We start from the raw sequence: 55,467 nt of genomic DNA, 5'->3' as shown, positions 1-55,467 counted from the left end.
GGTAGTCCAGACCCTCGGCGGCGGCCTGCGTGCCGAGGTTCTTCTCGCCGGCCTGTGCCTGCGCCTCGCTCATCCCGTACTTCTTGGCGAGCATCGTGAGAACCGGCTGGACGTCGTTCTTGGCACGGTGCGGATCCAGCTCGAAGGAGCGGTGCACCACCTCGACCTGATCGCGGTGCGGGAAGGCCCCGAGCGCCTTCTCGAAGCGGGCCTTGCCCACGTAGCACCACGGGCAGGCGATGTCGCTCCAGATCTCCACGCGCATGTCTTCGGCTTCTCTCCAGTTCGCACGGTACGGAGACTCCCTCCGTGACCTGTGTGAACGTTCAAGCGATTCCCTTCATTCCCGTGGAACCGCGTACCGGAGGACGAGGTGGTGATCCCCTTCGACGGGCGGGTTCTCCGGGTCCGGGACCCATCCGAGGCGGGTGTAGAAGGCCTGGGCGCGCCGGTTGTCCACGTGCACGTCGAGGACGGCGCTCCGTTTGCCGTCGGCCTGCCACTGCTCCACACAGGCCGCGTGCAGCACGGAGCCGACGCCCCGACGCCAGTGCCCGGGGTCGACGTGGAACTGGAAGAGCTTCACGGTGTCCTGCGGCGTACCGGGCGGCGTACGGAAGGACGCGACGGCGACGATGCCGCCGCGTTCGACGACACACATCACCTGCCCGTCGGGCCGCTCGAGGGCACCTCGCCAGGCGGCGAGCCAGTCGGTGCCGTCCTGCGGCGGCCCGTCGGGGTAGTAGGTCGCCCGGGCACGGGCGTGCAGATCGGCGACGGCTCGTACCTCGGCGGGCAGAGCGGTTCGGATCACCCGGTCCCCGGCCACACGGTCTCTGATCATGCAACCAGAGACGTGGACGCGTCCGGGCCGGTTCCAGGTCCGCGGCAGCGGCGGCGCGCTTCAGCTCCCGTCTCTCAGGTCCTGGGGCCAGTTCGCACGGAATTCGATGCCCTCGTACGTCACCACGCACCCCTCCCCCATGGGCGACTGGGTCATGAAGCCCACGAGCGCCGCCCCCGTCTCCTTCTCGTCGCCCAGGGTGAACAGGCGCACGAACGTCCAGCGCTCGCCGTCACGAGAAGCGTGGAAGGCGAAGGCCCGGCCGGTGCGGCTGACCCGGAGCCACACCGAACTCCCCTCCACGGTGAAGGAGTTCGCGTCGTCGGAGTGGCCGCGGGTGACCACCGTGCAGACGGTGGGCACGTCCGGCGAGTACTCCAGGCAGAGCTTGGCCCAGGCCCGTTCGCCGACATGGACGTAGAGCACTCCGGCGTCGAAGGACGCGTTGAAGCCGACGGTCACCCTGGCGATCAGCTGGAAGTCGCCCTCGGGCGCGCCCAGGAGCCGGGGAGCGTCCGAGGCCGGTTCCAGAGCCTCGCCCGTGGGCGGAACGAATCGATCCTGCCGGGCACCCGACCAGCCGGTGAGCACCCCGTCCTCGTACGACCAGTGACCGTCGGGCCCGTACGTACGCAGGGAGAACGGGAGTTCGGGAAGTTCAACGTCCATTGACGAAGTCTCTCAGGCACGCTCCGGAGCGGCGCGGGGAACCCCGCCATCCACCACGAAAGCACCCGCGGGCCGCAACGCGCCGGAGGCGACGCGCCGCGGCCCCGGGACGATCACCTCTCCAGGCGCCCGTCGAAGCGCCTCGGCAGCCCGAGCGGATTGTCGTCCCGCAGCTCCGGAGGCAGCAGCGCCTCGGGGGCGCCCTGGTAGACGACGGGCCGCAGCCACCGCTCGATGGCCGTCCCGCCGACCGACGTGGAGGTGGACGTCGTCGCCGGGTAGGGGCCGCCGTGGTGCTGCGCGGGCGCCACCGCGACACCCGTCGGCCAGCCGTTGACGAGCACGCGTCCGGCGAGCGGGGTCAGTTCCGCGAGGATCTCCGCGCCACGGCCCTCGCCCGCGGCCTCCTGCGTCGACAGGTGGACCGTTGCGGTGAGGTTGCCGGGGAGCCGGTCCAGTACCCGCTTGACCTCGTCCTCGTCCTCGTAGCGCGCCACGACCGTGAGCGGGCCGAAGCACTCCTCCAGCAGGAGGTCGTACTCCCCCGCGTCGGTGAGCTTCTCGGCCGGCACGGTGAGGAAGCCGGCGCTGACGGTGTGCTCGCCGCACGCGCCGGCCGTGACCGGGGACTCCACATCGGGGAGCTCGGCGCGCTCGGCCACTCCGGCGAGGAAGTTGTCCCGCATGCGGTGGTCGAGCAGGACCCCCGCCTCGGTGTCGCTGACGGCGTCGGTCAGGGACTTCACCAGGCGGTCGCCGGACGCGCCCGCGGGGGCCAGGACGAATCCCGGCTTGACGCAGAACTGGCCCACGCCGAGCGTCATGGAGCCGGCGAGCCCGGCCCCGATGGCCTCGGCGCGCTCGGCGGCGGCCGCCTCGGTGACGACCACCGGGTTGAGCGAGCCGAGTTCGCCGTGGAAGGGGATCGGCACGGGGCGGGCCGCCGCCGCGTCGAAGAGCGCGCGGCCACCGCGCACGGAGCCGGTGAACCCGGCGGCGGCGACCAGCGGGTGCTTGATCAGCTCGATGCCCGCCTCGAAGCCGTGCACCAGACCGACGACGCCCTTGGGAATGCCGTGCGACACGGCGGCCCGGCGCAGCGTCGCCGCGACCAGTTCGGAGAGCGCGGGGTGGTCGGGGTGGGCCTTGACGACGACGGGGCAGCCCGCGGCGAGCGCGCTCGCGGTGTCGCCGCCCGCCACCGAGAAGGCGAAGGGGAAGTTGGAGGCGGAGTAGACCGCGACGACGCCGAGCGGGATCTTGTAGCGGCGCAGGTCCGGGATCGGCGGTGTCGCGGTGTCGTCCGGGTGGTTGATCACGACGTCGAGGAAGGCCCCCTCGTCGACGATGTCCGCGAAGGCACGCAACTGATAACAGGTCCGGGCGAGTTCACCCGTGAGCCGGACCGGGCCGAGGGCGGTCTCGGCGTCGGCCGCCTCGACGAGCTGCTCCTTCGCGGCCTCCAGCTGGTCGGCGGCGGCACGCAGGAAGGCCGAGCGGACGGTGCGGTCGGCGAGGGCTCCGCGCACGGAGTGGGCCGCGCGGACGGCGGCGTCCACCTCCTGGGCCGTGGCCTCCACCGCAACCTGTTCGCGCTGCTTCCCGGTTCGGGGGTCGACACTCCAGACTGGTGCTGCTGCCACCGCGGATCCCTCCAGATGTCTTGCCGCAGTTCGTACCTCATCGACCAGGTATGTTCGATATGCTGAACACTGTCTCTGATGATGAATATGCTGCTCGGAGACTATTTCCCGTCGAACGAAGGGGTCAAGGGCGATGTCGGCAGGCGAGACGGGCGGTGGGGCGCAGGTCAAGTCGGCGGTGCGGACGGTCGAATTGCTCGAGTACTTCGCCGGCCGCCCCGGCATGCACTCCCTGGCCGCCGTGCAGGAGGAAGTGGGATATCCCAAGTCCAGCCTGTACATGCTGCTGCGCACGCTCGTGGAGCTGGGCTGGGTCGAGACCGACGCGACGGGCACACGTTACGGCATCGGGGTGCGGGCCCTGCTCGTGGGGACGTCGTACATCGACGGCGACGAGGTGGTGGCGGCGGCCCGCCCCACCCTCGACCGGCTGTCGGACGACACCACGGAGACGATCCACCTGGCACGCCTGGACGGCACGAACGTCGTCTACCTCGCGACCCGCCAGTCGCAGCACTACCTGCGGCCGTTCACCCGTGTCGGACGCCGGCTGCCCGCGCATTCGACGTCGCTCGGCAAGGTGCTGCTGAGCACGTACACCGACGAACAGGTCCGCAAGATGCTGCCCGAGACGCTGCCGGCGCTGACGGAGCACACCATCACCGACCGGGAGAAGCTCATACAGGAGCTGCACCAGGTCCGCGAGCAGGGCTTCGCCGTCGACCGCGAGGAGAACACCCTCGGACTGCGCTGCTTCGGGGTCGCCATCCCCTACCGAACGCCGGCCCGTGACGCGATCAGCTGCTCGGTCCCGGTCGCCCGGCTCACCCCGGCACACGAGCAGATGATCAAGGACGCGCTGTTCGACGCGCGGGACCGGCTGACCCTCGCGACCCGGAGGCTGTGACGTGGAGATCGCCCTGCGCGAGGTGCACGACAGCGACCTGCCCGTCTTCTTCCGCCTCATGAACGATCCGGTGGCGCTGCGGATGGCCGCGTTCACCCCCGAGGACCCGGCCGACCGGGCCGGCTTCGACGCCCACTGGGCACGGACGCGCACCTCGCCCGGCGTCGACGTCCGCACGGTGCTGGCGGACGGTGACGTGGTGGGCAGCGCCGCGGTGTACGGCGAGCCGGGTGAGCGCGAGGTCACGTACTGGATCGACCGCGCCCACTGGGGCCGGGGCATCGCGACGGCCGCCCTGCGGATCCTGCTGGAGCAGATCCCGGAGCGCCCGCTGTACGCCCGGGCCGCCGCGGACAACGCGGGCTCGCGCCGTGTGCTCGAGAAGTGCGGCTTCGCCCAGACGGCCCGGGCGAGGGGCTTCGCGCACGCCCGTGGTGAGGAGATCGACGAGGTCGTCCTGGTCCTGAAGCCCTGAAGGCCGCAGCCCGGATGCCCGAAGGGACGAACGGTCCGCGGTGCGGTGCCGGACCCGGGGTCTCGCCCGGCCGTTCATGAAGTCCCGATGAGAAGTCGGACGAAAGGGAACCATCCGGTCGATCCCGAGCGTCGTCCAGGACGGGATGAACAAGACGATCAGGCGCGCCTCCGTCTTCGCGCTGCTCCTGGTGCTCACCCTGCTGGTCAGGGCGACCTGGGTGCAGTTCTACGACGGCAAGGCGCTCGCGGACGACAAGGACAACCGGCGAAACGCGATCACCACGTACGCGGCACCGCTCGGGAACATCATCGTGGCCGGCGACTCGATCACCGGCTCGGCGCGGACGAAGGGAAGCGACCTCGCCTACCGACGCACCTACACGGACGGCAGGCTGTACGCGGCGGTGACGGGCTACGCCTCGCAGAGCTACGCGCCGACCCAGCTGGAGGGCATCTACCAGGACCTGCTCAACGGCACGGACAGCCGTCTGAAGAACATCATGGACACCGTCACCGGCGAGCGGGCTCACCCGGGCAACGTGGTCACGACGATCGATCCGGCCGTGCAGAAGGCCGCCTACCGCGCACTGGGCAGCAAGAAGGGCGCGGCCGTCGCGATCGACCCGAAGACCGGCAGGATCCTCGCCGTCGTGTCCACCCCGTCGTACGACCCGTCGGCGCTCACCGACGCCGACACCGCCGGGGCGGCGTGGAAGCGGCTCAACGACGACCCGGAGAAGCCGCTGACCAACCGTGCGCTGCGCCAGCCGCTGCCGCCCGGCTCGACGTTCAAGCTGGTGGTCGCCGCCGCCGCGCTGGAGGACGGACTGTACGCGTCGGTGGACCAGAGGACGGTCAGCCCCGATCCGTACATGCTGCCCGGCTCGACCAAAGCGCTGTCGAACGAGAACCCGAACGCCCCGTGCGAGAACGCCTCGATCCGCCAGGCGCTGCGCTACTCCTGCAACAACGTCTTCGGCAAGATGGCCGTCGACCTCGGCCAGGACAAGGTCAGGGCGATGGCCGAGAAGTTCGGCTTCAACGACGACCGGCAGGACGTACCGGTGCGCGCGTACCCGAGCGTGTACCCGTCGGACATGGACAAGGCGCAGACGGCGCTGTCGGGCATCGGCCAGTTCGACGTCACGGCGACCCCGCTGCAGATGGCCATGGTCTCGGCGGCGATCGCCCATGACGGTGAGCTGGCCTCCGCGCACATGGTCTCGCAGATCACCGACAGTGGCGGGGACGTGCTGCAGAACGACGACGACGCGCCGACCGAGCGGATCGTCAGCGCGTCGACCGCACGGCAGTTGCAGTCCGCCATGCAGACGGTGGTGGAGCAGGGCACCGGCACGAACGCCCGGATCGCCGGGGCGACCGTCGGCGGAAAGACCGGAACTGCCCAGCACGGCGAGAACAACAGCCAGACGCCGTACGCCTGGTTCACGTCGTACGCGAAGTCGGACACGAACGGCAAGCAGGTCGCCGTCGCGGTGATGGTCGAGCAGTCGGACGCAGCGCGCTCGGAGGTCAGCGGCAACGGGCTGGCGGCACCCGTCGCCAAGGCCATGATGCAGGCCGCGCTGGGGAGCTAGCGCCGGCGGGGACGACCCCGGCGGGGGTCGTCCCCGGACCTCACTTCACGCCCAGGATCTGCTCCACCGGGTCGATCGCGAAGTACACCAGGAACAGGGCCGACACACCCCACAGCAGCCAGTGGACCTCCCTGGCCTTGCCGAGGACGGCCTTGATGAGGACGTACGACAGGAAGCCGGCTCCGATGCCGTCGGTGATGGAGTAGGTGAACGGCATCGCGGCGATGGTCAGGAACGCCGGGATGGCGATCTCGTACCTGTCCCAGTCGATGTGCTTGACATGGGTCATCATCAGGAAGCCGACCGCGATCAGCGCGGGTGCCGCGGCCTGGAGCGGAACGATGGTCAGCAGCGGGGTGAGGAAGAGCGCGAGCCCGAAGAGGCCACCGGTGACGAGGTTGGCGAATCCGGTGCGCGCGCCCTCGCCGACACCGGCCGCGGACTCGATGTAGGCGGTGTTGGACGAGCCGGAGGCGACACCGCCGGCCACCGCGGCGGCACCGTCGATGAACAGGACGCGGCCGATGCCCGGTACCTTGCCGTTCTCGTCGAGCAGCCCGGCTTCCGCACTGATGCCGACGATGGTGCCCATGGCGTCGAAGAAGTCGGACAGGATCAGGGTGAAGACCAGCAGGACGGCGGTGAGCACGCCGGCCTTCCCGAAGCCGCCGAACAGGCTGAAGTGACCGACGAGGCCGAAGTCCGGGCTCGCCACGATCGTGTCGGGGACCTTGGGGGTGGTCAGGCCCCAGCTCTTGATGTCCGCCAGGGCGTCGATGACGATCGCGACGACCGTCATGGCCACGATGCTGATCAGGATCGCGCCCTTCACCTTGCGCGCCAGCAAGGCGACGGTCAGCAGCACTCCGAGACAGAACACCAGCACGGGCCAGCCCGTCAGCCGGCCCACGGCGCCCAGTTGCACCGGCACGGTGCTGTTCGCGGCGTCGGGGATGCGGCTGACGAAGCCGGCGTCGACGAAACCGATGAAGGCGATGAACAGTCCGATGCCCACGCCGATGGCCTGCTTCAGCTGCTGCGGGATGGCGTTCATGATCGCCTCCCGTAGCCCGGTCAGGACCAGAACACAGATGACGATGCCTTCCAGGACGACGAGGCCCATGGCGTCGGCCCAGCTCATCAGCGGGGCGAGCTGGAAGGCGACGACCGCGTTGAGGCCGAGCCCGGCGGCGATGGCGAGCGGCAGATTGCCGCCGACGCCCATGATGACCGTCATGACGCACGCCACCAGGGCGGTGGCGGTGACAAGTTGGCCGGTGTCCAGCTGGTGGCCGAACTTGTCCTTGGCGCTGCCCAGGATGATCGGATTCAGGACGAGGATGTAGGCCATGGTGAAGAACGTGGCGAAGCCGCCGCGTATCTCACGGCCGAAGGTGGAGCCGCGTTCGGAGATCCTGAAGAACCGGTCGACGCCGTTCGCCGCGGGGGGTGCGGCACTCGACCGGTCGGCCGCCTTCTGCGTTTCGGACATGGCGGTGCTCCTTGCTGCCTGGTGGACCGGTGCCGGATGCTGGCTGGATTGTTCCCCCGGTGAACCGGTTTCAGGTTTTCTCCGTGTTACGGAATCGGATTCCGCTCCGTACAGGAGGTCCGGTGCGCGGGAGCACCGTGCGCCTCAGCCCGCGTACGGGTCGGGCACCTCGCCGCGCCGTGCCAGGAACTCGAAGTCGCAGCCGGTGTCGGCCTGGGTGATCTGGCCGTTGTAGAGCACGCCGTAGCCGCGCTCGTAGCGCGCCGGGGGCGGGGTCCATCGTGCACGGCGGTGCTCCAGTTCCTCGTCGTCGACATGGAGCCGGAGGGTGCGCGCCTCGACGTCGAGCGTGATGCTGTCGCCGGTGCGTACGAGCGCCAGTGGGCCGCCGACATACGACTCCGGCGCCACATGCAGCACGCACGCGCCGTAACTCGTGCCGCTCATCCGGGAGTCGGAGATCCGGACCATGTCCCGCACGCCCTGCTTCAGCAGATGGCCGGGGATGGGCAGCATCCCGTACTCGGGCATCCCGGGTCCGCCCTTCGGACCGGCGTTGCGCAGCACCAGCACGCTGTCCGCGGTGATGCCGAGCGCCGGGTCGTCGATGGTCCGCTGCATCGTCCTGTAGTCGTCGAAGACGACCGCGGGCCCGGTGTGCGCGAGCAGGTGCGGCTCCGCGGCGATGTGCTTGATGACGGCACCGTCCGGGCACAGGTTGCCGCGCAGCACGGCGACCCCGCCCTCCTGCGCGACCGGGTTGTCGCGGGGCCGGATGACGTCGTCGTCGTGCACCCGGGCTCCCGCGATCTGCTCGCGCAGGGTGTCGTGGCAGACCGTCGGCCGGTCCAGGTGCAGCAGGTCCGGGATCCGGGACAGGAAGCCCGGCAGGCCGCCCGCGAAGTGGAAGTCCTCCATGAGGTACCGGTCGCCGCCGGGCCGGATGTTGGCGAGCACGGGCGTCGTCCGCGCGATGCGGTCGAAGTCGTCGAGGGTGAGCGGGACTCCGGCCCGGCCGGCCATGGCGATCAGATGGATGACGGCGTTGGTGGAACCGCCGAGCCCCAGGACCGTCGTGACCGCGTCCTCGAAGGCCTCGCGCGTGAGGATGTGGCTCGGCCTGCGGTCCTGGAGCACGAGTTCCACGATCCGGCGTCCGGACGCGGCTGCCATGCGCTCGTGCCCGGAGTCGACGGCCGGGATGCTCGACGCACCGGGCACGGTCACCCCGAGGGCCTCGGCGGCAGCGGTGAGCGTGGACGCCGTGCCCATGGTCATGCAGTGCCCGGGCGAACGGGCGAGCCCGCTCTCCAGTTCCGACATCTCGCAGTCGCCGATGAGCCCGGCACGCTTGTCGTCCCAGTACTTCCACATGTCGGTGCCCGAGCCGAGGACCTCACTGCGCCAGTGGCCCGGCAGCATGGGCCCGGCGGGCACGAACACGGCCGGCAGGTCGGCGGAGGCGGCGCCCATGAGGAGCGCGGGCGTGGACTTGTCGCAGCCGCCCATCAGCACGGCCCCGTCGACAGGATAGGAGCGCAGCAGTTCCTCGGTCTCCAGGGAGAGGAGGTTGCGGTAGAGCATGGGGGTCGGCTTCTGGAAGGTCTCACTGAGGGTGGAGACCGGGAACTCCAGCGGGAAGCCGCCGGCCTGCCACACGCCCCGCTTGACCGCCTGGGCGCGGTCCCGTAGATGGACGTGGCAGGGGTTGATGTCCGACCAGGTGTTCAGGATCGCGATGACGGGCTTGCCCAGGTGCTCCTCGGGGAGGTAGCCGAGCTGGCGCGTGCGGGCCCGGTGACTGAAGGAGCGCAGCCCCTCGGTGCCGTACCACTGGTGGCTGCGGAGTTCCTCGGGCTTCCTCACAGGCACCACCCGGCGACGATGCGGGCGACCTCGGCGCGTGTCTGCCCGGGAAGCGTCCGGCTCGGCGGGCGCACGCTGCGGCGGCACAGGCCGAGCGAGGCGAGGGCTTCCTTGACGACGGCGACGTTGTCGGCGGAGCCGTCGGCAGAGCGCAGTTCCTCGAAGCTGCGGATCCGCTCCCACACCTTCATGGCGGCCCGGTAGTCGCCGGACCGCAGCGCCGTGATCATGTCCAGCGACATCGCCGGGGCGACGTTCACCAGCCCGGAGGTGAAGCCGGTGGCGCCCGCCGAGAAATAGGAGGGGGCGTACGGCTCGGCGAGGCCGGCCACCCACACGAAGCGGTCCAGACCGGCGTCCCGCGCGAAGGCGGCGAACCGGGCGGCGTCCGGGACGGCGTACTTCACCCCGATGACGTTCGGGCAGTGGTCGGCCAGTTCGGCGAGCCGGGAGCCGTGCAGCCGGGCGTCGCGGACATAGGGGACCACCCCGAGACCGGGCACCGCCTCGGCGATGGCCCGGTGGTAGTCGACCCACCCCGCGGGAGAGACGTAGGGATGCGCGGGCTGATGGACCATCACCATCGCGGCGCCCCGTTCGGCCGCGTGACGGGCGGTGGCGACGGCGGTGGGCACATCGTGCCCGACACCGACGAGCACGGTGGCCGACTCCCCCGCCTCCTCGAGGGTCAGTTCGGTCACCGATCGCCGTTCCCCGGGCGTGAGGGCGTAGAACTCACCGGTGTTGCCGCCCGGGGTCAGGGTCCTGACCCCGCCGTCCAGCAGCCGCCGCAGCAGCGCCCGGTGGACGTCCCGGTCGACGGTGCCGTCCTCGGCGAACGGGGTCACCGGGATCGCGACCACATCGGCCAGGGCCGCCCGCTGGGTGTCGAACGCGACGCCGCTCATCGCCGGCCCTCCTCTTGCCGGGTACCGGGGAACGCCCGATGGAGGAACGACGCGATGTGGTCGTGCAGAGCGCTCGCTGCGCCGTCCGCGTCGCCCAGCCGGGCGAGCCGCAGGATCTCCCGGTGCTCGGCGGCCTCCGCCGCCCAGGATGGATCGGCGGCCCAGGCGACGGCGGAGACCAGGGCGGCCTGGTCGCGGACCTCGTCGAGCATCCGGCCGAGCAGCGGGTTGCCGCAGGGGAGATACAGGGCGCGGTGGAACTCCCGGTTGGCCAGCGAGCGTTCGGCGGTGTCCGTCGCCGCGTCGGCCCGGTCCAGCGCGTCACACGCGGCGTCGAGCACGGCCCGTCGCCGCACGGAGCGGCGCAGTGCCTCCGGCTCGAGGAGCAGCCGGACGTCGTAGACCTCCCGTGCCATGTCCGCATCCACCATGCGCACCGTGACGCCCTTGTACTGGCTCATCACGACGAGCCCGGTCCCCGCGAGGGTCTTGAGCGCCTCTCGTACGGGCGTCTTCGACACCCCGTACTGCGCGGCGAGTTCGGTCTCGACCAGGGGCCGACCGGGCGAGAGCTGCCCGGTGAGGATGCGGTGCTTGATCCCCTCCAGCACGAACTGCGTGCGGGAGGGGATCGGTGTGGGCACAGAGGTCATGCACGCCTCTCGGGTCTCGTATATCGCGTCTCATATATGACGTATGAAGTACGACGCGATGAACCTAGGGGCGTGCGGGACGTCCGTCAACGCTCAGGACCAGGGAAGCCGGGACCCGGAACCCTCGTGCCCCGCACCGCGGTTGCCCACCGTGCGGCAGGAATCGGCCGCTCACGACTTCCAGTCGGGGTCCCGTCCGCTGAGGCCGATCGCCCGGTCGAGCAGTGGGGCGTCGGCCGGAACCGGCACGACCGGACCGAACAGGCCGCCACCGCGGTCCGGGTCGTCGGCCGCGGCGGCCAGGAAGCCGTACGAGGCCATGAGCGCCCCCCCGTCCGGTTCGTACTCCTGGCCGGTGGCCCTGGCCAGGTCCCAGCCGTGGACCACCAGTTCGTCGGCCGCCACGGCGCCCGCGACCCGGCCCGGCAGAGCCACTCCACCGGCGCGGGTCTCACCCGCCCAGGCCGCGGGGTCACGCCAGGCCTCGGCCATCTGGTCGAGCACCAGCGGCAGTTCCTCGCGCCATCCCGGCCCGACGTCCGGTTCGGTGGCGTCCGGACCGGTGTCCGTGGTGACGCCGAGATCCTTGCGCCCGGCGTCCCGGAACGCGACGGCCAGCCCCAGCAGATGGCCCAGCAGGGTGCGCACCGTGAAGCCGGGGCAGGGCGTCGCGTCCAGGAGTTGCTCGTCGCGCACCCCGGCGGCGAGCCGGGCGACGATGCGCGCCTGCGGTCCGAGATCGACGATCGTGTCGGTCATTCTGTCCTCCGAGTCCTCTTCACTCGAGAGGTTGACCGACGCGGACCGCCGAACTCATCGCTCCCGCGCCCTCCGTTTCAGGGAGCCGTGTGTTCCCTGACGGCCGCGCGCCGCCTGCCGCGCGGCAGATCACGTACCGAGGGCCCGCCGCGCAGGCACCACAGCGCGATCACCGGGTCGCAGATCGCGCAGCCCAGCGAGGAGCCGTGGTCGAGGGGGACGATGGGGTTGCCCTTGAGATGGTGCACGACGTCCCACCCGGTGTGCAGCAGCCAGCCGACGCCGATGAACGTCCATGACTCCAGGCCCCGGTAGGCGACGTAGGTGACGAGGGCGGTGAACGCGAACTCCCCGGCGCCGAGACCGCCGCCGCTGAGATAGGCGGCGCCCGCTCCGGCGAGCATGACCGCGTTGACGCGCCGCCGACGCGGTTCGCGCAGGAGGGACATGAGGACCGCATAGAGGACGCCGATGGCTACGGGCGCGAGGCACTGCACGGGACTGCCTTTCCGGGGTCGTACGGGTGACGCGGCCGGCCGGCGCGGGGACGGCTCACACGCTAGGCCCGCGCATCCGGGCTCCCCAGCGGAATTAGTGACAGCTACCGACGGATTCCCGTCCGCGGGCCGCCCGCCGACCTGTCTTTAGGGCACCTGCCCCATCCCGTAGGCACCTCCTTAGAACCACGATGACCAGGCATGACGACGACATGGTCCGGGGCGCGCCTGCTGCGCGACCGCAACGCAAGGCTGTATCTGACCCAGGTGGTGATCTCCGGCTTCGGTACGTCGGCGCTGTGGCTGGTGTCCGGGGTGTGGGTCAAGGACCTCACGGGCTCGAACGGCCTGGCGGCGCTCTGCGTCTTCGCCCTGTGGGCTCCGACCCTGGCCGGACCGCTGCTCGGCACGGTGGCCGACCGCATCCGGCGCAAGCCGCTGCTGATCGGTGTGAACCTGCTCCTGGCCGCCCTGGTGGTCGCCCTGGTCACCGTCGACTCCCCGGATCGCCTGTGGCTGCTGTTCGCGGTCCTGCTCGTCTACGGCGCCTCGGGCGTCGTCCAGGACGCGGCGGAGTCGGCGCTCGTCACCGCCGCCGTCGACCCCTCGCTGCTGGGCGACTTCAACGGGCTGCGGATGACGGCCAACGAGGGCATGAAGCTCGTGGCCCCACTGGCCGGAGCGGGCCTCTACGCGGTGTACGGCGGCCCGGGCGTCGCGCTCCTGGACGCGGTCACCTTCGTGCTCGCCGCGGGTCTGTGCGCGCTACTCCGCGTCCACGAGGACCGGCCGCGGCAGGCTTCGGGCGACTGGCGCGCGCAGACCGCCGAGGGCGCCCGCCATCTGTGGGCGCATCCGCGACTGCGGCCCCTGGTGCTGGCCGGCGGTAGCACCATGCTGTTCACGGGTGTCTGCGGAGCGCTCGTCTACGCCATCGTCGCGGGCCTTGGGCACTCCCCGGCCTACGCGGGTGTGCTCTACGCCGTCCAGGGTGTCGGCTCGGTGGCGATCGGGCTGGTGTCCGGACCCGCGTTGCGGCTGCTGGGCCCCCATCTCTTCGGGGCCTGCGGGATCGCCCTCACGGCCGTGGCCGTCGCCGCACGGGCGGTTCCCTCCGACGCGGTGGCCGTGGTGTGCAGCCTGGCGAACGGTGCGGGGCTGCCCTGTGTGCTGATCGCCGCGCTCACCGCCGTGCAGCGCGAGACGCCGGGTGCGCTGCTGGGCCGAGCGACGGCCACGGCCAACACCCTGGTCTTCGCGCCGAACGTGATCGGGCTGGCCGCCGGAGCGGCGCTGGTCGAGCTGGTGGACTACCGGCCGCTGCTGGTCGCGCTGGGCCTGGCGCTGCTGGTCACGGCCGGGGTGCTGCTTCAGAGCCGCGCAAGGGCGTCCCGCACGGCCTCCAGGTCGCCGTCGGACGCCAACCCGGCGTGATAGAGCCGCAGTTCCGTCGCGCCCAGCTCCGCCGCCTCCCGCGCGTCGCGCTCCAGCGTCCGCGGGGCGCCGCCCATGCCGGAGACGACGGTGAAGTTGGCCGCGAGAACGGATCCCTCCCCGCCCTGCTCCGCGAACGGCCCGAGCAGGCCCGCGCCACCGGTGCAGGGCACCACCACCCCGTCCGCGACGGACAGGATGTGCGCGGGGTCGACCCCCGCGTTCGCCCCGCAGTGGTGCCACACCGGGTCCGCGTGCAGCAGCACCTGGAAGCCTTCGGGCGCGGCGGCGCGGACCGCCGCCACCGCCGCCTCCTGGAGGGAGCGCGCCACGTCCTCACGCCATGCGCGCGTGGCGGCCGCCCCGGACTCGCCGAGGAGCTTCTCGACGCCCGCCCAGCCACCGTCCGACGGCGCGCCGCGCCACACCGGTTCCAGCGCGGCGCGTACCGCCGCGGCCAGTGCTCCGGGGTCCGCACCCTGCGCCTCGTATCCCTCACGGCAGCTCTCGCAGAAGCACAGCGACATGAGGTAGTGCCCGGCGTCCCCGAGCGCGACTCCGCCGATCTTGTCGTGCGCGTGCAGATGGGCCAGGCCGTACCAGCCGAGCGACTCCAGCTCGGTGCCGCGCGCACCGGGCCGCACGGCAGCCTCGGCGGCGAGGTCGACGAGGTACGCGCGTGTGTCCGGCTGGGCGATGCACGGCGCCCACGGATAGCGGTCGCCGTAGGCACTGACCACGGAGGTCCCCCGATGTTCCTCCCCGAGCCGTGAGTTGTGCGCCAGCACGACCCAGGTGTGCACCTCGAGACCCGCGCCGGCGAGCGCCTCGGCGGCCGCCCCGAACGCATCACCCGGGGCCCACTCCCCGGCCGGGTACGGACGCGGGACGCGCCCCTCCCAGCGCGCGTCCGGCGGGTAGAGCACGGCAGCGTGGCGGGCCGTCACGACGCGGTGGCGTGGATGCCGGGGGGTGAGCGCACGGGTGGAGTGGTACGCCGACGCCAGCGTCGCCTGCCGGACCCCCAGGGCGGCCACGCGGTCCGCGGCCCGCGGGTCGCCTACGACGTCCCAGGGGTAGAGGAACGCCGAGGCCTTCACGCGCCCTCCCGCAGCAGTTCGTAACCGTGGTCGATCAGCCGGGCAAGCTGTTTGACGTGGTCCTCGGAGGGTTCGTGCAGCGGCGGCCGCACCTCGCCGACGTCGAGGCCGCGCAGCCGCACCCCCGCCTTGACGAGCGAGACGGCGTATCCGCGGCCCTGGGCGCGCAGTTCGACGAACGGGCGGTAGAAGCCGTCGAGGAGCCGGTGGGCGGTGGTGTCGTCGCCGGTGCCCAGTGCCCTGTGGAAGGCGAGGGCGATCTCCGGGACGAAGCAGAACACGGCGGAGGAGTAGAGGGAGATGCCGATGCCGCGGTAGGCGAGCTGGGTCTGCTCGGCGGTCGGCAGTCCGTTGAAGTAGAGGAAGTCGCCCGGGACCTCGGTCCGTACGGTGCTCACGATGCGCTGCATCAGGTCCAGGTCGCCGAGCCCGTCCTTGAAGCCGATGACGCCGTCGGTGCGGGCCAGCTCGACCACCGTGCGGGGTGTGAACACGGCGTTGTCGCGCTGGTAGACGATGGTCGGCAACGAGGTCGACGCGGCCAGCTCACGGTAGTGCCGCAGCAGTCCCTCCTGCCCGGCGAGCACAAGATAGGGAGGCATGGCGAGCAGCCCGTCCGCTCCGGCCTCCTCGGCCAGCCCGGCGTAGCGCCGGGCGAGCGCGGTCCCGTAGCCCGCACCGGCCACGACCGGCACTCGTCCCTCCGCCGCCTCGACGGCCGCACGGACGCACGCCTGGAACTCCTCGGGCGTGAGCGCGTGGAACTCGCCCGTGCCGCAGCACGCGAAGACGGCCGCGGCGCCCGCCTCGACGCCCGCGCGGACATGCGCGCGGTAGACGTCGAGGGCGACGGAGCCGTCCGGTCCGTACGCCGTCACGGGGAAGAACAGCGGCCCACTGGGGATGCTGAGGCGAGCGGCAAGAGGGGCTGGCGACACGGGCTCTCCCTTGAACAAGGGCTCATATGTGGACCGGACCTCGTACTCGGTGCACGTTTCTGATCCATGTCCATGTCTCTGAACGCGCCCACGCTACGGTGCCTCTCGCGGCAGGTCAAGCGCACAAACGGGCAACTCAGCAGCGGATTCCGCCTCCTCGCGCGACACTTGACGGGGCACGCGAACGCTTCGTAGCGTGTCCATGAATGTGAATGCTGTACATGAATGCGGCCGCTGCCTCCAGAAGTGAACCCCCGGGGTGCCCCGGAGGCGCACGAGCCGAGGACAAGGAGACCCGAGGATGCCCGCTCCCCGCACCGTTCTGCTCACCGGCGCCGCCGGCGGACTCGGCACCCTGATGCGGGGCTTGCTGCCCCGGTACGGCTACGAGCTGCGGCTCCTCGACCTCCGGCCGATCGAGGGCGAGCCGGACGCGATCACCGCCGACCTCGCCGACCGGGAGACCCTGCGCGAGGCGGTGCGCGGCGTCGACGCGATCGTCCATCTCGCGGGCATCTCCCTGGAGTCCACGTTCGAGAAGATCCTCAAGGCCAACATCCAGGGCACTTACCACCTGTACGAGGCGGCCCGCGAGGAAGGCGTGCGCCGGATCGTGTTCGCCTCCTCCAACCACGCCGTCGGCTTCGCCCCGCGCCCCCGGGGCGACGACCCCTTGATCCCGATCGACACCCCGCGCCGGCCCGACACCTTCTACGGACTGTCCAAGTCCTTCGGCGAGGACCTCGCCCAGCTCTACTGGGACAAGCACGGGCTGGAAACGGTCTCCGTACGCATCGGCTCCTGCTTCCCCGAGCCGACCAGCGTCCGCATGCTCTCGGTCTGGATGAGCCCCGAGGACGGCGCCCGGCTCTTCCACGCGGCGCTGACCGCAGAGCACGTGGGGCACACGGTCGTCTACGGATCGTCCGCGAACACCCGCCTGTGGTGGGACCTGACCACCGCCCGGGCGCTCGGCTACGAGCCGAGGGACGACTCCGAGCCCTTCGCCGAGAAGCTCGTCGCCGAGCAGGGTGAGCTGGAGGAGGGCAACCCGGCCCACGAACGTCTGGGTGGTCACTTCGTCACGGACCCGCCGATCTGGCCGTACTGACCGGGCACGGCAGGAGCGGGCGGGCACCGAACGGGCCCGCCCGCTCCGCTTTTCGGGCACCGATGCTGCCCGATCCCACCCGCCGCCCCGTTCCCGCGCAGGTCCGAGACGGGCGCACGGTGAGCCGTTCGGGCGGGATCGGGCACAGTCGGGCGCGCAACAGGCCTGGTCACCGTCGCACACCGGCTGTAGAACATCCCCCAAGGACCCCACGGGGCCCGAACGGGCACAGCACGCAGCACGGTGAAAGGCAGGTGTGGGCGATGACGGCGAAGACGGCGGAGGAACGTCAACGCGAGATCGTCAAGGCCGCCCGCCGCACGGGTTCGGTCGACGTCACCTCGCTCGCCACGGAACTGGGCGTCGCCAAGGAGACCGTGCGTCGCGATCTGCGCGCCCTGGAGGACCACGGACTGGTCCGCCGCACCCACGGCGGCGCCTATCCCGTGGAGAGCGCCGGCTTCGAGACGACCCTCGCCTTCCGCGCCACCAGCCATGTGCCCGAGAAACGCCGTATCGCGGCCGCCGCGGCCGAGCTGCTGGGGGATGCCGAGACCGTCTTCGTGGACGAGGGCTTCACCCCGCAGCTCATCGCCGAGGCGCTGCCACGGGACCGGCCGCTGACGGTGGTGACGGCATCCCTGGCCACCGCGGGTGCGCTCGCGGAGGCCGAGAACACGACCGTCCTGCTGCTGGGCGGCCGGGTGCGCTCCGGCACCCTCGCCACCGTGGACCACTGGACGACGAAGATGCTGGCCGGATTCGTCGTCGACCTGGCGTTCATCGGCGCCAACGGCATCTCCCGCGAGCACGGGCTGACCACACCGGACCCCGCGGTCAGCGAGGTCAAGGCCCAGGCCATCCGCGCCTCCCGGCGCACGGTCTTCGCGGGCGTGCACACCAAATTCGGGGCGGTGAGCTTCTGCCGCTTCGCGGAGGTCGGCGCCCTGGAGGCGATCGTCACGAGCACACTGCTGCCGGCGTCCGAGGCGCACCGCTACTCGCTGCTCGGCCCTCAGGTCATCCGGGTCTGAGAGGGCCCGAGGACATCTGAAAAGCACCACCCACTCCCCAAGGGACGCACTCACGCCGATCGCGCCCCTTATCTCCCCATACGTCCAGGAGCGATCCATGCGCACCCAGAGCCGACGGAGGCCGCGAGCGATGCTCGCCACGGCCGCCGCAGGGACGCTGCTCGCCCCGCTTCTCTCCGGCTGCTGGGTCGGGGCGGGCGGGTCCGGTTCCGGCGGCAACTCCATCAATGTGCTGATGGTCAACAACCCGCAGATGGTGGAACTGCAGAAACTCACCGCCGCGCACTTCACCAAGGAGACCGGCATCAGGGTGAACTTCACCGTCCTGCCGGAGAACGACGTCCGCGACAAGATCAGCCAGGACTTCGCCAACCAGGCGGGCCAGTACGACGTCGCCACCCTGAGCAACTACGAGATACCGATCTACGCCCGCAACGGCTGGCTGCACGAGATGGACTCGTACGTCTCCGCGGACCGCGCCTACGACGAGCAGGACGTCCTCAAGCCGATGCGGCAGTCCCTGACGGGGGACGACGGCAAGCTCTACGGGCAGCCCTTCTACGGCGAGTCGTCGTTCCTGATGTACCGCAAGGACGTCTTCGCCGAGAAGGGGCTGACGATGCCCGCCCACCCCACCTGGCAGCAGGTGGCCGATCTCGCCGCGAAGGCGGACGGCGCGAAGCCCGGGATGCGGGGCATCTGCCTGCGCGGACTGCCCGGCTGGGGCGAACTCATGGCTCCGCTCACCACGGTGGTGAACACCTTCGGCGGCACCTGGTTCGACAAGGGCTGGAAAGCGCACCTGAACTCGCCCGAGTTCGAGAAGGCGACGAAGTTCTATGTCGATCTGGTCCGTAAGCACGGCGAGTCGGGCGCCGCCCAGTCCGGCTTCGCCGAGTGCCTGAACAACATGACCCAGGGCAAGGTCGCCATGTGGTACGACGCCACCTCCGCGGCCGGCCTCCTGGAAGCGCCCGACTCACCCGTCAAGGGCACGCTCGGCTACGCCCCCGCGCCGGTCAAGAAGACGCAGAACTCCGGCTGGCTCTACACCTGGGCCTGGGGTCTGCAGAAGGCGTCACGGAACCCGGACAAGGCCTGGAAGTTCGTCTCCTGGGCGTCCAGCAAGGAGTACGAGCAGCTCGTCGGTGACACCAGCGGCTGGGCCAACGTACCCGCGGGCAAGCGCGCCTCCACGTACGAGAACGCGGCCTACCGCAAGGAGGCGGCCTCCTTCCAGGACATGACCCGGGAGGCCATCGAGGGCGCCCGGCCCACCGACCCCGGGGTCCAGCCGCGCCCCGCGCCCGGCATCCAGTTCGTCGGCATCCCCGAGTTCACCGACCTCGGTACCAAGGTCTCCCAGGAGATCAGCGCGGCCGTCGCCGGGCGCCAGTCCGTCGAGTCGGCCCTGGACAAGTCCCAGAAGCTCGCCGAGCAGATCTCCAAGGAGTACGAGGGACGATGACCGCCACCACCACGGCCTCCATGGCCGCGACACCCGCACGCACCGCCCGTCCGCCCTCCGCCCGGCTGCGCTCCTGGGCCACCAGGGCGCCGCTCCTGCCGGCCCTGATCTTCATGATCGTCGTGACCCAGCTGCCCTTCGTGGCCACGCTGGTGATCTCGTTCTTCGACTGGAACGCCCTTTACCCCAAGGCGCGCCACTTCACGGGGCTCGACAACTACCACCAGGTCCTGACCGACCCCGACCTGCGCCACTCGGTGTGGACGACGGTCCTGCTGACCGCCGCGGTGGTCCTGGTCAGCCTGATCCTCGGCCTCGGTCTCGCGCTCCTGCTGGACCGCAGGTTCCGCGGCCGGGGCATCGTCCGCACCCTGCTGATCGCCCCCTTCCTGGTGGTCCCGGTCGCCGCCGCCCTGCTGTGGAAGCACGTGCTCTACAACCCCGAATACGGCCTGCTGAACGGTCTGCTGCACTACGTGGGCGGCCCCCAGCCGGACTGGATCTCGAACGTCCCGCTCCTCGCGGTCGAGGCCTCGCTGGTCTGGCAGTGGACGCCGTTCATGATGCTGATCCTGCTGGCCGGCCTGCAGAGCCGCGACCATCAGCAGATCGAGGCGGCACGGGTGGACGGCGCGAGCGACTGGCAGATCTTCCGCCATCTGACACTGCCGCACCTGCGCCGCTACCTCGAACTCGGCGCCCTGCTCGGCTCGATCTACATCGTGCAGAACTTCGACGCGGTGTTCACGCTCACGTCCGGCGGCCTGGGCACCGCGAACCTGCCCTACACCGTCTACCAGAGCTTCTACCAGGCCCACGAGAACGGCCTCGCCTCGGCCGCCGGCGTCCTGGTCGTCATCGGCTCCATCGTCATCGCGACCTTCGCCCTGCGCGTGGTGTCGTCCCTGTTCCGCGAGGAGGTGTCCCGCGCATGAGCGCCGTCGCCGTACGCATTCGCCGCCGCCGCGGAGCGGGCCTCGGCCTGCTGGCCTGGCTGATCGGTCTGCTGTTCTTCCTGCCCATCGCCTGGATGGCCCTGACGTCGTTCCACTCGGAGGCCGACGCCGCCACGAACCCGCCGTCCTTCGGCGCCGCCCTGACCCTGGACGGCTACCGTGACTTCTTCGGCGTGGGCGGCGGGGCGAGCCCCTGGCCCGCACTGATCAACTCGACCGTGGCGTCGCTGGTGTCGACGCTGTGCGTCCTGCTGCTGGCCCTCCCCGCGGCCTACGCGCTCTCCGTCCGCCGGGTGAAGAAGTGGACGGACGTCCTGTTCTTCTTCCTCTCCACCAAGATGCTCCCGGTGGTGGCGGGACTGCTGCCGATCTACCTGTTCGCGAAGAACGCCGGGATGCTGGACAACATCTGGCTGCTGGTCATCCTCTACACCTCGATGAACCTCCCCATCGCGGTGTGGATGATGCAGTCGTTCCTCGCCGAGGTCCCGGTGGCGGTGATCGAGGCGGCACAGATCGACGGTGCCCGGCTGCCGACGGTCCTGGCCCGTGTGGTGGCTCCGATTGCGCTGCCCGGCATCGCCGCCACCGCCCTGATCTGCTTCATCTTCAGCTGGAACGAACTGCTCTTCGCCCGGGTGCTCACGGGCGTGGTCGCCGAGACCGCCCCCGTCTTCCTGACCGGCTTCATCACCAGCCAGGGCCTGTTCCTGGCGAAGGTGTGCGCCGCGTCGCTCGTCATCTCCCTGCCGGTGCTCGCCGCGGGGTTCGCCGCCCAGGACAAGCTGGTCCAGGGCCTGTCGTTGGGAGCCGTGAAATGAAGGCCGCCGTCATCGAGTCCGTGGGCCGCGCCGTCGTCTCAGAGGTCCCCGACCCGGCACCCGGGCCCCGCGAGGTCGTCGTCGAGGTCGCGGCCTGCGGTCTGTGCGGCACGGATCTGCACATCCTCCAGGGCGAGTTCGCGCCCAAGCTGCCGATCGTGCCGGGACACGAGTTCGCGGGCGAAGTGGTCGCGGTGGGGACCCAGGTCACCGAGGTGTCCGTCGGCGACCAGGTGGCCGTGGACCCCTCGCTGTACTGCTACGAGTGCCGGTACTGCCGTACGGGCCACAACAACCTCTGCGAGCGATGGGCGGCCATCGGCGTGACGACGGCCGGCGGGGCGGCGCAGTACGCGGTGGCCCCGGTCGCCAACTGCGTGAAGCTCCCCGAGCACATCCGCACCGAGGACGCGGCGCTGATCGAACCCCTGTCCTGCGCGGTGCGCGGCTACGACGTCCTGCAGTCCCGTCTCGGCGCGCACGTCCTCGTCTACGGCTCCGGGACCATGGGCCTGATGATGCTGGAACTGGCCAAGCGGACGGGCGCGGCGAGCGTGGAGGTGGTCGACCTGAACCCGGCGCGCCTGGAGACCGCGCAGCGGCTGGGCGTCTCGGCGACCGCCGCGAGCGCGGACGAACTGGACCGTCCGCAGGGCTGGGACGTGGTGGTGGACGCCACGGGCAACGCCGCCGCGATCCAGGACGGCCTCGGGCGGGTGGCGAAGGCGGGCACCTTCCTGCAGTTCGGCGTGGCGGACTACGCGACGCGGGTCACCATCGACCCGTACCGGATCTACAACCAGGAGATCACGATCACCGGCTCGATGGCGGTGCTGCACAGCTACGAGCGGGCGGCGGAGCTGTTCGCGGGCGGTGTGCTCGACCCCGAGATCTTCATCAGCGACCGGATCCCGCTGGAGCGCTATCCGCAGGCGCTGGAGCAGTTCGCGGCGGGGGTGGGACGCAAGATCGTGGTGGTGCCGTAGCGTCGCGGGCAGGGGCCGGGCGTGTCATCCGTTCGGCCCTCTTGGTAAGGGAACGGTAAAGCGGTCCCGCTCGTTCACAGGTCATGACAGCTATGACCCCCGGCTCGAACATCCCGCTCGGAGCCACTCGCGTGACGGTCGACGTCGCCGCCCCGGTGCGGCTCGACGTGTCGGCCCTGCTGCTCACCGCCGATGGCAAGGTGCGCTCCGACGACGACTTCATCTTCTACAACCAGCCTTCGGGCCCGGGCGTCACCTACCGCTCGGGCGGCGGCACGAACCCCGACGCCATCATGGTCGACACCGCCTCCGTGCCCCCCGGTATCGAGAAGATCGTCGTCACCGCGAGCCCCGACGCCGCCGGTCAGACGTTCCAGGGCATCGAGCCCACGGCCACCGTTCGCAACGCCGACGACAACTCCGTCCTCGCCACCTTCACCCCGCCCCAGCTCGGCGCGGAGACGGCCCTGGTCGTCGTCGAGGTCTACGTCCGCAACGGCGCATGGAAGGCCCGTGCCGTCGGCCAGGGCTACGCGAACGGCCTGGCGGGCATCGCCACCGACTTCGGGGTCAGCGTGGAGGAGCCGGTCGCGCCCGCCCAGCCCGTCGCCCCGGCCGCGCCGCCGATGCAGCCGCCCGTCGCCCCGCCGGCGCCCACCCTGGCCGCCCCACCCGCTCCGCCCGCCCCCCCGGCTCCGCCCGCCCCCGTTCCCGGCGCCGGAAAGATCAACCTCGACAAGGGCCGCGTCAGCCTTCAGAAGAACCAGACCGTCTCCCTCGTCAAGGGCGGCCGCCCGCTGCTCTCGCAGGTCAAGATGGGCCTGGGCTGGGAGCCCGCCTTCCGGGGCAAGGACATCGACCTGGACGCGTCCGTCATCGCGTACGGCCCGCAGCGCAATCACATCGACAGCTGCTACTTCGGCAAGCTGACGATCCTGAACGGCTCCGTCAAGCACTCCGGCGACAACCTCACGGGTGAGGGCGGGGGCGACGACGAGGTCATCGTGGTCGACCTCGGACGCCTGCCCCAGGAGGTCACCGGCCTCGTGTTCACCGTGAACTCCTTCTCCGGGCAGAAGTTCACGGAGGTCGCCAAGGCCTACTGCCGCCTCGTGGACGCCGCCACCGACCAGGAGCTGGTCCGCTTCGACCTCACCGGCGCCGAAGCGCAGACGGGCGTCATGATGGCCAAGCTCATCCGGCAGTTCTCCGGTGAGTGGGAGATGACGGCCATGGGCGACTTCGTCAAGGCCCGCACGGTGCGGAACATGGTGAAGCCGGCGGCCCAGGCCCTCTAGTCCCCGGGCAGGACACCTGCGGGCTCCCCTTCACCCGGGAGCCCGCGGGCGGCCGGGCTGCTACGGCCGCAACCCGTCGGTGAGCAGCGACAGATAGCGGCGGATGTGCTCGCCCCGGCCGTCGGCCAGTTCCGAGGCCGTCGCCACCCCGTGCGCGAGGCGCAGCACCTCGATCGGCTCGAGGTCCTCCCGCAGGGTCCCCTCCCGCTGCGCCGCCTCGACCAGGCGCCCCGCCGCCTCCTTCATGGACGTGCCGCACGCCGTGACGGCCAGCGAACTGCCGTCCGTGACGGCCGATCCCAGCAGGGCCTTCATCCCGCGCACCTGGATGGTTCCGGCGCACAGCTCGTTGAGCCACTCCACCAGCGCCTCGCCCGGCGGCAGTTCCTTCGCGAGCTCGTCGGCGCGGGCGGCGATGGCCTCGATCCGGTCGACGTAGGCCGCCTCCAGCAGTGCCTGACGCGTCGGGAAGTGCCGGTAGAGCGTGCCGGATCCGACCCCCGCCCGTTTGGCGATGTCATCGAGCGACGCGTTCTCCCCGTGCTCGGCGAATGCGACGGCCGCCGCCTTCAGCAACCGCTCATAGTTGCGACGGGCGTCCGCTCGCATGGGTCTGACCTGCGACATCCAGTTACTCCTTGCGAACCGGGGACCCTCTCCGTATCTTATCGAGCACTAAACGGAGACAGTCCCCGGTTATCTCCGCGGGCGTCTTGTCCTGCCCGCGCACCGTTCCTCCGTGCTGCCCGCACCCGGCCGGGGACGCCGAAAACGGGAGAACTCCATGGCCACCCCGTCCGCACCGTCCACGACCGTCGACGCGCTCCTCTCACCACCACCAGCCGCCAGGCTCGGCACCGTCCTCTTCATCGTCGTCACCGCCTACCTGATGGTCGGCGTCGACTCCACCGTCGTCAATGTCGCGCTGCCCGACATCCAGCAAGGCCTCGGCTTCAGCCGCACCGGCCTGTCCTGGGTGCTCAACGCCTACACGCTCGCCTTCGGCGGACTGCTGCTGCTCGGGGGCCGCATCGGCGACATCGCGGGCCGACGGCGCACACTCACCGTCGGCGTCCTGCTCTTCGCCCTCTCCTCCCTCCTCGGCGGTCTCGCCACCGACAGCTCCTGGCTGCTCGCGGCCCGCGCGCTCCAGGGCGTCGGCGCCGCCCTCGTCGCCCCCAGCACCCTCGCCCTGATCACCACCAACTTCCCGGACGGCCCACGCCGCCACCACGCGCTCGGCGTCTACTCCTCGACGGCCGGTATCGGCGCCTCGCTCGGCCTGGTCCTCGGCGGCATGCTCACCACCTGGGCGTCCTGGCGCTGGGCCCTGCTGATCAACGTGCCCATCGGCATCGCGGTCGCCGTCGCCCTGCCCCGCTTCGTGACCGAAACCCCGCGCCGTACGGGGCGGTTCGACACCGCGGGCGCGCTCACCGGTACGGCCGGCACGGCCTCCCTCGTGCATGCGCTGATCCGCGTCTCGGAACAGGGCTGGACCGACCCCTGGGCACTGTTCGACCTCGGCGCCGCGGCGGCACTGCTCACGGGGTTCACCCTCATCGAGTCCCGGGCCGGACAGCCGATCCTGCCGCTGCGTCTGCTCACGAGCCGCAACCGGGCCGGCGGCTACGCGGGAGTGCTGCTGCTGCCCGCGGGCATGTTCGGCGCGTTCTACTTCCTCACTCTGATCTGCCAACAGGTGCTGCACTACAGCCCGTTGCGCACGGGGTTCGCCTTCCTTCCGCTCACCCTCGTGATGTTCACGACCGTGCGCGTCGTGCCCCGACTGCTCGCCCGACTCGGTGTGAAGCCGGTGCTGCTCACCGGCATGACCCTGCTCGCCGTGGCGACCGGATGGTTGTGGCGGCTGCGGCCCGGCGACGGCTACGCCACCGGCCTGCTCGGTCCGCTGCTGCTGATGGGGCTGGGCGTCGGCCTGAGTTTCATGCCCCTGAACGCGACCGTCCTCGCCGGAATCGGGCCCCGCGAGGCGGGCGCAGCCTCCGGTCTGCTCCAGACCCTGCAGTGGCTCGGCGGCACCCTCGGCCTCTCCGCGCTGGTGACGGTCTACGGCACGGCCACCCGGCACGCGGCCGGCTCCCCCGCTCAGATCCTCACCCACGGCGCGGCCCGCGCGTTCGGGGTCGGCGCCCTCATCGCGCTCACCGCGCTGCTGGTCTCGGCGTTCGTCATCACGGGCACCCGGCCGCAAAAGGCGCGCCCGATCCCCTAGAACTCGGCGCCGCCCGCGCTCGACGGGCGGCGCCCCCGCGGATGCGGGCCGGCCCCCTCGGCGCGTCGGCGCCGGACCGCGCGGCGACGCGGGCCGCCCCGCTCCCCGCGGATCACCGCGCGGAGCGGGGCGAGCCCGGACCGCTCACTCGAGCCACGGCCACCGACCGTCGCTGCCCCGCTCGAGCAGCGACACCATCCGGAACGCGCCGTCCGTCAGGCCTCCGAAGGTGTGCCTGTTGCCACGGCCCGACGGGCCGTGGCCCGCCCTGTACCCGGCGAGGTTCCAGGTGTAGACCGGCACATGCGACGGGACCTGCTCGGTCGGGTCGCCGTGGTGGCTGTTGGTGTACTGCTCGTCGGTGACGATCAGTACCCGGTCGTGACCGCCGTAGTGGCGGCGGACCGCCCCGGTGGTGTCGGTACCGCCCAGGTCGCCGAAGCGACCGAGGACCTTCAGCACCGACTCGCCCCTGCGGAAGCCCACCGTGCTGCTTCCGGTTCCGAACTCGACGAGGTCCGCGTCCGCCGCCCGCAGCGCGAGCGCCGTTCCGAAGACCGCCGCCGCGTCGGCCCGGGTGAGCTCGGAGCGGTCCGACAGGCGCGAGTAGAACATCGAGCCCGAGCGGTCCACGAGCACCAGTGTGCGGCCCGGCAGCGCGGGCACGTTGGCCAGCGAGTGACCGAGCGCCTGCTCCAGCGGGTACGACCAGCGCAGCGACGGCGCGTGCCGGTGGGCGGCGAGGTACCGGAACGGGAACTGCCGCGATCGCGCCACCTCGACCGGGTCGCCGATCCGCGCGGCGACCCGGGCGGCCACCTCGTCGGACACCCCGGCCTCGTCGAAGTTCCGCAGGTTCCGCACGAGTGCCATGGTGCCCATGGACGGAATCACGGCCTCCCAGGCCGCCTTGTCCATCGGACCCTGCAGCCAGCCCGCCAGCGCCTCCCAGGTCATCCCCGCCGCCGCGAGCCGCTCGGCGCCGCCGGGAGCCGTGACGACGGCGCGCCGCTGCTCCACGGGGATCGCCATCAGCTCGCGGTGCGCCGTGAGCACGGTGCTCGAGGCGGGCGGCAGCGCGGTGTCCGGGTTGTGCCGGCGATCGAGCGCGTACCGGAACAGCTCGCCCTGCCACGGCTTGCCGGGATGGGGCGCAGCGTGCACCAGGTTGAGGACGTCACCGAAGCGGTAGCCCTTGGAGGCTGTGTCGTACTTCAGCAGCGCCTTGCCGTGGTAGAGGCGCCGTACGGCGTCGGCGAGGCCGCGCTTGACCGGCTTGGGCACGTTCCGGCCGTGGGCCGAGGTCCAGTACGCGAGCAACTCACCGGGCTCGTCCGGCCGCTGCAGTACGGAAGAGACGACCTGACGGTTGGCGGGGCCGTCGGTCGCGCCCGCGTCGAGCCGTGCCTTCACATACTCGGCGGCGCCCACGACCGAGGCCGTCCGCAGGTTCCCCTCGCCACGCAGCCAGCCGAGCAGGCCGGCCGTCCAGGACGGGTCGGTGACGGCGAGCCGGCGCACGAGGGCGGCGAACCGGTCGTCGCGGTCGGCGCCGGTCTCGTAGAAGGTCCGCTGTGCGACGAGGTTCGAGACGGCGAGCAGGAACAACTCCGAGCGCGGGTCGCGCTCCTGGCCGCGGCCGCCCTCGTAGGTGCGCAGCACGCGCCCCGTCGAGGTGACCCGTGACGTCGGCTGCCCCTTGGCGGCCCTGGTGTTGAATCGCGCCATGCTGAATTCCCCCGAATTCGTTTCCGTTCCGGATGGAGGCACGGCAAAGGAAGGGTGCCCGAGTTCAGGGGTCGGCGACGGAGTTCAGTCTGCTCTGTCCGTGAAGCAACTTTCCTGCGCACCGGACACCCGTCCTGTGCTGCGCCTCCCGAGATCAAGTCGGCGGCGGCGTGGATTCCTTTTGCAGAAGAAGCAGCCGCGGCCCGCGCACCGGGAGGTGCATGAAGTTGTGGTGTCCAGAGATCGAGGCCGGCGGAACCGACAAGGTGCTCTGCCCGCTGAGCTACACCGGCGCGTGGTACCGGTGGCGGGACTCGAACCCGCGGCCGCCCCATTATGAGTGGAAGTAGGTCCTGCCTTCGCACCTGGACGTGCATCACTCTAGGAGGCGGGCCGCGGGCCGGGCGAACGAATTAAGTCCCGCAGGAGCCGGTCCGGTTGCCGGGAGTTCAGCCGCGCTTCTGGCGCTTCCAGGGACCGGTGACGGCCACCATGATGCCGGGGTCCTGGATATTGGCGAACAGGGTCTTTCCGTCGGGCGAGAACGTGACGCCGGTGAACTCGCTGTACTCCGGCTCCTCCTCGGTGCCGATGTTCAGGTCGTTGCGGGCGATCGGGTAGGTGCGGCCGCTGTCGGTGGCACCGAACAGATGCTGGACACCCTCGCCGTCCTCGGCGATGACAAGACCGCCGTACGGGGAGACGGTGATGTTGTCGGGGCCGTCGAAGGCGCCGTCCTTGGCCGGGTCGGGGTTCACGCCGAGCAGGACCTTCAGCGTGAGGGTCCTGCGCCGGGGGTCGTAGAACCAGACCTGGCCGTCATGCTGGACGGGGCTTTCCTCACGGGCGTACGAGGAGACGATGTACGCACCGCCGTCGCTCCACCACATGCCCTCCAGCTTGCGGGCCCGGGTGACCGCGCCGGCACCGAACTGGCTGCGGACCGAGACCGTCTTGGCGTCGCGGTCGGGGACGTCGACCCAGTCGACGCCGTACACCGTGCCGATCCTCGTGGCGCGGGAGAGGTCGTCGACGTACCGGCCGCCGGAGTCGAAGCACTTGAACGCCTGGAGCCGGCCGGCCTCGTCCGCGAGGGTGCGCAGCCTGCCGCGTCCGTGGTGGAAGCCCTCCGGCGGGGTCCAGCGGTACAGCAGCCCGTTGGGCCCGGAGGCGTCCTCGGTCAGGTAGAGGTGGCCGCGCTTGGGGTCGACGACGACGGCCTCGTGGGCGTAGCGGCCCAGCGCCTTGATGGGCCGGGGGTGCCGATTGGCACGACGGTCCTCGGGGTCCACCTCGAAGACATACCCGTGGTCCTTGGTCATGCCGTTCTGACCGGCCTTGTCCTCGGTCTCCTCACAGGTGAGCCACGTGCCCCACGGGGTGCTGCCGCCCGCGCAGTTGGTGGACGTGCCCGCGATGCCCACCCACTCCGCGACATGGTCGTGGCGGACCTCGACGACGGTGCAGCCACCGGACGCGGCCGGGTCGTAGACAAGACCCTCGGTGAGCGGCACCGGGTACTTCCAGTCGGCACGGGGGCCCTTGAGCTCGTGGTTGTTGACGAGGAGGGTGGTGCCGCGCGGACCGTCGAAGGTGGCGGTGCCGTCGTGGTTGGAGGGGGTGAACTCGCCCGACTCCAGCTTGGTCTTCCCGCTGTAGGTGATGACGCGGTACCGGAACCCGGCGGGCAGGGCCAGCACGCCCTTGGGGTCGGGGATCAGCGGTCCGTAGCCGACGCCGCCGTGCCGGTCCGCCTCCTGACCCTCGGCGGTCTCGGTCTCGGTCTCGGTCTCGGTGTCGGCGGACGCAAGGGCGCCCGGGGCGGTGGCGAGGGCTCCGACGCTGCCGACCAGTGCGACACCGGCGCCGGTGAGCGCGGATCGTCGGGCGAAGTCCCTGCGGGTGAGCGACATGCTGTCTCCTGTGGAAGGGGAGTGAGTCGGTCGGGGGGTGGGGCTCGCGGACCTCGTTGCGCGCACACGCTCCCGCCTCCGCCTGAACACCGGCTGAACACCGGTCGACGTCGGCGGACGAACTTCTATGAATCCACCAAACAGGCCCCCTGAAGCCACCTCACCCGCACCAAGGACAGGCAACGACGCAGGGCTCCGGCCCGCCGCGCACCCGCACCGCACGGCGCACTCCGTCAGCCCGCCCCCGGCATCCGGGCACGGGACGGCACGCAAGGAGTGAGTGACCCGTGCCCGGCCGGGCACCGGAGGCGGAAGCAGACGGCGAGCGCGGTCCCGAACCGCTCAGCCACCCTGCTGCGAGCGCGCCTTGAACGCCGCCTTCCGGGCCTCCTTGGCCACCTTCTTGTCCGGGTGCAGGCGCCCCATCGCCTCCAGCACCTCCGCGGTGGCGGGATGGTCCACCCGCCACGCGGTCGCGAAGAATCCGCTGTGCTGCGCCGCAAGACCCTCCACCAGCGCCCGCAGCTCCGCCGAGTTGCCCTCGGCCGCCAGCTGCGCGGCAAGGGTGTCGATGGTGAGCCAGAAGACCATGGACTGCGGCGGTGCGGGCACGTCGGCCGCTCCGTGCTCGGTCAGCCAGACCCGTGCAAGTCCGCCCAGCTCCGCGTCGTCCAGCACCTCGCGCAGCGCCGTCTCCGCCTCCGCCCCGACCAGGGACAGCGCCTGCTGGCAGCGCAGCCGGCGCAGCGGGGCCCCGGCGTCGAGGCCGCGGGCGGCGGCCAGCAACTCCCTTGCGGCGGTGAGCGGTTCACGTCGGGCCAGCCACTGCTCGGTCTCGGCCTGGGCAGCCGCCGCCGGAAACGCGGACGTGCCGTCGAGCAGCGTGTCGGCGCCCTTGTCCGCCAGCTCACCCACCGCCGGGGCGGACATCCCGGCCTCCTCCAGACGCGTGCGCATTCCGTACAGTCCGAGCGGGGTCAGCCGCACCATCCCGTAGCGGCTCACGTCCGTCTCGTCCACGGGAGCCGCCGGCTCCTCGTCGGGGTCCGCCATGAGCGCCTCGTCGACCGGCTGGAACTCGACGAGTCCGATCGGTTCGAGGATCCGGAACTGGTCGTCGAGCCGCATCATGGCGTCGGACACGTGTTCCAGCACGTCGTTCGTGGGTTCCGTCATGTCGTCGGGGACGATCATCGACGCGGCGAGCGCGGGCAGCGGCACCTGGCCGCCACCGGGCACCTCCTCGCTGACGGTCAGCAGATAGAGGTTGGCCAGCACGCCGTCGAGGAACTCGGCCTCCGCCTCCGGGTCCCAGTCGAGGGACGAGAAGTCGATCTCGCCGCCCTCCCCCATGGCGTCGACGAGGTCGTCGAGATCGGGGACGCTCGCGTCGGCCACCACGGCCTCGAGCGCTTCGAGCCAGACGCCGAGGACGTCGCCGGGGCTGCCCGAGGTGAGCAGCGCGAGGCCCGCCCCCGTGGTGACCGTCCCCTCGTCCTCGTCGGCGATCTCGACGAGACCGCTGTCCACGGCGACCCGCCAGGCCTCGCTCGCGAGCGCGGCGGCGTCCTCGCCGGTCAGCCCGAGCACCTCGGCCGCGCCGGGCAACTGGTCCTCGGCGAGTTCTCCCCCGGCACCGACGCGTGTGCCGGGACCGGCCCAGCGGGCGAGCCGCGCGGCTCGGGAGAGCAGCGGTGTGGCGAGCGCGTCCCGCGCGAGCTCCGCTTCGGAGTGCAGCCGAACCGGCGGCAAGAGGGAGCTGTCTGACATCGGCTGGGTCTCCTTGGGCCTACGTGGTGTCCGGGGCGGCGCCTCGGGCACAGGCTCAGCCTAGACGGATTTCCACCCATGCCGCCCGGTTCATCTCCCGGTCAGCAGTCATACATGGCCGAAACCTTGACAACTGCCCCACGTACACAGGAGATTGACGCGCGTAGAAGTCGGCGGACAGTTGTTCACCGAGGGTCACCGGCACCGTCGAAGGGCCGGAGGACCGGCACTTCTACGCGCGTCGCGCCGCCCACCGGCCGCGGCCCCGTACTCCACCTTCGTCCCGGCACCCACGTATGTCCCCGGAGGGATTCCGTTGCCGAGCAAGTCTTCCTCGCGCCTCGCCGCGCTCACCGTCGCCGCCGTCTGCACCACCGTCTCCGGCGTGGTGCTCACCACACCCGCACACGCGGACACCGTGCGCATCCACGACATCCAGGGCACCACCCGGACGTCGCCGCTCGCGGGCCGGACCGTCACGGACGTGGCCGGAATCGTCACCGGTGTGCGCACCTACGGCTCGTCCAGAGGGTTCTGGATCCAGGACCCCAGCCCTGACAACGACCCGGCCACGAGCGAGGGCGTCTTCGTCTTCACCAGCTCCGCCCCGAAGGTCGCCGTCGGTGACTCGGTGGCCGTGACGGGCACCGTCTCGGAGTACGTCCCCGGCGGCGCCTCCACCGGCAACCAGTCGCTGACCGAGATCACCAAGCCGACGGTGACGGTGCTCTCCGGCGGCAACGCGGTCCCGGACCCGGTCGTCGTCGACGCGAGGTCGGTGCCGGACCGGTACACCCCGGCAGGCGACAAGGCCGCGAACGGCTCGGTCAACGGCCTCGCCCTGCGGCCGCAGAAGTACGCCCTGGACTTCTACGAGTCCCTGGAGGGCATGAACGTCCAGGTCTCCGACACCCGCGTCGTCACCGCCACCGATCCCTACACCGAGCTGTGGGTCACGGTGAAGCCGCACGAGAACGCCGACCGCCGCGGCGGCACGGTCTACGGCTCCTACGACTCCCAGAACACGGGCCGGCTGCAGATCCAGTCGCTCGGCCCGGTCGCCGACTTCCCGACGGCCGATGTCGGTGACACGCTCACCGGCACGACCGCGGGGCCGATGGACTTCAACCAGTTCGGCGGCTACACCCTGGTGGCGAACCGGATCGGCACCCTGAAGAGCGGTGGCCTGCAGCGGGAGACCACACGCAAGCAGTCGCGCGACGAGCTGGCGCTGGCGACGTACAACCTGGCGCTGGCGACGTACAACGTGGAGAACCTGGACCCGGCCGACACCACCTTCGCGGCCCACGCCTCCGCGATCGTCCACAACCTCCGGTCGCCCGACATCGTCTCCCTGGAGGAGATCCAGGACGACAACGGCGCCACGGACGACGGCACGGTCGGCGCGAGCCTGACGGTGAACAAGCTGATCGACGCGATCGTCGCGGAGGGCGGCCCGAGGTACGAGTGGCGCTCGATCGACCCGGTCAACGACCAGGACGGCGGCGAGCCCGGCGGCAACATCCGCCAGGTCTTCCTCTTCAACCCCGGCCGGGTCTCCTTCACCGACCGCGCGGGCGGCGACTCCACGACCGCCGTCGGCGTCACCAAGGTGCACGGCAAGGCGCAGCTGACCGCCTCCCCCGGCCGGATCGATCCGGCCGGCGAGGCCTGGACGAACAGCCGCAAGCCGCTGGCCGGCGAGTTCGTCTTCCGCGGGCGGACCGTCTTCGTGATCGCCAACCACCTCACCTCCAAGGGCGGCGACCAGCCGCTGACCGCGCAGTACCAGCCGCCGGCGCGCAGCTCCGAGACCCAGCGCCACCTGCAGGCGACCGAGGTGAACACCTTCGTCAAGGCCATCCTCGCCAAGCAGGGCAATGCCGACGTCGTCACGGTCGGCGACATGAACGACTTCGAGTTCTCCGACACCACGAAGATCCTCGAGGGGCACGGCGAGCTGTGGTCGGCGATCAAGTCGCTGCCCGCGAGCGAGCGCTACACGTACGACTACCAGGGCAACAGCCAGGTCCTCGACCAGATCCTGGTCAGTCCGTCGATCCGCCGTGGCTGCGACTTCGACTACGACAGCGTGCACATCAACTCGGAGTTCCACGACCAGATCAGCGACCACGACCCGCAGGTGCTGCGGTTCCGGCCGTAGTTCCGGCCGTAGTTCCGGCCCACGGCCCGAGACGGCGACGAGCCCGGCCCCCCGTCGGGGGCCGGGCTCCTCCGATGCTCCGAGGTCAGGCGAACACCTCGTCCAGCCAGCGCTGCCAGGCGGCCGCGTCGGCCTTCGCGTCGGCGTCGGGCGCGAAGTCGTGGACGCTGATGCCGACCGGGGCGCCCCAGTGGTTGCGGCCGAAGACGCGGATGAGCGCGTCGTCGGAGCGCAGCCCGAGGAAGTACGGGTTGTGGTAGTCGACCACCGCGGGAAAGAGCCCCTTGTCCGGGCCCCGCACCTCGACCGTGGTGCCCGCCGGGACGTCCTCCGCGAGGCCCAGTCCGCGCACCGCGGTGCTGAGCGCGTCGGCGGCCTTGGACGCCTCGGGACCGTCCAGGGTCGTGAAGGCGACCGGACGCGGCGCGAAGTGGGTCAGGTACTCGCGCATGGTGTGCAGGTAGAAGTCGGTGTGCTTGTCGGCGCCGTCGTACTGGTTGTCCCAGTCCTCGACGAAGATGCCGCTGTGCACGTACCGCACCCAGGCGTGCCGCCCGCCCTCGCGCGGCTCGATCGTGTAGTCCAGCTGATTGAGCGTCTGCTCGGCGATGCCCTCCACGTTCGCGACACGGTTGGTGTACCGGTGCGGCGGATCCCAGGTGACGACCGTGGATCCGAAGGGCCCCGTGCCGCCCTCCCGCGGCTCGGGCGCGTCCATCGGCCACAGCCAGCCTCCGGTGCCGGTGGTGAAGGCGTCCCACACCTGCTCGGGTGTGGCATCGACCTCGAACTCGCGGGCGATCTCGAATTCTTTGGACATGGTGGGCTCCTGCGCGTGAATGGGGCGTGTCAGTCGGTGAGTTCGGCCGGGGGAGGCTGGGGCGGCCGGGACTCGCCGTCCTCGGGTTCGACGGCCCGGTCCTCGTCCGCCCGAGGATCGGGGGCCTGCGGTGCGACCGTGGGGTGAACGGCCACGACGATCCGGTGGTCACGGCCGCCCTCGGCGTCCGGGGCGTCGTACTTGCGGATGAGGGCGCCGACTCCGGCCGTCAGCTCCTGGATGAACGCGGCACGGTCGGCGGGGGAGGCGAAGCGCACCTCGCCGTCCAGCGCGTAGGTCGCGAGGCGCTTGTGGGCTCGCGCCGCGCCGGTGATCAGCGTGCCCACGTCCCGTACCAGGCGGGCGCCGAGGGCCAGCAGCCAGCGGGCGGAGAGCTGGTCGCGGAAGCGGTCCGGGTCGGGCTGCACGGAGGCGAGGGCGAGCGGGCTGATCACGTACGACGCCGCGGTGGCCCGCATCAGCCGCTCGGTGACGTTGCCCTTGCGGCGCTCGCCGGCCAGCTCGACCAGGCCGTGCCGCTCCAGTGCCTTCAGGTGGTAGTTCACCTTCTGCCGGGGCAGCCCGACCTTGCCGGCCAGCATGGCCGCCGACGCGGGGCCCGCCGCCAGCTCGGCGAGCAGCCGGGACCTGATCGGATCCAGCGACACGGCCGCCGCTTCCGGGTCCTCGATCACGGTGACGTCCAACATGGCTTCACCTTCGCACCGAAAACTTTTTTTGTCCAGACTGGGTGAGTTTTCGGTCGAGGGTGTCGCGGTACACCGAGCGTCGGGATCCGGACCTCGTACGGTCCGTCGAAGGTCACGAAGCACCGGGCGCGCGGCCGTCCCCGTCGACCGGGCGAGTCCGCGCGAAGGGCGGAAGGCGCGAAGGCGCGGGGCACGCCGGCGGCGGGCGGGGCCGGAACCGGCACGTCGTGCGGCCGCGTCCCGGCCTCGCTCATGGTTCACCGCGCGTTCAGGGCAAGCGGCGACTCCGGGCGTGCGCTACGACCCGAGGTCCTACCCCGTCGACCCGCGTTCCACCAGTCGCGCCAACCGGGTCTGGAACCAGTCGAGTCGGGCCTGCAGAAAGGCCGCCTCAGCGGCGAGTTCGTCCACGCCGGCGCCACTGGGCGGGGGCGCGGCACCCTGTCCGGCCCGCACCCGCAGGCCGTTCCCCGCCAGGCGTGCGAAGGCCGCGAGCGACACCGCCACACGACCGCGCGCACAGTCCGCACAGGTCGCCTGGAGCGCGTGCCAGCCCGGCCTCCCCCAGTCCGCTTCGGTCAACACCCCGGCCGCCGCCCCGCACGATCGCACGCACGCGCCGACCGTCATGGCCCGCACCCGCTGGCGCGCGTACCTGAATCCACGCTCGAAGCGGATGTAGGAGCCGAGGACGGCGACCTCGAGCAGAACGGCCGCCCGGTGCTCCGCGGTGCACAGCAGCCCCTCGGCCTGCGCGCGGTCGTGCACACAGTGGAAGCCGCAGTCGCAGCGCCGGTGCGGCGCGCGGTGCCGCAGTCCGTAGACGCACCGGGCCTCGTCGACCACGCCGTAGGGCAGCGCACCACCCAGCGACACACCGACGAACCCCACCCGGCCGCCGTCCTGGGACAGCACCGGGTGGGCGATCTTGTATCCGGTCGGCGGCTCCGCGGGACGTTCCTCGGGCAGCCGTAGCCTCATCGCGTGACCGGGACCTCTTCGGGAGCGGACGCAGCCGGCTCCTCCAGCGATTCGAGAACCTCGACGTCGGACTGTTCCTCGTGGTCCTCCGGGCGTTCCTCCGCGAACCCGGTGGCGAGTGCCTTGCCCAGCTTCATGACGCCTCCCGCTGTTGGTGACCGTCCCGACCATGGTGGCCCACGGGGAGCGACTCGGCACCAGTGCCCGACCCTTCGCGCCCCGCGCCGTGCTCCGTTCGAGCCCTCTGCCGCACAGCGATGCTAAGGAATAGCGTGTAGAAGAATTAAGTGGAGCTTCACGGTCGTCCTGCCGAAACTGGTCCCATGACGACACCCGCACGCGCCTCCGCTCCCTTCGGCCGCGTCCTCTGCGCCATGGTCACGCCCTTCACAGAGGCGGGCGACCTCGACCTCGACGGGGCTCAGGCGCTGGCCGAACGGCTCGTGGCCGAGGGCTGCGACGGCCTGGTGCTGTCCGGAACCACGGGCGAGTCGCCGACCACCACCGACGACGAGAAGGCCGCGCTCGTGCGGGCGGTGCGAGAGGCGGTCGGCGCGCGGGCGTCGATCGTGGCGGGCGTCGGCACATCCGACACACGGCACACCGTCGAACTGGCCCTGGCGGCCGAAAAGGCGGGCGCCGACGGGCTGCTGGTGGTCACCCCGTACTACAGCCGGCCCCCGCAGGAGGCGGTCGAGGCTCACTTCCTCGAGATCGCCGACGCCTCCGCGCTGCCGCTCGTGCTCTACGACATCCCCGGCCGCACCGGCACCCGCATCGAGCCGGCGACGATGCTCAGGCTCGCGGGGCACCCGCGGATCGTGGGGGTCAAGGACTGCTCGTACGACCTGCTCGGTGTCCAGAAGGTGCTGGCCCGTACGGAACTCGCCTACTACGCGGGCTGCGACGAACAGGTGCTCGCGCTGTACGCGATCGGCGGTGCCGGTTGTGTGAGCACGGTCGCCAATGTGGTGCCGCGTCAGTTCCGCGCGATCCTCGACGCCTTCGACGCCGGCTCGACGGCTGAGGCCGCCCGGCTCCAGCAACGGGCCATTCCGCTGGTCGAGTCGATGATGGCCGCCGGCCTTCCCGGCACGGTCACCGCGAAGGGGCTCCTCGGCCGGCTCGGTCTGCCGTCCGGCCCGGTCCGACCGCCGCTGCGGCCCGCGGACGGTGAGACGGTGGACGGACTGCTGTCGGACTACCTGGACCTGACCGGCCAGGAGTGATCACGTACAGGTCCCGGCAGGACACGAATTCCGTCGCCCCGCCGCGGGCACTGCCGTACGTTGACGGGGTGAGCCGACCGTTGCTGTATCTCGACGTCGACGGCCCCCTCAATCCGTGGGCGGCCGACCCCGAGCGCCGCCCCGACGGGTATACGACGATCCGGGTCGCCCTCCACACCGGACGCACCCTTCGGGTGTGGCTCCATCCAAAGCACGGCGAGGCGTTGCTCGGTCTCGGCTACGAACTGTGCTGGGCCAGCACCTGGATGGATGCCGCGAACCGCTGGATCGGACCGGTCATCGGCCTCCCCGAGCTCCCTTATGTCGACTTCGGTGCCGACCTGCTCGCGCTGCGCCCCGACGGGGTGCACTGGAAGACCGAGGCGATCGTCGCCCACGCGGCCGGCCGGCCGTTCGCCTGGGTGGACGACGAGCAGAGCCCGGCGGACGAGTCGTACGTCACCGGCCACCACCCGGGCCACGCCCTGCTGTACCACGTCGATCCCCGGGTCGGGCTGCGCGAGAGCGACTTCGCGATGCTGGCGCGGTTCGCGGCAACGGTCTCGCAGTAGAACGCGGGGCCGGGGCGCACGCGGTCGGGCCCGCGTCTCGGCTCGCCCTCCCGCGGCCCGGGAGGTCATGGCACTCTCCGGGCCGCGCGAGGACGTTCGACGACGACCACCGGGGGCGGGCCGCTGCGGCAACTCCCGTGATCGGCAGCGGCACTGCCGCCCGCCCCGGCACCACGGACCTGGGGCCTGTGACGGCGCCCGGAACGCCGCCGGGGACCGCTCCGGGACCGGCTATGCGGCGGTGTGGCGGCGCCGAAGGAACAGCACCGTCGGGACGGTCATGGCGAGCGGCACGATTCCGGCGACCAGCCAGCCCTGGTGGAGGGCGGCGGTGAAGGCCTGTGGCGAGGCGAGGGAGACCGTGTGCGCCAGCGAGGCCGTAAGGCCCCCTGTGCTCCCGTGGGCGATGCCCGCCACGACGTCGTCGGCGCGCCCGGCCGGAACTCCCGCCGAGGCCAGACGGTCGTGCAGAAGCCGCGGGAAACGGGTGGTGACCAGGGTGCCGAGGATGCTGGGCCCGAGGACGCTGCCGAGCTGGCGGAACATGTTGACCGACGCGGCCGCCATGCCGGCCTGCAACGGCGGCACGCTGTTGACGGCCGCCGCCGTCGAGGGTGCCACCAGCAGGGCCGAACCCACTCCGGCGACGAACAGGCCCGGCCACATCGCGCCGTACCCGCTGAACGGCCCGGCCGCCAGGAGCGCGAAGGCTCCGCCGCCCATCAGGACGAGGCCCGTGGTGAGTGTGACGGCGATGCCGAACCTGCGCACCAGGCGGGCGGCGAATGCGCTGATGACGATGTAGGCGGCGAACATCGGGAGCAGTTTCACCCCGGTCGTCAGGGCACTGTCGTGGGCGACCCGCTCCAGGTACAGAACGGTGAGCAGCGAGATGCCGACGAAGGCCAGCATCGTGACGGCGCCGATGCTCATCACGGTCGTGAACGACGCGTTCCTGAACAGCCGCAGCTCCAGCATGGGATCGCCGTGGCGCAGCTCGACCCGGACGAAGGCCACCAGCGAGACGGCGAACACCGCATACGCGGCGATGATCGTGGGCTCTGCGTAGCCGGTGGCACCGCCCTCGATGATCGCGTACGTCGCCGACGCGACCGCCACGGTGCCGAGCACCATGCCCGCCGGGTCGAACCGGCGCGTCGGATGCCTGCTCTCGCTCACCAGCAGCGGTGTGAGGACGAGGGTGATCAGACCGATGACGACGTCGGTGAGGAAGACCGCGTGCCACGACACCTGGTCCAGCAGCACGCCCGCCACCACCGGCCCGATCGCCAGCCCGAGGCCGGCGCAGCTGGCCCAGATGCTGATGGCCCCGGTCCGCTCATGGGGATCGGCGAAGGTGTGGCTCACGATCGCCAGACTCGCGGGCAGGACGGCGGCGGCGCCGACGCCCATCAGGGCCTGGGCCGCGATGAGGAGTCCGGCGCTCCCCGCCAGGAAGGCGATGAAGCTCCCCAGTGTGAAGAGCGCCACTCCCGCCCAGAACACCCGCCGCCGCCCGAGGAGGTCGCTCAGAGTGCCGGCCGACAGCACCAGGCTGACCACGGCGAGACTGAAGGCGCTGCTCACCCAGACCAGGGTGCTGGAGGAGATGTGGAGGTCGTCCTGGAGCGGGGACAGCGCGGAGATCGTCGACGACACGTTGACGAAGGTCATCATCACGCCGAGGCAGAGGACCAGGAGGGCCCACCACCTCCGTCGGTTCGGGGCGGTGGGTGCAGAGTGCTGTTCTGCGAGGACATTACCCTGGCTAGTGGAAACCATAGCCAGAAGGTAGCACGCTGACTATACAATTGCGTAGCCAGAGGGAGCGTGATCGACATGTCGGAGTCCACGGGAGTGCCGGAGCCCGGTGTCGAGGCCGTGATCACGCGGTCCGGCCGCTTCGCCGACCGCGGCGCCTGGAGCGCAGAGGGCTGGTGCCGCATGGAGCGCGCCCTGGAACTGGTCGGCACCCGTTCCGCGATGGTGCTGATGCGCGAGGTCTATTACGGCGGACGGCGCTTCGACGAACTCGCCCGGCACACCGGCCTGACCGAGGCCGTCACCTCTCAGCGCCTCAAGCGCCTCGTCGACGCCGGCCTGCTGCAGCGGCACCCCTACCGGGAACCGGGCCAGCGGACCAGGTACGAGTACGTACTCACCGATCTGGGCCGGTCGTTGTTCCCGGTGTTCGTGGCGCTGATGGAGTGGGGCGCGCAGCTCGGCGACCGGGCCGGCGTCGAACTGGTCCACGCCGACTGCGGAAGCCCGCTCAACGCCGTGGTGCAGTGCACGAAGGGCCACCCCGTGGGGCTGCAGGACGCGGTCGCGCGGATCGTGTCGGACGGGGAACGCGAGGACCTCTGACGGCGCCGCGCGCCCACCGTCCCGCCGCACGGCGATGCCCCGGGCCCGCACGGCACGAGCCCATGGACCGCCGGGCGCCCGGGCCGTGGCCCTTCATCCCGGGCCCGGGCGCCCGGCGGTCCACGGTGATGACCGGGGGCCCACTCCCTGACGGCGGAGACGACCTCCACGACGACCACGCCCGGGGCGGCGCCGACGACCCGGCCGAGGACTTCCCTGCGCCCGCCGGTCGGGATGCAGACTCGGTGCCGGTTCCGCGAGCCGCAGCAGGGGCAGCAGCGGACCCACCACCACCGCCGGATTCCGAACCGCACGGGATGGTGCCCCCGGGCCGCGGGAACCTCGGAATCGTGGGCCTTCGCCCACGGCGACAGACCGGCGCACCGGGAACACGGCACGCTGAGCGCCTGACGGCCCGGCCGGCCACTGGCCTCACCGTTGCGCCCGCAGGTCAAGGCCCCGGCTCAGCGCAGGACCGGGCTGTGACGGCGGGTCCACGGGCCGAGCGCCGCCGGGAGCGGCCGCCGGTTCAGATCACATGCGGGCCGGAGACGAAGCGGCCGTTCTTGTCATAGGGCCAGGCGTTGGCGATGCATCCGTGCAGACCCTTGATCTGCTGCATCATCACGGGGGCCAGTTGTCCGGGACCCGCACAGGTCATGTGCGTATAGCCCAGGAAGTGCCCCATCTCGTGGTTGATGATCAGCGCCCGGTAGTCGTGGATCGGGCCGACGAACGTGGGCGAGCCCTCGACCCAGCGCTTGAGGTTGACCACGACACCGCCCGCGACCTCGCAGTTGTACTCGCCTCGGGTGTCCTGGTGGATGCCCGTCCAGCACAGGGCGTCCGCCGTTCCCGGTGTCGCGATCTTCACCGTGAGATCGTGGGCGGCTCCCTCACCCACCAACTGGAAGGCGTAGGCCTCGTTGTGGGTCCAGCCCCGTGGAGCGGCGAGAATCCCGGCGATCTCGTTCGCCGCTCGCGCCGGCGAGATGTCCAGCCCCGTCTCGACCTCCACCACATAGCGCAGTGGCTTCGGGCCGTGACCGACCTTCGCCCCGCCGGCCTGCACGGTCACGAACCTGCCGCTGCCGGTCGCGGGGACGTCGATCTCGGTGGGGGTCGGCGTCGGAGTGGGCGTGACGGCCGGGTGGTGCGCGGCGGCGGTGTGCCCCGTGTTCCGCGGGCGCGGCGCACCGCTCGACGCATCGCTTCGTCCGCCGTCCAGGAAGTACGTCACGGACCCGAGCAGGCCGGCAGCCACCAGCACGCCTACCAGGAATCTCCGGCCGCGGCGGCGCGGACGCCGTCTGCCATGGGAGGACCGGTGCCGACTGCGACCACGGTGGGAGGACCGATCCTGGCGGCCACCACGCTCGAAGGCCACGGCGCTGCCGGTGGGCGATGCGGATTCCCGCTCTCGTGCCGTATGCATGGCAGCTCAAACTGGTCATTTCAGATGATCGCCATGAGCTCGCATCATCACGAAACGGTAACGAGTGACCTCCTGGCGCCCACGCGTCACCTCGGTTCGGACCGCCGCCGGGCGGACACCTCGGCCCGTTGTGATCGTTCTGTAACAGCCCCTATCGGAGGCTCTTTCCCGGGACGGCCACCGAACACGTTCTGCTTACACTGTCGAAGTGCCACGAGTCCTGATTGTCGAAGACGACCCAGATGTCCGTAAGGCCGTCCAGCTGGCGCTACGACATCAGGGGCACGACGTCCACGCCGCCGCAACGGGTGAAGAGGGGTTGGAGCAGCTCCGCCCCTTCCACCCGGACGTCGTCGTACTCGACCTCATGCTGCCTGGCATGTCCGGCCTCGACGTGTGCCGGCGGATCCGGGTTCGCGACCAGGTGCCGATCATCATGGTGACGGCCAGGGGGGACGACATCGACATCGTCGTGGGGCTGGAGGCCGGTGCGGACGACTATGTGGTCAAGCCCGTGCAGGCCCGCGTGCTCGACGCGCGAATACGGGCCGTGCTGCGCAGACAGGACTCGTCGGTCCCGGACGGCGTCCGGCCGAGGGCGGAGGCACACGGCGAGCTGGTCATCGACCGGGCCGGCCTCGTGGTGACCCATCGCGGCGAACGCGTCGCACTCGCCCCCTCCGAACTCCGGCTGCTGCTCACCCTGTCGGCCTCGCCCGGCCAGGTGTTCAGCCGCCAGCAACTGCTCGAGGCGGTCTGGGAGCACAGCTACCACGGCGACATACGACTTGTGGACGCATGCGTGAAGCGCTTGCGCGGCAAGCTCGGTGAGGGCAGGGACCCTCGCCATGTGCAGACCGTGCGCGGCTTCGGCTACCGCTTCGGTACCTCGTGAACGGCCGGAGATCCGTGCGCGCACAAAAAACCGTACGTGAAAGCGATCCCGCAGCGGCCGGGCAGGGCCCCGTGCCGGTGCGGTTTCATAGAGCGGTCCTGGCACGCCTCCCGCTTCCGCTGCGGGGCCTGCGCCCCCGCCTGCTGGCGTCCTTCGTCCTGGTGGCCATGGTCAGCGCCCTGAGTACGGGAGCCCTCGCCTTCCGGGAGGCGCGTACGGGGGTGCTGCAGCAGAGTCAGGACGCCGTCATCCGGCAGTTCCGGACGAGCGTCGACGACGTGGCCGTCTACACCCCGCCGACGCCGGACCAGTCGGAACTGGACTCGGCGGTGAACAACGTCCTCTACGCCAACCAGTCGCAGGGGTGGCGGGTCATGGCCACGTACGGCGGCCTGCGCGCCTACACGCCGAGTGCCGACTTCGACAGGCTGAGCCCCGAACTGCTCCGGTCCGTGCACACGAAGCGCGCCGCGGTGTTCCAGCGGGTGAACGCAGACGGGCACCCCTATCTCGTGGTCGGCATGCCGGTCACGTACACCGCCGGTCCGGACACGGAGCCAAGGCTCTCGGGGATGGTGATGTTCCTGGTGGTGCCGCAGAACACCGAAGATGCCTACGTCAAGGCCATGATCAGCGGCATCGAGCGCGCCACCCTGGTGGCACTGTGCCTCGCCGTCGCGCTGGCGCTGGTGGCCGCGAGGGGGGTGCTGCGTCCCGTACGGGCGCTGCGCCGGGCGACGCGCCGGATGGCCGAGGGCCACCTCGACGTCCGCCTGGCCGTCAACGGCTCCGACGAACTGGCCGACCTCTCGCAGTCCTTCAACGACACGGCGGCCGCCCTGGAACGGTCGGTCGCGGAGCTGCGCCGTCTGGAGGCCCAGGCCCGCCGCTTCGTCGCGGACGTCTCCCATGAACTGCGCACGCCGCTGGCGGCGATGACGGCGGTCACCGACGTACTGGACGAGAACGCGCTGCGCCTGGACCGGGAGACCGGCGACGCGCTGCGGCTCATCAGCGAGGGAACCGGCCGGCTGAGCGGACTGGTGAACGACCTGATGGAGATCTCCCGCTTCGACGCGGGCGCGGTCGAACTCAACCTGGACGAGATCGACTTGGCCGAGTCCGTGCAGCGCACTCTCGCCTCCCGGGGATGGCAGGGCCAGGTGGAGACCCATGTGCCCCCGCCGGGGGTGCTCAGGACGCGGGTGGATCCGCGCCGGCTCGACGTGGTGATGGCCAATCTGATCGGCAACGCGCTGCGGCACGGAGCGCCGCCGGTGCGGCTGTCCATGAGTGTGCGGGAGGAACGAGCCGACGTGGCGTGGGCCGTCATCGAGGTGACCGACCACGGACCGGGGATTGCCGAGAAAGCGATGCCGCACATCTTCGAGCGCTTCTACAAGGCGAGCACTTCACGGACCAGAAGCGAGAGCAGCGGTCTGGGCCTGGCCATCACGGTGGAGAACGTGCGCCTGCACGGAGGACGCATCGGTGCGGCGAACCTGCCCGGGGGCGGCGCGGTGTTCACGGTGGAACTCCCCCTGCACCGTGACTCCGCCGGCGTCGGCGACACCGCCGTGGGTGCCGGCCGGTGAAGGGCTCGCGCGTGGGGGCGCTGCTGGTCGGGGTCACGGCCGCGCTCACACTGGCCGCGTGCGGAGTCCCCCCGTCCGGCGTCATCGAGGCCGGCGAACCGGCGGGCGGCATGTCCTCCGCCGGTCCGGAGCCCTCGATACCGACCGTCACCTCCCTCTATTTCCTGCACAACGGCGAGCTGACGGCCCATCTGCGCAAGGTCGGCAAGCCGGTGAGCTACGCGGCGGTCGTGAGCCTGCTCTTCGACGGACCCAGCAAGATCGAGGCCACGACGGCCACCACGGACCTGCCCCACCTGACGGCGAACCCGGAGGTGACGGTCGACGGCGACAACACCGTCTCCATACGCCTGCCCGAAGCCGTCCCGCCCTTCGGTCGTCTGGCCATGATGCAGCTGGCGTGCACGGTCGCCCAGGTGAGATCGACGTTCACCACGACGATCGGGGGCGCCGACGGGGCCGGCGCCGACGGGGCTCCCCCGCCTTCCACGACGCAGTCCCCCGCACCCACGAGTGTCCGGGTCTTCGGGAAGGGGTGGACGATGACGCAGTCGAACGACTCGTGCCCCGCCCTTGAGAAGCCGTAGACACATCGCGGACCGAGGCCTCCTCCGGGACGGGGCGCGGATACCCCGAGGTCGCGGCCGACCACGAGTGCGCCAGGGGAGGCGCCGGTCTGCCGTACCGGCAACGGTCCGTGCCACCGCCTACAGAGTGATCCAGTAGCGGCGCTTGTTGCCCCCTTCGGTGGTGCGGACGTCCTCCAGGACTCCACCGTTGTGCTCGATGGTGCGGATCGACCCGATGTTGTCGTCGTCGCAGGTGACGAGGACTCGATCCAGGCCGAGTGCGCGGGCCTCGGGCAGAACCGTCCCGAGGGCCCACGTCGCCAGGCCGCGTCTGCGGAAGGTGGGCCGGATGCTGTAGCCGATGTGCCCGCCGACGTCGAGCAGGAAGGCGTTCAGGTGGTGCCGCAGATCGATGGCTCCCAGATAGCTGTCGTCCTCGACGATCCACCAGTGGGTGGCATGGACGCGCCCCTCTCCCAAGGCGACCGACGTGTCCGACTGCTGTTTCAGCCGCCGGACCCACTCCGCGAAGTCCTCGGGGTTCTCGAGGTCGGCATCGGGCGCGAGACGCAGCCCGGACCCGTCCTGGTGCGCACTCGGCGGCCACTCGTCACGCGCCGCGAGCCATGAGGAGTGCAACTGGTCCGTGGGAGCGATCAGTTCAGGCATGCGGGCGACGCTAGCACTCATGGACGAGGCACGACCCCCTGTGCTCCGACTGTGCGACGCGGGGAAAGAAACCGGGGCCTGCACGGTCGTAGATCGCCCGTTCAGCCGGTTCAACGCCCAAGTCCGCCACAAGAAGCCGTCACTTCCCCACGGATGTCGACGGGACACATTCCGTTGTCAGTAGGCGGTGAGAAGATCCCGTTCGGACAGCCGAAGGGGAGCCATGGGTACCTGGGACAACGGTCCATTCGACAACGACACCGCCGCAGACTTCGCCGACGACCTGGACGATGCCGCCGTGGAAGAGCGTGAAAACCTCATCCGTAAGGTTCTGATCCGCACCATCGACAACCAGGACTACCTGGAAGCCCCCGACGCTGAGGAGGCAGTGGCCGCTGCTGCCCTGGCTGCCGCTCAATGTCCCGGTGGCGAACCGGTCGGCCCGCACTACGGCCCGGAAGAGCCGGTACCGAGCCTGCCGGCGGATGTCAGGCGATTGGCTTTCGAGGCACTGGCACGAGTCCTTGCGGACGGATCCGAACTGTCCGAACTCTGGGGGGAGACAGCGGGCGGCAGGCGGTGGCGGGGCAGCATTCGCCGGCTTTGCCAGGTCCTCGATCCGACGCCCCGGATGCGGGAGGACGCGCTGTTCGAGATCTGAGCCCAGGTCGCACTCGCGTGTTCCCCGGTGCCCGTCCCCCGGACGTCAGGCAGGCCGGACCTCTTGGCGCCTGACGGCCCTTCGGTTCGGCGGGCTGCCCGATCGGGCGGGCCCGATGTGCACCGCGGCCCTTCCGGTTGCGCTTGGAGCCGTGCTCGGACGGCACAGGCGGCGGTATGGCGGACATGTATCTGCGGTCGACCTCGGCAAACACGTGCGGGGAGCCGGAATCCTCGCACACGGCCGGGCGTCTCTGTCACACCAGTGGTCTCCCACGGCGGCGATTACGCACTCCGGTGAGGCGGACCGCGGCCTCCCCTCAACGCATGAACGCCCCTCCCGGGCCGTGGAAGGGCGCTCAGCGATGGCCGAAGCCGGCAACTGCTCACAGCTCGGCAGCAGGTCGCAGCAATGATCGATGCGGCGGCCGCGGGTCACGGCCGCCGGCGGTCAGTTGTGGCTGTGCAGGATCTCGTTCAGACCGCCCCAGACCGCGTTGTTCGGGCGGGCCTCCACCGCACCCGTGACGGAGTTGCGGCGGAAGAGGATGTTGGAGGCTCCGTTGAGCTCGCGGGCCTTGACGATCTCGCCGTCGGGCATGGTGATCCGGGTGCCGGCGGTGACGTACAGACCGGCCTCGACGACGCACTCGTCGCCGAGCGCGATGCCGACGCCCGCCTCGGCGCCGATCAGGCAGCGCTCGCCGATGGAGATGATGACGTTGCCGCCGCCGGACAGGGTGCCCATGGTGGAGGCACCGCCGCCGATGTCCGAGCCGTCGCCCACCACGACACCGGCCGAGATCCGCCCCTCGACCATGGACGTGCCGAGGGTGCCGGCGTTGAAGTTCACGAAGCCCTCGTGCATGACCGTCGTGCCCTCGGCGAGGTGCGCACCCAGCCGGACCCGGTCGGCGTCGGCGATGCGGACGCCCTTCGGCACGACGTAGTCGGTCATGCGCGGGAACTTGTCGACGGAGGTCACCTGGAGGTGCAGGCCCTCGGCCCGGGCGTTGAGCCGCACCTTCTCGATGTCGTCGACGGCGACGGGGCCGAGCGAGGTCCAGGCGACGTTCGCGAGGAAGCCGAACATGCCCTCCAGGCTCTGGCCGTGCGGCTTGACCAGTCGGTGCGAGAGCAGGTGCAGGCGCAGATAGACGTCGTGGGCGTCGATCGGCTTGTCGTCGAGCGAGGCGATGACCGTACGGACCGCGACCACCTCGACGCCACGGCGCGCATCCGGGCCGATCGCCTTGGCCGCGCCTTCGCCGAGCAGCTCCACGGCGCGCTCGGCGGACAGCCGCTCGGTGCCGGACGGACCGGGCTCGGCGGCCGTCGCGGGCGCGGGGAACCAGGTGTCGAGAACGGTGCCGTCGGCGGCGATCGTGGCAAGTCCGGCGGCCACGGCACCGGTGGTACGAGGAGCAGTCGTGTCGGTCATGGGGGAAACCTAACGTGGCCGGGGGCGCGCGGGCGAACCGGTGTCCGGGCGTCTCATGTGCCGGGAGGGTCCCGGCCCCGCGAGGCCGGGGCGGCTGCGTCGCCGACCGGTCCGGTGCGCCGGGTGTCACGGCCGCGGAATGACCCGCGACAGCACGTCCCTGGCGTACCCCTCGTCGTACGGCGACCCCGTCAGCAGCACCTGGAGACATATCCCGTCCATCAGGGCGAGCAGAGCCCGCGCGGTCACCGGGTCGGTGCGCCGGGCCAGCCGCTCGGCGGTCTCCTCGGTCCACTCGGCGGCGACGGGGCGCAGGGCGGACCGTCGCAGGGCCGCGAGATACAGCTCGTACTCCAGCTCGACGCCCGTGCGATCGCCGCCGAGCCATGTCCCGAGGGCCCGGGCGAGGTCTGCGGCCAGGTCGCCCTCCGCGTCCTCCAGACCGCTCGCCGCGAGTGCCTTGGCGAAGCCCTCGTTCGTCTGCCGCAGTGCCGCGACCATCAACTCGTCCAGGGTCGCGAAGTGGTACGTCGTGGAGCCGAGGGGCACGTCCGCCTCGGCGGCGACGGAGCGGTGGCTCAGTCCGGCGATGCCCTTCTCCCCCACTACGCGGATCGCCGCGTCGATGATCCGCTGCCGTCGCTCGGGGTCGTACCGACGTGACATCAGTGCGCGCCTCCCATGTTCAGTACGACCACCCCGCCGACGATCAGCGTGAGGCCGGCGATCTTCGCCAGATCCAGTCCTTCCCCGAACAGCACCAGGCCGATCCCCACCACGGTCGCGGTGCCGACCCCGGACCAGATCGCATAGGCCGTGCCGATGGAGACGGTCTTCAGGGTCTGCGCGAGCAGTGCGAAGGAGATGACGTAGCCGAGGAGGGTCACCAGCGAGGGCCATGGCCTGCTGAAGCCTTCGCTGTACTTCAGGGCCGTGGTGGCGACGACTTCGGCGGCTATGGCCCCGGAGAGGAAGGCGTATCCCATGTGTACGAGTGTACGTATCGATGCGTACACCCGTACACACGCAGCTGCCCACAACCGCAGAACGGCGACGCCCGTCGGGCGTCGCCGTTCTCCTCAGCCGGAAAGGTCCGGTGGACCGGTGGGTCTCAGACGTTGAAGCCGAGCGCCCGAAGCTGCTCGCGGCCGTCGTCCGTGATCTTGTCGGGGCCCCACGGCGGCATCCACACCCAGTTGATCCGCAGCTCGCTGACCAGACCGTCCGTGGCGGACTTGGCCTGGTCCTCGATGACGTCCGTCAGCGGACAGGCCGCCGAGGTCAGGGTCATGTCCACGGTGGCGATGTTCGCCGAATCGTCGATGTGGATGCCGTAGATCAGGCCGAGGTTGACGACGTCGATGCCCAGTTCGGGGTCGACGACGTCCATCAGGGCCTCGCGGAGCTCCTCCTCCGAGACCGGCTTCATCTCCACGGTGTCGCTCATGCCGTCTTCCTTTCGGCGTCGGCTCCGCCCAGCGCCTGGGCCGTCGCGTCCTTCCACGCCATCCAGCTCAGGAGGGCGCACTTCACCCGCGCCGGGTACTTGGAGACGCCGGCGAACGCCACCGCGTCCTCCAGCACCTCCTCCATCGCGTCGTCGGGTTCGAGTCGTCCCTTGGACTGCATCAGTTCCAGGAAGGTCTCCTGGATCTTCTGCGCGTCGGCCAGCTCCCTGCCGACGAGGAGTTCGTTCAGTACGGAGGCCGATGCCTGGCTGATGGAGCAGCCCTGACCCTCGTACGAGACGTCCTTGATCGTCGTACCGTCGTACTTCACACGCAGCGTGATCTCGTCGCCGCAGGTCGGATTGACGTGGTGCACCTCGGCGTCGCCATCCCTCAGACCACGCCCGTGCGGGTTCTTGTAGTGGTCCAGGATGACTTCCTGGTACATCGAATCCAGCTTCACGGTTTCAGCACGCCCTTCAGCCGAAGAAGTTCCGTACGTGCTCCAGCCCCTCGACCAGTGCGTCGATCTCGGCCGGCGTGGAGTACAGATAGAACGACGCTCGCGTGGTCGCAGGAATTCCGTACCGCAGGCAGACGGGGCGGGCGCAGTGGTGGCCGACCCGGACCGCGATGCCCTGCTCGTCGAGGACCTGTCCCACGTCGTGCGGGTGGATGTCACCGAGCGTGAAGGAGATCGCCGCGCCCCGGTCCTCGGCCGTGGTCGGGCCGATGATCTTCAGGTCGGGGACCTCGCTCAGCCGCTGCACCGCGTATTCGGTGAGCGCGTGCTCGTGGGCGAGGATCCTGTCCATGCCGATCGAGTTCAGATAGTCGATCGCCGCACCGAGGCCGACCGCCTGCGCGATCGGCGGCGTACCCGCCTCGAACTTGTGCGGGGCCGGGGCGTACGTCGACGAGTGCATCGACACGGTCTCGATCATCTCGCCGCCGCCCAGGAACGGAGGCAGGTCCTCCAGGAGCTCCTGGCGTCCCCACAGCACACCGATACCCGTCGGGCCGCACATCTTGTGGCCGGTGAAGGCCACGAAGTCCGCCTGCAGCGCCTGCACGTCCAGTGGCATGTGCGGCGCGGCCTGGGAGGCGTCGATGCAGACCAGGGCGCCGACCTCCTGAGCGCGCCGGACTATCGCCTCGACCGGGTTGACCGTGCCCAGGATGTTGGACACCAGCACAAAGGAGACAATCTTCGTCTTCTCGGTGATGATCTCGTCGATGTTCGACAGGTCGAGCCGGCCGTCGTCGGTGAGGCCGAACCACTTCAGCTTCGCGCCCGTGCGCTGCGCCAGCAGCTGCCACGGCACGATGTTGGAGTGGTGCTCCATCTCCGTGATGACGATCTCGGTCTCGTGGTCCACCCGGTAGGGCTCGTCGGCCCAGCCGAGCATGTTCGCCACGAGGTTGAGCGATTCGGAGGCGTTCTTGGTGACGATCACCTCGTCGCGGCTCGGTGCGTTGATGAACGCGGCGACCTTGTCACGCGCGCCCTCGTACAGCGCCGTGGCCTCCTCGGCGAGCACATGCACACCGCGGTGGACGTTGGCGTTGTAGCGCTCGTAGTACTCGGCGAGGACGTCGAGCACCTGGCGCGGCTTCTGCGAGGTCGCGGCGTTGTCCAGGTACACGAGCTTCTTGCCGTCGTGGACCAGCCGGTCCAGGACGGGGAAGTCCTTGCGGATCGCCTCGGTGTCGAGGAGGCCCGGCAGCTGTGTCACGCGGATACGCCACCCTTCACGTATGCCTCGTAGCCCTCGGCCTCCAGCTTGTCCGCGAGCTCGGGACCGCCGGACTCGACGATGCGGCCACCGGCGAACACATGCACGCGGTCGGGCTTGATGTAGCGCAGGATGCGCGTGTAGTGCGTGATCAGCAGGGTGCCGACCTCGCCGGACTCACGGACGCGGTTGACGCCCTCGGAGACGATGCGCAGCGCGTCGACGTCGAGGCCGGAGTCCGTCTCGTCGAGGATCGCGATCTTCGGCTTGAGCAGCTCGAGCTGGAGGATCTCGTGGCGCTTCTTCTCACCGCCGGAGAAGCCCTCGTTCACGTTGCGCTCGGCGAAGGAGGGGTCCATGTGGAGACTCTCCATGGTCTCCTTGACCTCCTTCACCCAGGTGCGCAGCTTGGGGGCCTCGCCGCGGATCGCGGTGGCGGAGGTGCGCAGGAAGTTGGAGACGGAGACGCCGGGGACCTCGACCGGGTACTGCATCGCCAGGAACAGGCCCGCGCGGGCGCGCTCGTCGACGGACATCTCAAGGACGTCCTCGCCGTCGAGCAGCACGGTGCCGCCGGTGATCGTGTACTTCGGGTGACCGGCGAGCGAGTAGGCGAGAGTCGACTTGCCCGAGCCGTTGGGGCCCATGATGGCGTGCGTCTCGCCCTGACTCACGGTGAGGTCGACGCCCTTGAGGATCTCCTTCGTGGCGTTGTCGGCCTCGACGGTGACGTGCAGGTCTCGGATTTCAAGCGTTGCCATGGGTGCCTCAGGACTCCTGGGTGAGGGAGACGAGCACGTCGTCCCCTTCGATCTTTACGGGGTAAACGGGGACGGGGCGCGTCGCGGGAAGGGCGTCGGGCTTTCCGGAACGGAGGTCGAAGCGCGAGCCGTGCAGCCAGCACTCGATGTGGCAGTCGTCGACCTCGCCCTCGGAGAGCGACACGTTGGCGTGGGAGCAGATGTCGTTGATCGCGAACACCTCTCCCTCGGTCCTGACGACCGAGATCGGCGTGCCGTCGAGTTCCACCCGCTTCGGGGTGTCCTCCTCCAGCTCGCCCAGCCCGCAGACGCGTACGAACAAGGTCATGCGACCGATGCCTCCAGCTCCTCCTCGATCTTGGCGATCAGGCGTTCCTCGATGTCGCCGACGCCGATCTGCTGGACCAGCTCGGCGAAGAAGCCGCGGACGACGAGGCGGCGGGCCTCGTGCTCGGGGATGCCGCGGGCCATCAGGTAGAAGAGCTGCTCGTCGTCGAAGCGGCCGGTCGCGGAGGCGTGGCCGGCGCCGACGATCTCGCCGGTCTCGATCTCCAGGTTCGGGACCGAGTCGACGCGGGAGCCGTCCGTGAGGACCAGGTTGCGGTTCATCTCGTAGGTGTCCGTGCCCTCGGCCTTGGCCTCGATGAGCACGTCACCGATCCACACGGCGTGCGCGTCGTCGCCCTGGAGCGCGCCCTTGTACACGACGTTCGACTTGCAGTGCGGAGCGTTGTGGTCGACGAAGAGCCGGTGCTCCTGGTGCTGGCCCTTGTCGGTGAAGTAGAGCCCGAACAGCTCGGCCTCGCCGCCGGTGCCCGCGTAGGTCACGCGCGGGTGCACGCGTACGACGTCCCCGCCGAAGGTGACGACGACGGACTTGAAGGAGGCGTCACGGCCGACGAGCGCGTTGTGCTGGGCGACGTGCACCGACTTCTCGTCCCAGTCCTGGACGGAGACCACGGTCAGCTTGGCGCCGTCACCGAGGAGGTAGTCGACGTTCGCGGCGAGTACCGCGTCACCGGTGTGGTCGATGACGACGACGGCCTCGGCGAAGGCACCGAGCTCGATCACCTGGTGGCCGAAGGCGACCCCGCCCTCGCCGTGCACGGCGATGCGGATCGGCTCGGTGAGCACCGTCTCCTTGGGGACCGTCACCACGCCGGCCTGCTCGAACGCCGAGTACGCCTGCGCCGCGACCCGGTCCACCGGGGTGCCCGCCCGGCCCGGCCGCGCGTCGTCGCGGCCGACGGTCTCGACGACGACGCCCTCGGGGGCCTCGACGGTGACCTTCACGCCGCCGCCGTTCGCGACGGCGGTGCCGTCGTGCAGCCCGCGCAGTCGCTCCAGCGGCGTGAACCGCCACTCCTCCTCGCGGCCGTGCGGGACCGGGAAGTCGGCCACGTCGAAGGACGGCGGCGCGCTCATGCGCGTGGCGACGGTCGACTCGGCGGCCACCGCGATCGAGCCCGCGGTGGTCGCTCCCACGGGGATGTTCTGGGCCTCAGCCATGGCTGTCGTTGTGCTCTCTTCCTGCGTCGGTTGTGATCCTCGGCCCGCCCCGTACGGGCGGGCCGGCGCTGCTCAAAAGGGGCGGGTCAGCCGACCGCGCCTTCCATCTGCAGCTCGATCAGCCGGTTGAGCTCCAGCGCGTACTCCATGGGCAGCTCCTTGGCGATCGGCTCGACGAAGCCGCGCACGATCATCGCCATCGCCTCGAACTCGGTCAGGCCGCGGCTCATCAGGTAGAAGAGCTGGTCCTCGGAGACCTTGGAGACGGTCGCCTCGTGGCCCATGGACACGTCGTCCTCGCGGACGTCCACGTAGGGGTACGTGTCGGAGCGGGAGATCGTGTCGACCAGCAGCGCGTCGCAGAGCACGTTGGACTTGGAGCCCGCGGCGCCCTCGCCGATCTCGACCAGGCCGCGGTACGAGGTGCGGCCGCCACCGCGCGCCACCGACTTGGAGACGATGTTGGAGGAGGTGTTCGGCGCCATGTGGACCATCTTGGAACCGGCGTCCTGGTGCTGGCCCTCGCCCGCGAACGCGATGGAGAGCGTCTCGCCCTTGGCGTGCTCGCCCATCAGGTAGACGGCCGGGTACTTCATCGTCACCTTGGAGCCGATGTTGCCGTCGATCCACTCCATGGTCGCGCCCTCGTAGGCGACGGCGCGCTTGGTGACCAGGTTGTAGACGTTGTTCGACCAGTTCTGGATGGTCGTGTAGCGGCAGCGGGCGTTCTTCTTGACGATGATCTCCACGACCGCGGAGTGCAGCGAGTCCGACTTGTAGATCGGCGCCGTGCACCCCTCGACGTAGTGCACGTAGGCACCTTCGTCGACGATGATCAGGGTCCGCTCGAACTGGCCCATGTTCTCCGTGTTGATGCGGAAGTAGGCCTGGAGCGGGATCTCCACGTGCACGCCCGGCGGCACGTAGATGAAGGAGCCGCCCGACCACACGGCGGTGTTCAGGGAGGCGAACTTGTTGTCACCGGCGGGGATGACCGTCCCGAAGTACTCCTTGAAGAGCTCCGGGTGCTCCTTCAGAGCGGTGTCGGTGTCCAGGAAGATGACGCCCTGCTCCTCCAGGTCCTCGCGGATCTGGTGGTAGACGACCTCCGACTCGTACTGGGCCGCGACACCGGCCACGAGGCGCTGCTTCTCCGCCTCCGGGATGCCGAGCTTGTCGTACGTGTTCTTGATGTCCTCGGGCAGGTCCTCCCAGGACTCCGCCTGCTTCTCCGTGGAGCGCACGAAGTACTTGATGTTGTCGAAGTCGATGCCCGACAGGTCCGAGCCCCAGTTCGGCATGGGCTTCTTCTCGAAGAGGCGCAGGCCCTTCAGGCGCAGCTTGGTCATCCACTCCGGCTCCGACTTCTTGCCGGAGATGTCGCGGACGACGTCCTCGTTCAGACCACGCTTCGCCGCGGCACCGGCTGCGTCGGAGTCGGCCCAGCCGTATTCGTACTTGCCCAGGCCCTCGAGTTCGGGGTGAGCAGTCTCCGTGGGGAGAGTCATGCGGGGTTCCTCCCGGCCGTGCTGGCAGATGCGTTGTGGGTGGTCTCGGAAATCGGTGAGGTTTGGGGTGCCTTGGGGATGAACGTCGTGCAGACGCCGTCGCCGTGCGCGATCGTGGCCAGTCGCTGGACGTGCGTGCCGAGCAGCTGGGAGAAGACTTCCGTCTCGACCTCGCACAGCTGCGGGAACTGCTCCGCGACATGGGCGACCGGGCAGTGGTGCTGGCAGAGCTGCTCGCCGACCGGTGCGCTGCGCGCCGTAGCAGCGTACCCGTCCACGCTCAAGGCCTTCGCCAGGGCTTCGGTGCGCTGCTCGGGGTCGGCGGCCTCGATCGCCTTGCGGTAGGCGGCGGCCTGCTCGACGAGCCGGGCGCGGGCGAAGGCCACGACGGCCTCGTCCCCGCCGTACCGCTGCTGGATCCAGCGCAGGGCGTCCGCGGCGAGCTTGTCGTAGGACTGGTCGAAGGCGTCACGGCCGCAGTCGGTGAGCGCGAATGCCTTGGCGGGGCGACCGCGCGTGCGCGCCCCGTACACGCGCTGCTCACGGGGGGCCACGACGTCGTCGGCGACCAGTGCGTCCAGATGCCGCCGTACGGCCGCCTGGGTGAGCCCCAGCCTGCCGGCGAGCTCGGCGACGGTCGACGGGCCGTGGTCCAGGATGGACCGCGCGACGCGGTTGCGCGTGGAGCGCTCCCCGGTCGCGAACTCCTCCTGAGGGACCCCCGTGGGGGTCTCCCGAGCCTCGCCGACGTTTTTCACAACGCCATTGTTGCGTAATTCCTCAGAGACTGACAAGCGCCGCCCTCACGGCCCGGCGGTGCGGTGCATCACTTAGGTTCACCTAAAACGACCTGCGGAAACGATCTTTGATCGATCAAACCGGTGGCGCCCGCCCGGGCGGTGGGGAAGACTCCCGGACCATGCCCGTACCCCCTCCCACCGGCCCTCTTGTCACTCGGGACAGCCTCGCCGCCCAGCTGCGCGCCCTCGGTGTGGAGCCCGGCGAGACGCTGCTCGTGCACTCCTCCCTCAGCGCGCTCGGCTGGGTGAGCGGAGGGGCGGTCTCGGTCGTCCAGGGAATCCTCGACGCACTCGGTCCCGACGGCACCGTGGTGGTCCCCACCCAGACCGGCGACCTGTCGGATCCCGCGGTGTGGAGCAATCCGCCCGTACCCGAGGAGTGGTGGGAGACCATCCGGGCGACGATGCCCGCCTACGACCCGCTTCTCACCCCGTCGCGGGGCGTCGGCGCGATACCGGAGACACTGCGCACATGGCCGGGCGCCCTGCGCA

The 55,467-nt window shown here is 70.6% G+C and carries 55 protein-coding genes (2 of these 55 only partly in view); 21 read left to right on the top strand and 34 right to left on the bottom strand.

Features of this window, described 5'->3' with window-relative positions; all coding sequences use genetic code 11:
• The 4 genes from RCR19_RS28380 to RCR19_RS28365 form a co-directional block, all read right to left on the bottom strand.
• Nucleotides 1-265 carry the beginning of a DsbA family oxidoreductase gene (locus tag RCR19_RS28380; protein ID WP_331267702.1) on the bottom strand. Its footprint begins 452 nt before the window's first position, so the window shows 265 of its 717 coding nt (coding positions 1-265); it begins with the start codon at nt 263-265; its stop codon lies beyond the left edge, outside the window.
• A gap of 75 nt (nt 266-340) precedes the next feature.
• Entirely contained in the window at nt 341-844 is a 504-nt protein-coding gene (locus RCR19_RS28375; RefSeq protein ID WP_331267701.1) for a GNAT family N-acetyltransferase, read from the bottom strand.
• A 60-nt stretch (nt 845-904) separates the two neighbouring features.
• Nucleotides 905-1,513 (bottom strand): DUF1349 domain-containing protein, encoded by a 609-nt coding sequence (locus RCR19_RS28370; RefSeq protein WP_331267700.1) that lies wholly within the window; start codon nt 1,511-1,513, stop codon nt 905-907.
• A gap of 113 nt (nt 1,514-1,626) precedes the next feature.
• The gene (locus tag RCR19_RS28365) at nt 1,627-3,156 is read right to left on the bottom strand and encodes an aldehyde dehydrogenase (NADP(+)) (RefSeq protein ID WP_331267699.1); all 1,530 of its coding nucleotides are present in this window, start codon (nt 3,154-3,156) and stop codon (nt 1,627-1,629) included.
• A gap of 133 nt (nt 3,157-3,289) precedes the next feature.
• Here RCR19_RS28365 and RCR19_RS28360 point away from each other — a divergent pair, with 133 nt between their 5' ends.
• From RCR19_RS28360 to RCR19_RS28350, 3 genes are all read left to right on the top strand, one after another.
• On the top strand, nt 3,290-4,063 hold the full coding sequence (locus RCR19_RS28360) for an IclR family transcriptional regulator (RefSeq protein ID WP_331267698.1): 774 nt from the start codon (nt 3,290-3,292) through the stop codon (nt 4,061-4,063).
• A gap of 1 nt (nt 4,064) precedes the next feature.
• The gene (locus RCR19_RS28355; protein ID WP_331267697.1) at nt 4,065-4,538 is read left to right on the top strand and encodes a GNAT family N-acetyltransferase; all 474 of its coding nucleotides are present in this window, start codon (nt 4,065-4,067) and stop codon (nt 4,536-4,538) included.
• Between the two features lie 145 nt (nt 4,539-4,683).
• Nucleotides 4,684-6,138, top strand: coding sequence for a penicillin-binding transpeptidase domain-containing protein (locus RCR19_RS28350; RefSeq protein WP_331267696.1), 1,455 nt, complete (start codon nt 4,684-4,686; stop codon nt 6,136-6,138).
• Between the two features lie 40 nt (nt 6,139-6,178).
• On the opposite strand, the gene RCR19_RS28345 is transcribed toward RCR19_RS28350, so the two are convergent.
• The 6 genes from RCR19_RS28345 to RCR19_RS28320 form a co-directional block, all read right to left on the bottom strand.
• Nucleotides 6,179-7,630, bottom strand: coding sequence for an NCS2 family permease (locus RCR19_RS28345; protein ID WP_331267695.1), 1,452 nt, complete (start codon nt 7,628-7,630; stop codon nt 6,179-6,181).
• Between the two features lie 144 nt (nt 7,631-7,774).
• Nucleotides 7,775-9,505 (bottom strand): L-arabinonate dehydratase, encoded by a 1,731-nt coding sequence (araD, locus tag RCR19_RS28340; RefSeq protein WP_331267694.1) that lies wholly within the window; start codon nt 9,503-9,505, stop codon nt 7,775-7,777.
• Entirely contained in the window at nt 9,493-10,404 is a 912-nt protein-coding gene (locus RCR19_RS28335; protein WP_331267693.1) for a dihydrodipicolinate synthase family protein, read from the bottom strand. Before RCR19_RS28335 ends, araD begins: the two co-directional genes overlap by 13 nt.
• Nucleotides 10,401-11,057 carry a GntR family transcriptional regulator gene (locus RCR19_RS28330; protein WP_331267692.1) on the bottom strand — a complete coding sequence of 219 codons (657 nt, stop codon included), beginning with the start codon at nt 11,055-11,057 and terminating at the stop codon, nt 10,401-10,403. The genes RCR19_RS28335 and RCR19_RS28330 overlap by 4 nt, the downstream gene beginning before the upstream one ends.
• 171 nt (nt 11,058-11,228) lie before the next feature.
• A complete protein-coding gene (locus RCR19_RS28325; protein ID WP_331267691.1) occupies nt 11,229-11,816 on the bottom strand; it encodes a TIGR03086 family metal-binding protein in 588 nt (195 codons plus the stop codon).
• Nucleotides 11,817-11,893: 77 nt separating this feature from the next.
• Nucleotides 11,894-12,313 carry a DUF6010 family protein gene (locus tag RCR19_RS28320; protein ID WP_331267690.1) on the bottom strand — a complete coding sequence of 140 codons (420 nt, stop codon included), beginning with the start codon at nt 12,311-12,313 and terminating at the stop codon, nt 11,894-11,896.
• Nucleotides 12,314-12,514: 201 nt separating this feature from the next.
• On the opposite strand from RCR19_RS28320, the gene RCR19_RS28315 reads away from it, so the two are divergent.
• Nucleotides 12,515-13,747: an MFS transporter gene (locus RCR19_RS28315; RefSeq protein ID WP_331267689.1), complete on the top strand. Its 1,233-nt coding sequence runs from the start codon at nt 12,515-12,517 to the stop codon at nt 13,745-13,747.
• Here RCR19_RS28315 and RCR19_RS28310 read toward each other — a convergent pair.
• Both RCR19_RS28310 and RCR19_RS28305 read right to left on the bottom strand, forming a co-directional pair.
• Nucleotides 13,684-14,847, bottom strand: a complete 1,164-nt coding sequence (locus tag RCR19_RS28310) for a hypothetical protein (protein WP_331267688.1) — start codon at nt 14,845-14,847, stop codon at nt 13,684-13,686. The two genes, RCR19_RS28315 and RCR19_RS28310, sit on opposite strands and share 64 nt — an antisense overlap.
• The gene (locus tag RCR19_RS28305) at nt 14,844-15,785 is read right to left on the bottom strand and encodes a 5-dehydro-4-deoxyglucarate dehydratase (protein ID WP_331267687.1); all 942 of its coding nucleotides are present in this window, start codon (nt 15,783-15,785) and stop codon (nt 14,844-14,846) included. The genes RCR19_RS28310 and RCR19_RS28305 overlap by 4 nt, the downstream gene beginning before the upstream one ends.
• Before the next feature lie 301 nt (nt 15,786-16,086).
• Between RCR19_RS28305 and RCR19_RS28300 the strand changes: the two genes are divergently transcribed.
• The 7 genes from RCR19_RS28300 (at nt 16,087) to RCR19_RS28270 (ending at nt 23,459) form a co-directional block, all read left to right on the top strand.
• Nucleotides 16,087-16,896: an NAD(P)-dependent oxidoreductase gene (locus RCR19_RS28300; protein ID WP_331267686.1), complete on the top strand. Its 810-nt coding sequence runs from the start codon at nt 16,087-16,089 to the stop codon at nt 16,894-16,896.
• Nucleotides 16,897-17,159: 263 nt separating this feature from the next.
• A complete protein-coding gene (locus RCR19_RS28295; protein WP_059128752.1) occupies nt 17,160-17,930 on the top strand; it encodes a DeoR/GlpR family DNA-binding transcription regulator in 771 nt (256 codons plus the stop codon).
• Between the two features lie 97 nt (nt 17,931-18,027).
• A complete protein-coding gene (locus tag RCR19_RS28290; RefSeq protein ID WP_331267685.1) occupies nt 18,028-19,398 on the top strand; it encodes a sugar ABC transporter substrate-binding protein in 1,371 nt (456 codons plus the stop codon).
• On the top strand, nt 19,395-20,333 hold the full coding sequence (locus RCR19_RS28285; protein ID WP_331267684.1) for a sugar ABC transporter permease: 939 nt from the start codon (nt 19,395-19,397) through the stop codon (nt 20,331-20,333). The genes RCR19_RS28290 and RCR19_RS28285 overlap by 4 nt, the downstream gene beginning before the upstream one ends.
• Nucleotides 20,330-21,175 (top strand): carbohydrate ABC transporter permease, encoded by an 846-nt coding sequence (locus RCR19_RS28280; RefSeq protein ID WP_059128755.1) that lies wholly within the window; start codon nt 20,330-20,332, stop codon nt 21,173-21,175. Before RCR19_RS28285 ends, RCR19_RS28280 begins: the two co-directional genes overlap by 4 nt.
• On the top strand, nt 21,172-22,161 hold the full coding sequence (locus RCR19_RS28275; RefSeq protein WP_331267683.1) for a zinc-dependent alcohol dehydrogenase family protein: 990 nt from the start codon (nt 21,172-21,174) through the stop codon (nt 22,159-22,161). The genes RCR19_RS28280 and RCR19_RS28275 overlap by 4 nt, the downstream gene beginning before the upstream one ends.
• A gap of 92 nt (nt 22,162-22,253) precedes the next feature.
• On the top strand, nt 22,254-23,459 hold the full coding sequence (locus tag RCR19_RS28270; protein WP_331269581.1) for a TerD family protein: 1,206 nt from the start codon (nt 22,254-22,256) through the stop codon (nt 23,457-23,459).
• 60 nt (nt 23,460-23,519) lie between these two features.
• On the opposite strand, the gene RCR19_RS28265 is transcribed toward RCR19_RS28270, so the two are convergent.
• The gene (locus RCR19_RS28265) at nt 23,520-24,086 is read right to left on the bottom strand and encodes a TetR/AcrR family transcriptional regulator (RefSeq protein ID WP_059128758.1); all 567 of its coding nucleotides are present in this window, start codon (nt 24,084-24,086) and stop codon (nt 23,520-23,522) included.
• 157 nt (nt 24,087-24,243) lie between these two features.
• Here RCR19_RS28265 and RCR19_RS28260 point away from each other — a divergent pair, with 157 nt between their 5' ends.
• Nucleotides 24,244-25,695 (top strand): MFS transporter, encoded by a 1,452-nt coding sequence (locus tag RCR19_RS28260; RefSeq protein WP_331267682.1) that lies wholly within the window; start codon nt 24,244-24,246, stop codon nt 25,693-25,695.
• 144 nt (nt 25,696-25,839) lie between these two features.
• On the opposite strand, the gene RCR19_RS28255 is transcribed toward RCR19_RS28260, so the two are convergent.
• The 3 genes from RCR19_RS28255 to RCR19_RS28245 form a co-directional block, all read right to left on the bottom strand.
• Nucleotides 25,840-27,423 carry a TROVE domain-containing protein gene (locus RCR19_RS28255; protein WP_331267681.1) on the bottom strand — a complete coding sequence of 528 codons (1,584 nt, stop codon included), beginning with the start codon at nt 27,421-27,423 and terminating at the stop codon, nt 25,840-25,842.
• A 449-nt stretch (nt 27,424-27,872) separates the two neighbouring features.
• On the bottom strand, nt 27,873-29,336 hold the full coding sequence (locus tag RCR19_RS28250; protein ID WP_331267680.1) for an alkaline phosphatase PhoX: 1,464 nt from the start codon (nt 29,334-29,336) through the stop codon (nt 27,873-27,875).
• Nucleotides 29,337-29,678: 342 nt separating this feature from the next.
• Nucleotides 29,679-31,106: a hypothetical protein gene (locus RCR19_RS28245; protein ID WP_331267679.1), complete on the bottom strand. Its 1,428-nt coding sequence runs from the start codon at nt 31,104-31,106 to the stop codon at nt 29,679-29,681.
• A 316-nt stretch (nt 31,107-31,422) separates the two neighbouring features.
• Here RCR19_RS28245 and RCR19_RS28240 point away from each other — a divergent pair, with 316 nt between their 5' ends.
• Nucleotides 31,423-33,270, top strand: coding sequence for an endonuclease/exonuclease/phosphatase family protein (locus RCR19_RS28240; RefSeq protein WP_331267678.1), 1,848 nt, complete (start codon nt 31,423-31,425; stop codon nt 33,268-33,270).
• Nucleotides 33,271-33,355: 85 nt separating this feature from the next.
• Here the strand turns inward: RCR19_RS28240 and RCR19_RS28235 are convergent, their stop codons facing one another.
• From RCR19_RS28235 to RCR19_RS28220, 4 genes are all read right to left on the bottom strand, one after another.
• On the bottom strand, nt 33,356-34,090 hold the full coding sequence (locus tag RCR19_RS28235; RefSeq protein ID WP_331267677.1) for an SRPBCC domain-containing protein: 735 nt from the start codon (nt 34,088-34,090) through the stop codon (nt 33,356-33,358).
• 29 nt (nt 34,091-34,119) lie between these two features.
• On the bottom strand, nt 34,120-34,800 hold the full coding sequence (locus tag RCR19_RS28230; RefSeq protein WP_331267676.1) for a winged helix-turn-helix domain-containing protein: 681 nt from the start codon (nt 34,798-34,800) through the stop codon (nt 34,120-34,122).
• Nucleotides 34,801-35,112: 312 nt separating this feature from the next.
• Nucleotides 35,113-35,781 (bottom strand): hypothetical protein, encoded by a 669-nt coding sequence (locus RCR19_RS28225; protein ID WP_331267675.1) that lies wholly within the window; start codon nt 35,779-35,781, stop codon nt 35,113-35,115.
• Nucleotides 35,778-35,918, bottom strand: coding sequence for a hypothetical protein (locus RCR19_RS28220; protein ID WP_331267674.1), 141 nt, complete (start codon nt 35,916-35,918; stop codon nt 35,778-35,780). Before RCR19_RS28220 ends, RCR19_RS28225 begins: the two co-directional genes overlap by 4 nt.
• A 186-nt stretch (nt 35,919-36,104) precedes the next feature.
• Between RCR19_RS28220 and dapA the strand changes: the two genes are divergently transcribed.
• Nucleotides 36,105-37,010 (top strand): 4-hydroxy-tetrahydrodipicolinate synthase, encoded by a 906-nt coding sequence (gene dapA, locus RCR19_RS28215; RefSeq protein ID WP_331267673.1) that lies wholly within the window; start codon nt 36,105-36,107, stop codon nt 37,008-37,010.
• A 68-nt stretch (nt 37,011-37,078) separates the two neighbouring features.
• Nucleotides 37,079-37,582, top strand: coding sequence for a hypothetical protein (locus tag RCR19_RS28210; protein ID WP_331267672.1), 504 nt, complete (start codon nt 37,079-37,081; stop codon nt 37,580-37,582).
• A 231-nt stretch (nt 37,583-37,813) separates the two neighbouring features.
• Here the strand turns inward: RCR19_RS28210 and RCR19_RS28205 are convergent, their stop codons facing one another.
• Nucleotides 37,814-39,364 carry an MFS transporter gene (locus tag RCR19_RS28205; protein WP_331267671.1) on the bottom strand — a complete coding sequence of 517 codons (1,551 nt, stop codon included), beginning with the start codon at nt 39,362-39,364 and terminating at the stop codon, nt 37,814-37,816.
• 57 nt (nt 39,365-39,421) lie between these two features.
• On the opposite strand from RCR19_RS28205, the gene RCR19_RS28200 reads away from it, so the two are divergent.
• A complete protein-coding gene (locus RCR19_RS28200) occupies nt 39,422-39,949 on the top strand; it encodes a helix-turn-helix domain-containing protein (RefSeq protein WP_059128769.1) in 528 nt (175 codons plus the stop codon).
• Between the two features lie 529 nt (nt 39,950-40,478).
• On the opposite strand, the gene RCR19_RS28195 is transcribed toward RCR19_RS28200, so the two are convergent.
• Complete coding sequence (locus RCR19_RS28195; protein ID WP_331267670.1) at nt 40,479-41,219, bottom strand: DUF3152 domain-containing protein; 741 nt, start codon at nt 41,217-41,219, stop codon at nt 40,479-40,481.
• Nucleotides 41,220-41,592: 373 nt separating this feature from the next.
• Between RCR19_RS28195 and RCR19_RS28190 the strand changes: the two genes are divergently transcribed.
• The 3 genes from RCR19_RS28190 (at nt 41,593) to RCR19_RS28180 (ending at nt 44,461) form a co-directional block, all read left to right on the top strand.
• A complete protein-coding gene (locus RCR19_RS28190) occupies nt 41,593-42,279 on the top strand; it encodes a response regulator transcription factor (RefSeq protein WP_331267669.1) in 687 nt (228 codons plus the stop codon).
• 167 nt (nt 42,280-42,446) lie between these two features.
• Complete coding sequence (locus RCR19_RS28185) at nt 42,447-43,874, top strand: HAMP domain-containing sensor histidine kinase (RefSeq protein WP_331269580.1); 1,428 nt, start codon at nt 42,447-42,449, stop codon at nt 43,872-43,874.
• Entirely contained in the window at nt 43,871-44,461 is a 591-nt protein-coding gene (locus RCR19_RS28180; protein WP_331267668.1) for a hypothetical protein, read from the top strand. Before RCR19_RS28185 ends, RCR19_RS28180 begins: the two co-directional genes overlap by 4 nt.
• Nucleotides 44,462-44,581: 120 nt before the next feature.
• Here the strand turns inward: RCR19_RS28180 and RCR19_RS28175 are convergent, their stop codons facing one another.
• A complete protein-coding gene (locus RCR19_RS28175; RefSeq protein WP_331267667.1) occupies nt 44,582-45,112 on the bottom strand; it encodes a GNAT family N-acetyltransferase in 531 nt (176 codons plus the stop codon).
• Nucleotides 45,113-45,335: 223 nt separating this feature from the next.
• On the opposite strand from RCR19_RS28175, the gene RCR19_RS28170 reads away from it, so the two are divergent.
• Complete coding sequence (locus RCR19_RS28170; protein ID WP_331267666.1) at nt 45,336-45,773, top strand: DUF4259 domain-containing protein; 438 nt, start codon at nt 45,336-45,338, stop codon at nt 45,771-45,773.
• A gap of 450 nt (nt 45,774-46,223) precedes the next feature.
• Here the strand turns inward: RCR19_RS28170 and dapD are convergent, their stop codons facing one another.
• The 11 genes from dapD to RCR19_RS28115 all read right to left on the bottom strand — a co-directional run bounded on the left by dapD (nt 46,224) and on the right by RCR19_RS28115 (nt 54,933).
• Entirely contained in the window at nt 46,224-47,213 is a 990-nt protein-coding gene (gene dapD, locus RCR19_RS28165) for a 2,3,4,5-tetrahydropyridine-2,6-dicarboxylate N-succinyltransferase (protein ID WP_331267665.1), read from the bottom strand.
• A 126-nt stretch (nt 47,214-47,339) separates the two neighbouring features.
• Nucleotides 47,340-47,879 carry a TetR family transcriptional regulator gene (locus RCR19_RS28160; RefSeq protein ID WP_331267664.1) on the bottom strand — a complete coding sequence of 180 codons (540 nt, stop codon included), beginning with the start codon at nt 47,877-47,879 and terminating at the stop codon, nt 47,340-47,342.
• Complete coding sequence (locus tag RCR19_RS28155) at nt 47,879-48,199, bottom strand: multidrug efflux SMR transporter (RefSeq protein ID WP_331267663.1); 321 nt, start codon at nt 48,197-48,199, stop codon at nt 47,879-47,881. The genes RCR19_RS28160 and RCR19_RS28155 overlap by 1 nt, the downstream gene beginning before the upstream one ends.
• A gap of 125 nt (nt 48,200-48,324) precedes the next feature.
• Entirely contained in the window at nt 48,325-48,660 is a 336-nt protein-coding gene (locus RCR19_RS28150; protein ID WP_059133070.1) for a metal-sulfur cluster assembly factor, read from the bottom strand.
• Nucleotides 48,657-49,124, bottom strand: a complete 468-nt coding sequence (gene sufU / locus RCR19_RS28145) for a Fe-S cluster assembly sulfur transfer protein SufU (RefSeq protein WP_059133071.1) — start codon at nt 49,122-49,124, stop codon at nt 48,657-48,659. Before sufU ends, RCR19_RS28150 begins: the two co-directional genes overlap by 4 nt.
• A 16-nt stretch (nt 49,125-49,140) precedes the next feature.
• On the bottom strand, nt 49,141-50,397 hold the full coding sequence (locus RCR19_RS28140; RefSeq protein ID WP_331267662.1) for a cysteine desulfurase: 1,257 nt from the start codon (nt 50,395-50,397) through the stop codon (nt 49,141-49,143).
• Complete coding sequence (gene sufC / locus RCR19_RS28135; protein WP_331267661.1) at nt 50,394-51,158, bottom strand: Fe-S cluster assembly ATPase SufC; 765 nt, start codon at nt 51,156-51,158, stop codon at nt 50,394-50,396. Before sufC ends, RCR19_RS28140 begins: the two co-directional genes overlap by 4 nt.
• 7 nt (nt 51,159-51,165) lie before the next feature.
• On the bottom strand, nt 51,166-51,486 hold the full coding sequence (locus RCR19_RS28130) for a non-heme iron oxygenase ferredoxin subunit (protein WP_059133074.1): 321 nt from the start codon (nt 51,484-51,486) through the stop codon (nt 51,166-51,168).
• Nucleotides 51,483-52,667 carry a Fe-S cluster assembly protein SufD gene (gene sufD, locus RCR19_RS28125; protein WP_331267660.1) on the bottom strand — a complete coding sequence of 395 codons (1,185 nt, stop codon included), beginning with the start codon at nt 52,665-52,667 and terminating at the stop codon, nt 51,483-51,485. The genes RCR19_RS28130 and sufD overlap by 4 nt, the downstream gene beginning before the upstream one ends.
• Nucleotides 52,668-52,753: 86 nt before the next feature.
• Nucleotides 52,754-54,175, bottom strand: coding sequence for a Fe-S cluster assembly protein SufB (gene sufB, locus RCR19_RS28120; protein WP_331267659.1), 1,422 nt, complete (start codon nt 54,173-54,175; stop codon nt 52,754-52,756).
• The gene (locus RCR19_RS28115; protein WP_331267658.1) at nt 54,172-54,933 is read right to left on the bottom strand and encodes a metalloregulator ArsR/SmtB family transcription factor; all 762 of its coding nucleotides are present in this window, start codon (nt 54,931-54,933) and stop codon (nt 54,172-54,174) included. Before RCR19_RS28115 ends, sufB begins: the two co-directional genes overlap by 4 nt.
• A 161-nt stretch (nt 54,934-55,094) precedes the next feature.
• Between RCR19_RS28115 and RCR19_RS28110 the strand changes: the two genes are divergently transcribed.
• Nucleotides 55,095-55,467: the beginning of an AAC(3) family N-acetyltransferase gene (locus RCR19_RS28110; protein WP_331267657.1), read on the top strand. It continues 419 nt past the right edge of the window; 373 of the gene's 792 nt are visible here — the first part of the coding sequence; the start codon lies at nt 55,095-55,097; its stop codon lies beyond the right edge, outside the window.

Source organism: Streptomyces sp. WAC07094 (genome assembly GCF_036320405.1).
Lineage (GTDB): Bacteria > Actinomycetota > Actinomycetes > Streptomycetales > Streptomycetaceae > Streptomyces > Streptomyces lannensis.
Note: the sequence above shows the minus strand (reverse complement) of the source record. Positions and strands in the feature narration are given on the sequence as shown.

Coding starts and splice junctions, on each gene's coding strand:
- RCR19_RS28375 (WP_331267701.1), bottom strand. CDS start 844: ATGATCAGAGACCGTGTGGCCGGGGACCGGGTGATCCGAACCGCTCTG.
- RCR19_RS28370 (WP_331267700.1), bottom strand. CDS start 1,513: ATGGACGTTGAACTTCCCGAACTCCCGTTCTCCCTGCGTACGTACGGG.
- RCR19_RS28360 (WP_331267698.1), top strand. CDS start 3,290: ATGTCGGCAGGCGAGACGGGCGGTGGGGCGCAGGTCAAGTCGGCGGTG.
- RCR19_RS28350 (WP_331267696.1), top strand. CDS start 4,684: ATGAACAAGACGATCAGGCGCGCCTCCGTCTTCGCGCTGCTCCTGGTG.
- RCR19_RS28345 (WP_331267695.1), bottom strand. CDS start 7,630: ATGTCCGAAACGCAGAAGGCGGCCGACCGGTCGAGTGCCGCACCCCCC.
- RCR19_RS28335 (WP_331267693.1), bottom strand. CDS start 10,404: ATGAGCGGCGTCGCGTTCGACACCCAGCGGGCGGCCCTGGCCGATGTG.
- RCR19_RS28330 (WP_331267692.1), bottom strand. CDS start 11,057: ATGACCTCTGTGCCCACACCGATCCCCTCCCGCACGCAGTTCGTGCTG.
- RCR19_RS28325 (WP_331267691.1), bottom strand. CDS start 11,816: ATGACCGACACGATCGTCGATCTCGGACCGCAGGCGCGCATCGTCGCC.
- RCR19_RS28315 (WP_331267689.1), top strand. CDS start 12,515: ATGACGACGACATGGTCCGGGGCGCGCCTGCTGCGCGACCGCAACGCA.
- RCR19_RS28300 (WP_331267686.1), top strand. CDS start 16,087: ATGCCCGCTCCCCGCACCGTTCTGCTCACCGGCGCCGCCGGCGGACTC.
- RCR19_RS28295 (WP_059128752.1), top strand. CDS start 17,160: ATGACGGCGAAGACGGCGGAGGAACGTCAACGCGAGATCGTCAAGGCC.
- RCR19_RS28290 (WP_331267685.1), top strand. CDS start 18,028: ATGCGCACCCAGAGCCGACGGAGGCCGCGAGCGATGCTCGCCACGGCC.
- RCR19_RS28285 (WP_331267684.1), top strand. CDS start 19,395: ATGACCGCCACCACCACGGCCTCCATGGCCGCGACACCCGCACGCACC.
- RCR19_RS28280 (WP_059128755.1), top strand. CDS start 20,330: ATGAGCGCCGTCGCCGTACGCATTCGCCGCCGCCGCGGAGCGGGCCTC.
- RCR19_RS28275 (WP_331267683.1), top strand. CDS start 21,172: ATGAAGGCCGCCGTCATCGAGTCCGTGGGCCGCGCCGTCGTCTCAGAG.
- RCR19_RS28270 (WP_331269581.1), top strand. CDS start 22,254: ATGACCCCCGGCTCGAACATCCCGCTCGGAGCCACTCGCGTGACGGTC.
- RCR19_RS28265 (WP_059128758.1), bottom strand. CDS start 24,086: ATGTCGCAGGTCAGACCCATGCGAGCGGACGCCCGTCGCAACTATGAG.
- RCR19_RS28260 (WP_331267682.1), top strand. CDS start 24,244: ATGGCCACCCCGTCCGCACCGTCCACGACCGTCGACGCGCTCCTCTCA.
- RCR19_RS28255 (WP_331267681.1), bottom strand. CDS start 27,423: ATGGCGCGATTCAACACCAGGGCCGCCAAGGGGCAGCCGACGTCACGG.
- RCR19_RS28250 (WP_331267680.1), bottom strand. CDS start 29,336: ATGTCGCTCACCCGCAGGGACTTCGCCCGACGATCCGCGCTCACCGGC.
- RCR19_RS28245 (WP_331267679.1), bottom strand. CDS start 31,106: ATGTCAGACAGCTCCCTCTTGCCGCCGGTTCGGCTGCACTCCGAAGCG.
- RCR19_RS28235 (WP_331267677.1), bottom strand. CDS start 34,090: ATGTCCAAAGAATTCGAGATCGCCCGCGAGTTCGAGGTCGATGCCACA.
- RCR19_RS28230 (WP_331267676.1), bottom strand. CDS start 34,800: ATGTTGGACGTCACCGTGATCGAGGACCCGGAAGCGGCGGCCGTGTCG.
- RCR19_RS28225 (WP_331267675.1), bottom strand. CDS start 35,781: ATGAGGCTACGGCTGCCCGAGGAACGTCCCGCGGAGCCGCCGACCGGA.
- RCR19_RS28220 (WP_331267674.1), bottom strand. CDS start 35,918: ATGAAGCTGGGCAAGGCACTCGCCACCGGGTTCGCGGAGGAACGCCCG.
- dapA (WP_331267673.1), top strand. CDS start 36,105: ATGACGACACCCGCACGCGCCTCCGCTCCCTTCGGCCGCGTCCTCTGC.
- RCR19_RS28205 (WP_331267671.1), bottom strand. CDS start 39,364: ATGGTTTCCACTAGCCAGGGTAATGTCCTCGCAGAACAGCACTCTGCA.
- RCR19_RS28200 (WP_059128769.1), top strand. CDS start 39,422: ATGTCGGAGTCCACGGGAGTGCCGGAGCCCGGTGTCGAGGCCGTGATC.
- RCR19_RS28185 (WP_331269580.1), top strand. CDS start 42,447: ATGGTCAGCGCCCTGAGTACGGGAGCCCTCGCCTTCCGGGAGGCGCGT.
- RCR19_RS28175 (WP_331267667.1), bottom strand. CDS start 45,112: ATGCCTGAACTGATCGCTCCCACGGACCAGTTGCACTCCTCATGGCTC.
- RCR19_RS28170 (WP_331267666.1), top strand. CDS start 45,336: ATGGGTACCTGGGACAACGGTCCATTCGACAACGACACCGCCGCAGAC.
- dapD (WP_331267665.1), bottom strand. CDS start 47,213: ATGACCGACACGACTGCTCCTCGTACCACCGGTGCCGTGGCCGCCGGA.
- RCR19_RS28160 (WP_331267664.1), bottom strand. CDS start 47,879: ATGTCACGTCGGTACGACCCCGAGCGACGGCAGCGGATCATCGACGCG.
- RCR19_RS28155 (WP_331267663.1), bottom strand. CDS start 48,199: ATGGGATACGCCTTCCTCTCCGGGGCCATAGCCGCCGAAGTCGTCGCC.
- RCR19_RS28150 (WP_059133070.1), bottom strand. CDS start 48,660: ATGAGCGACACCGTGGAGATGAAGCCGGTCTCGGAGGAGGAGCTCCGC.
- sufC (WP_331267661.1), bottom strand. CDS start 51,158: ATGGCAACGCTTGAAATCCGAGACCTGCACGTCACCGTCGAGGCCGAC.
- RCR19_RS28130 (WP_059133074.1), bottom strand. CDS start 51,486: ATGACCTTGTTCGTACGCGTCTGCGGGCTGGGCGAGCTGGAGGAGGAC.
- sufD (WP_331267660.1), bottom strand. CDS start 52,667: ATGGCTGAGGCCCAGAACATCCCCGTGGGAGCGACCACCGCGGGCTCG.
- sufB (WP_331267659.1), bottom strand. CDS start 54,175: ATGACTCTCCCCACGGAGACTGCTCACCCCGAACTCGAGGGCCTGGGC.